The organism is Brevibacterium senegalense, from assembly GCF_000285835.1.
GTDB lineage: Bacteria > Actinomycetota > Actinomycetes > Actinomycetales > Brevibacteriaceae > Brevibacterium > Brevibacterium senegalense.
This window is the reverse complement of sequence record NZ_HE978601.1, coordinates 530,543-586,973: the sequence shown is the minus strand read 5'-3', so window position 1 is coordinate 586,973 and position 56,431 is coordinate 530,543. Positions and strand designations below refer to the sequence as shown.

Annotated in this window: 61 protein-coding genes and 1 pseudogene (1 of these 62 only partly in view); 46 read left to right on the top strand and 16 right to left on the bottom strand. The window is 68.6% G+C overall.

Annotated features, from left to right (window positions below; translation table 11 throughout):
- Positions 1-263 carry the 3' end of an aminotransferase class IV family protein gene (locus HGBR_RS05840; protein WP_019158396.1) on the top strand. It extends 547 nt beyond the left edge of the window, so only the last 263 of its 810 coding nucleotides appear in the window; the start codon falls outside the window, past its left edge; it ends in the stop codon at positions 261-263.
- Positions 264-467: 204 nt separating this feature from the next.
- Here the strand turns inward: HGBR_RS05840 and HGBR_RS05835 are convergent, their stop codons facing one another.
- The 8 genes from HGBR_RS05835 to HGBR_RS05805 form a co-directional block, all read right to left on the bottom strand.
- Complete coding sequence (locus HGBR_RS05835) at positions 468-1,301, bottom strand: helix-turn-helix transcriptional regulator (protein WP_019158395.1); 834 nt, start codon at positions 1,299-1,301, stop codon at positions 468-470.
- A 229-nt stretch (positions 1,302-1,530) separates the two neighbouring features.
- Positions 1,531-2,301, bottom strand: a complete 771-nt coding sequence (locus HGBR_RS05830; protein ID WP_019158394.1) for an ABC transporter permease — start codon at positions 2,299-2,301, stop codon at positions 1,531-1,533.
- A gap of 2 nt (positions 2,302-2,303) precedes the next feature.
- A complete protein-coding gene (locus tag HGBR_RS05825; RefSeq protein WP_019158393.1) occupies positions 2,304-3,059 on the bottom strand; it encodes an ABC transporter permease in 756 nt (251 codons plus the stop codon).
- Entirely contained in the window at positions 3,056-3,961 is a 906-nt protein-coding gene (locus HGBR_RS05820; protein WP_019158392.1) for an ABC transporter ATP-binding protein, read from the bottom strand. The genes HGBR_RS05825 and HGBR_RS05820 overlap by 4 nt, the downstream gene beginning before the upstream one ends.
- Before the next feature lie 107 nt (positions 3,962-4,068).
- Complete coding sequence (locus tag HGBR_RS05815) at positions 4,069-4,725, bottom strand: response regulator (RefSeq protein WP_019158391.1); 657 nt, start codon at positions 4,723-4,725, stop codon at positions 4,069-4,071.
- On the bottom strand, positions 4,722-5,531 hold the full coding sequence (locus HGBR_RS16630) for a sensor histidine kinase (RefSeq protein WP_218915940.1): 810 nt from the start codon (positions 5,529-5,531) through the stop codon (positions 4,722-4,724). The genes HGBR_RS05815 and HGBR_RS16630 overlap by 4 nt, the downstream gene beginning before the upstream one ends.
- A gap of 29 nt (positions 5,532-5,560) precedes the next feature.
- A complete protein-coding gene (locus HGBR_RS16625; protein WP_147522270.1) occupies positions 5,561-5,974 on the bottom strand; it encodes a DUF7134 domain-containing protein in 414 nt (137 codons plus the stop codon).
- A 422-nt stretch (positions 5,975-6,396) separates the two neighbouring features.
- On the bottom strand, positions 6,397-7,392 hold the full coding sequence (locus tag HGBR_RS05805) for a PIN domain-containing protein (protein ID WP_019158388.1): 996 nt from the start codon (positions 7,390-7,392) through the stop codon (positions 6,397-6,399).
- 227 nt (positions 7,393-7,619) lie between these two features.
- Here HGBR_RS05805 and HGBR_RS21000 point away from each other — a divergent pair, with 227 nt between their 5' ends.
- The 27 genes from HGBR_RS21000 to HGBR_RS05670 all read left to right on the top strand — a co-directional run bounded on the left by HGBR_RS21000 (position 7,620) and on the right by HGBR_RS05670 (position 30,019).
- On the top strand, positions 7,620-7,742 hold the full coding sequence (locus tag HGBR_RS21000; protein WP_019158387.1) for a hypothetical protein: 123 nt from the start codon (positions 7,620-7,622) through the stop codon (positions 7,740-7,742).
- 179 nt (positions 7,743-7,921) lie between these two features.
- Positions 7,922-9,127 (top strand): sensor histidine kinase, encoded by a 1,206-nt coding sequence (locus tag HGBR_RS05795; protein ID WP_161601847.1) that lies wholly within the window; start codon positions 7,922-7,924, stop codon positions 9,125-9,127.
- Positions 9,124-9,795 (top strand): response regulator, encoded by a 672-nt coding sequence (locus HGBR_RS05790; protein ID WP_026077374.1) that lies wholly within the window; start codon positions 9,124-9,126, stop codon positions 9,793-9,795. Before HGBR_RS05795 ends, HGBR_RS05790 begins: the two co-directional genes overlap by 4 nt.
- Before the next feature lie 173 nt (positions 9,796-9,968).
- Positions 9,969-10,877, top strand: coding sequence for an ABC transporter ATP-binding protein (locus HGBR_RS05785; protein ID WP_019158384.1), 909 nt, complete (start codon positions 9,969-9,971; stop codon positions 10,875-10,877).
- Positions 10,874-11,620 carry an ABC transporter permease gene (locus tag HGBR_RS05780; protein WP_026077373.1) on the top strand — a complete coding sequence of 249 codons (747 nt, stop codon included), beginning with the start codon at positions 10,874-10,876 and terminating at the stop codon, positions 11,618-11,620. The genes HGBR_RS05785 and HGBR_RS05780 overlap by 4 nt, the downstream gene beginning before the upstream one ends.
- A 1-nt stretch (position 11,621) precedes the next feature.
- The gene (locus HGBR_RS05775; protein WP_019158382.1) at positions 11,622-12,374 is read left to right on the top strand and encodes an ABC transporter permease; all 753 of its coding nucleotides are present in this window, start codon (positions 11,622-11,624) and stop codon (positions 12,372-12,374) included.
- A gap of 45 nt (positions 12,375-12,419) precedes the next feature.
- On the top strand, positions 12,420-12,824 hold the full coding sequence (locus HGBR_RS05770) for a hypothetical protein (RefSeq protein ID WP_019158381.1): 405 nt from the start codon (positions 12,420-12,422) through the stop codon (positions 12,822-12,824).
- 8 nt (positions 12,825-12,832) lie between these two features.
- A complete protein-coding gene (locus HGBR_RS19820) occupies positions 12,833-13,264 on the top strand; it encodes a P-loop NTPase family protein (protein WP_147522266.1) in 432 nt (143 codons plus the stop codon).
- Between the two features lie 99 nt (positions 13,265-13,363).
- A complete protein-coding gene (locus tag HGBR_RS05765) occupies positions 13,364-14,221 on the top strand; it encodes a helix-turn-helix domain-containing protein (protein WP_019158380.1) in 858 nt (285 codons plus the stop codon).
- A gap of 191 nt (positions 14,222-14,412) precedes the next feature.
- Positions 14,413-14,712 carry a SemiSWEET family transporter gene (locus tag HGBR_RS05760; protein ID WP_019158379.1) on the top strand — a complete coding sequence of 100 codons (300 nt, stop codon included), beginning with the start codon at positions 14,413-14,415 and terminating at the stop codon, positions 14,710-14,712.
- A 90-nt stretch (positions 14,713-14,802) separates the two neighbouring features.
- On the top strand, positions 14,803-16,035 hold the full coding sequence (locus HGBR_RS05755) for a sensor histidine kinase (protein WP_019158378.1): 1,233 nt from the start codon (positions 14,803-14,805) through the stop codon (positions 16,033-16,035).
- A complete protein-coding gene (locus tag HGBR_RS05750) occupies positions 16,032-16,703 on the top strand; it encodes a response regulator (RefSeq protein ID WP_019158377.1) in 672 nt (223 codons plus the stop codon). The genes HGBR_RS05755 and HGBR_RS05750 overlap by 4 nt, the downstream gene beginning before the upstream one ends.
- Positions 16,704-16,828: 125 nt before the next feature.
- Entirely contained in the window at positions 16,829-17,734 is a 906-nt protein-coding gene (locus HGBR_RS05745) for an ABC transporter ATP-binding protein (RefSeq protein WP_019158376.1), read from the top strand.
- Positions 17,731-18,480, top strand: coding sequence for an ABC transporter permease (locus HGBR_RS05740; protein ID WP_019158375.1), 750 nt, complete (start codon positions 17,731-17,733; stop codon positions 18,478-18,480). Before HGBR_RS05745 ends, HGBR_RS05740 begins: the two co-directional genes overlap by 4 nt.
- A gap of 1 nt (position 18,481) precedes the next feature.
- Complete coding sequence (locus tag HGBR_RS05735) at positions 18,482-19,231, top strand: ABC transporter permease (RefSeq protein ID WP_019158374.1); 750 nt, start codon at positions 18,482-18,484, stop codon at positions 19,229-19,231.
- Positions 19,232-19,258: 27 nt separating this feature from the next.
- Positions 19,259-19,660 carry a hypothetical protein gene (locus HGBR_RS05730; RefSeq protein WP_019158373.1) on the top strand — a complete coding sequence of 134 codons (402 nt, stop codon included), beginning with the start codon at positions 19,259-19,261 and terminating at the stop codon, positions 19,658-19,660.
- Between the two features lie 28 nt (positions 19,661-19,688).
- Positions 19,689-20,843 carry a VanZ family protein gene (locus tag HGBR_RS05725; protein WP_019158372.1) on the top strand — a complete coding sequence of 385 codons (1,155 nt, stop codon included), beginning with the start codon at positions 19,689-19,691 and terminating at the stop codon, positions 20,841-20,843.
- 10 nt (positions 20,844-20,853) lie between these two features.
- A complete protein-coding gene (locus HGBR_RS05720) occupies positions 20,854-21,774 on the top strand; it encodes a helix-turn-helix domain-containing protein (protein ID WP_019158371.1) in 921 nt (306 codons plus the stop codon).
- 273 nt (positions 21,775-22,047) lie between these two features.
- Positions 22,048-23,160 (top strand): ArdC-like ssDNA-binding domain-containing protein, encoded by a 1,113-nt coding sequence (locus HGBR_RS05710; RefSeq protein ID WP_019158369.1) that lies wholly within the window; start codon positions 22,048-22,050, stop codon positions 23,158-23,160.
- Entirely contained in the window at positions 23,157-24,104 is a 948-nt protein-coding gene (locus HGBR_RS05705) for a bifunctional DNA primase/polymerase (RefSeq protein WP_019158368.1), read from the top strand. Before HGBR_RS05710 ends, HGBR_RS05705 begins: the two co-directional genes overlap by 4 nt.
- Positions 24,101-24,922, top strand: a complete 822-nt coding sequence (locus HGBR_RS05700) for a DUF2637 domain-containing protein (RefSeq protein ID WP_173390435.1) — start codon at positions 24,101-24,103, stop codon at positions 24,920-24,922. Before HGBR_RS05705 ends, HGBR_RS05700 begins: the two co-directional genes overlap by 4 nt.
- Entirely contained in the window at positions 24,919-25,335 is a 417-nt protein-coding gene (locus tag HGBR_RS05695; RefSeq protein ID WP_019158366.1) for a hypothetical protein, read from the top strand. The genes HGBR_RS05700 and HGBR_RS05695 overlap by 4 nt, the downstream gene beginning before the upstream one ends.
- Before the next feature lie 87 nt (positions 25,336-25,422).
- The gene (locus tag HGBR_RS05690) at positions 25,423-26,346 is read left to right on the top strand and encodes a hypothetical protein (protein ID WP_019158365.1); all 924 of its coding nucleotides are present in this window, start codon (positions 25,423-25,425) and stop codon (positions 26,344-26,346) included.
- Positions 26,343-27,353 carry a ParB N-terminal domain-containing protein gene (locus tag HGBR_RS05685; RefSeq protein WP_019158364.1) on the top strand — a complete coding sequence of 337 codons (1,011 nt, stop codon included), beginning with the start codon at positions 26,343-26,345 and terminating at the stop codon, positions 27,351-27,353. The genes HGBR_RS05690 and HGBR_RS05685 overlap by 4 nt, the downstream gene beginning before the upstream one ends.
- 40 nt (positions 27,354-27,393) lie before the next feature.
- Entirely contained in the window at positions 27,394-28,089 is a 696-nt protein-coding gene (locus HGBR_RS05680; protein ID WP_019158363.1) for a hypothetical protein, read from the top strand.
- A 14-nt stretch (positions 28,090-28,103) separates the two neighbouring features.
- Positions 28,104-29,747: a M23 family metallopeptidase gene (locus tag HGBR_RS05675; protein WP_019158362.1), complete on the top strand. Its 1,644-nt coding sequence runs from the start codon at positions 28,104-28,106 to the stop codon at positions 29,745-29,747.
- Between the two features lie 5 nt (positions 29,748-29,752).
- Positions 29,753-30,019 (top strand): DUF6112 family protein, encoded by a 267-nt coding sequence (locus HGBR_RS05670; protein ID WP_019158361.1) that lies wholly within the window; start codon positions 29,753-29,755, stop codon positions 30,017-30,019.
- Between the two features lie 14 nt (positions 30,020-30,033).
- Here HGBR_RS05670 and HGBR_RS05665 read toward each other — a convergent pair whose 3' ends face one another.
- Positions 30,034-30,435, bottom strand: coding sequence for an NUDIX hydrolase (locus HGBR_RS05665; protein WP_019158360.1), 402 nt, complete (start codon positions 30,433-30,435; stop codon positions 30,034-30,036).
- A gap of 107 nt (positions 30,436-30,542) precedes the next feature.
- On the opposite strand from HGBR_RS05665, the gene HGBR_RS05660 reads away from it, so the two are divergent.
- From HGBR_RS05660 to HGBR_RS05615, 10 genes are all read left to right on the top strand, one after another.
- Complete coding sequence (locus HGBR_RS05660; RefSeq protein WP_019158359.1) at positions 30,543-30,854, top strand: DUF6112 family protein; 312 nt, start codon at positions 30,543-30,545, stop codon at positions 30,852-30,854.
- A 39-nt stretch (positions 30,855-30,893) separates the two neighbouring features.
- Positions 30,894-32,393: a hypothetical protein gene (locus HGBR_RS20420; RefSeq protein WP_019158358.1), complete on the top strand. Its 1,500-nt coding sequence runs from the start codon at positions 30,894-30,896 to the stop codon at positions 32,391-32,393.
- A gap of 7 nt (positions 32,394-32,400) precedes the next feature.
- Entirely contained in the window at positions 32,401-33,864 is a 1,464-nt protein-coding gene (locus HGBR_RS05650) for an SCO6880 family protein (protein WP_019158357.1), read from the top strand.
- 100 nt (positions 33,865-33,964) lie between these two features.
- Positions 33,965-34,831, top strand: coding sequence for a hypothetical protein (locus HGBR_RS05645; protein ID WP_019158356.1), 867 nt, complete (start codon positions 33,965-33,967; stop codon positions 34,829-34,831).
- Entirely contained in the window at positions 34,828-36,315 is a 1,488-nt protein-coding gene (locus HGBR_RS05640; protein ID WP_026077372.1) for an ATP-binding protein, read from the top strand. The genes HGBR_RS05645 and HGBR_RS05640 overlap by 4 nt, the downstream gene beginning before the upstream one ends.
- Positions 36,315-36,881: a hypothetical protein gene (locus HGBR_RS05635; RefSeq protein WP_019158354.1), complete on the top strand. Its 567-nt coding sequence runs from the start codon at positions 36,315-36,317 to the stop codon at positions 36,879-36,881. The genes HGBR_RS05640 and HGBR_RS05635 overlap by 1 nt, the downstream gene beginning before the upstream one ends.
- Entirely contained in the window at positions 36,878-38,662 is a 1,785-nt protein-coding gene (locus tag HGBR_RS05630) for a type IV secretory system conjugative DNA transfer family protein (protein WP_019158353.1), read from the top strand. The genes HGBR_RS05635 and HGBR_RS05630 overlap by 4 nt, the downstream gene beginning before the upstream one ends.
- Before the next feature lie 86 nt (positions 38,663-38,748).
- The gene (locus tag HGBR_RS05625; RefSeq protein ID WP_019158352.1) at positions 38,749-39,213 is read left to right on the top strand and encodes a hypothetical protein; all 465 of its coding nucleotides are present in this window, start codon (positions 38,749-38,751) and stop codon (positions 39,211-39,213) included.
- Between the two features lie 16 nt (positions 39,214-39,229).
- Complete coding sequence (locus HGBR_RS05620) at positions 39,230-39,802, top strand: hypothetical protein (RefSeq protein ID WP_019158351.1); 573 nt, start codon at positions 39,230-39,232, stop codon at positions 39,800-39,802.
- Positions 39,799-39,999: a hypothetical protein gene (locus tag HGBR_RS05615; protein WP_019158350.1), complete on the top strand. Its 201-nt coding sequence runs from the start codon at positions 39,799-39,801 to the stop codon at positions 39,997-39,999. The genes HGBR_RS05620 and HGBR_RS05615 overlap by 4 nt, the downstream gene beginning before the upstream one ends.
- Here HGBR_RS05615 and HGBR_RS05610 read toward each other — a convergent pair.
- On the bottom strand, positions 39,983-41,626 hold the full coding sequence (locus tag HGBR_RS05610; RefSeq protein WP_019158349.1) for a recombinase family protein: 1,644 nt from the start codon (positions 41,624-41,626) through the stop codon (positions 39,983-39,985). The two genes, HGBR_RS05615 and HGBR_RS05610, sit on opposite strands and share 17 nt — an antisense overlap.
- Positions 41,627-41,628: 2 nt before the next feature.
- On the opposite strand from HGBR_RS05610, the gene HGBR_RS16620 reads away from it, so the two are divergent.
- On the top strand, positions 41,629-42,363 hold the full coding sequence (locus HGBR_RS16620) for an MFS transporter (RefSeq protein WP_147522262.1): 735 nt from the start codon (positions 41,629-41,631) through the stop codon (positions 42,361-42,363).
- Positions 42,360-43,103 carry an MOSC domain-containing protein gene (locus tag HGBR_RS16615; RefSeq protein WP_019158347.1) on the top strand — a complete coding sequence of 248 codons (744 nt, stop codon included), beginning with the start codon at positions 42,360-42,362 and terminating at the stop codon, positions 43,101-43,103. The genes HGBR_RS16620 and HGBR_RS16615 overlap by 4 nt, the downstream gene beginning before the upstream one ends.
- A 49-nt stretch (positions 43,104-43,152) precedes the next feature.
- Here the strand turns inward: HGBR_RS16615 and HGBR_RS05600 are convergent, their stop codons facing one another.
- The gene (locus HGBR_RS05600) at positions 43,153-43,908 is read right to left on the bottom strand and encodes an SDR family oxidoreductase (protein ID WP_019158346.1); all 756 of its coding nucleotides are present in this window, start codon (positions 43,906-43,908) and stop codon (positions 43,153-43,155) included.
- 227 nt (positions 43,909-44,135) lie between these two features.
- Between HGBR_RS05600 and HGBR_RS05595 the strand changes: the two genes are divergently transcribed.
- Entirely contained in the window at positions 44,136-44,693 is a 558-nt protein-coding gene (locus tag HGBR_RS05595; protein WP_019158345.1) for an SRPBCC domain-containing protein, read from the top strand.
- 44 nt (positions 44,694-44,737) lie between these two features.
- On the opposite strand, the gene HGBR_RS05590 is transcribed toward HGBR_RS05595, so the two are convergent.
- Both HGBR_RS05590 and HGBR_RS05585 read right to left on the bottom strand, forming a co-directional pair.
- Positions 44,738-45,775 (bottom strand): CobW family GTP-binding protein, encoded by a 1,038-nt coding sequence (locus tag HGBR_RS05590; protein WP_019158344.1) that lies wholly within the window; start codon positions 45,773-45,775, stop codon positions 44,738-44,740.
- A gap of 9 nt (positions 45,776-45,784) precedes the next feature.
- On the bottom strand, positions 45,785-47,554 hold the full coding sequence (locus HGBR_RS05585) for an amidohydrolase (RefSeq protein ID WP_019158343.1): 1,770 nt from the start codon (positions 47,552-47,554) through the stop codon (positions 45,785-45,787).
- Between the two features lie 471 nt (positions 47,555-48,025).
- Here HGBR_RS05585 and HGBR_RS05580 point away from each other — a divergent pair, with 471 nt between their 5' ends.
- From HGBR_RS05580 to HGBR_RS16610, 4 genes are read left to right on the top strand one after another with little or no spacing between them, the layout of a single operon-like run.
- Positions 48,026-48,910 (top strand): DUF5926 family protein, encoded by an 885-nt coding sequence (locus HGBR_RS05580; RefSeq protein WP_019158342.1) that lies wholly within the window; start codon positions 48,026-48,028, stop codon positions 48,908-48,910.
- Positions 48,907-49,728: a glycosyltransferase family 2 protein gene (locus tag HGBR_RS05575; RefSeq protein WP_019158341.1), complete on the top strand. Its 822-nt coding sequence runs from the start codon at positions 48,907-48,909 to the stop codon at positions 49,726-49,728. Before HGBR_RS05580 ends, HGBR_RS05575 begins: the two co-directional genes overlap by 4 nt.
- Positions 49,725-50,705, top strand: a complete 981-nt coding sequence (gene pheA / locus HGBR_RS05570; protein ID WP_019158340.1) for a prephenate dehydratase — start codon at positions 49,725-49,727, stop codon at positions 50,703-50,705. The genes HGBR_RS05575 and pheA overlap by 4 nt, the downstream gene beginning before the upstream one ends.
- The gene (locus HGBR_RS16610; protein ID WP_019158339.1) at positions 50,702-51,949 is read left to right on the top strand and encodes an LCP family protein; all 1,248 of its coding nucleotides are present in this window, start codon (positions 50,702-50,704) and stop codon (positions 51,947-51,949) included. Before pheA ends, HGBR_RS16610 begins: the two co-directional genes overlap by 4 nt.
- A 44-nt stretch (positions 51,950-51,993) precedes the next feature.
- Here the strand turns inward: HGBR_RS16610 and HGBR_RS16605 are convergent, their stop codons facing one another.
- The 3 genes from HGBR_RS16605 to HGBR_RS05550 form a co-directional block, all read right to left on the bottom strand.
- Positions 51,994-53,049 carry an NAD-dependent epimerase/dehydratase family protein gene (locus HGBR_RS16605; RefSeq protein WP_019158338.1) on the bottom strand — a complete coding sequence of 352 codons (1,056 nt, stop codon included), beginning with the start codon at positions 53,047-53,049 and terminating at the stop codon, positions 51,994-51,996.
- A 93-nt stretch (positions 53,050-53,142) separates the two neighbouring features.
- Complete coding sequence (locus HGBR_RS05555) at positions 53,143-53,916, bottom strand: enoyl-CoA hydratase (protein ID WP_019158337.1); 774 nt, start codon at positions 53,914-53,916, stop codon at positions 53,143-53,145.
- A gap of 55 nt (positions 53,917-53,971) precedes the next feature.
- Positions 53,972-55,189 carry a P-loop NTPase family protein gene (locus HGBR_RS05550; protein ID WP_019158336.1) on the bottom strand — a complete coding sequence of 406 codons (1,218 nt, stop codon included), beginning with the start codon at positions 55,187-55,189 and terminating at the stop codon, positions 53,972-53,974.
- Positions 55,190-55,393: 204 nt separating this feature from the next.
- Between HGBR_RS05550 and HGBR_RS16600 the strand changes: the two are divergent.
- A pseudogene (locus HGBR_RS16600) lies at positions 55,394-56,254 on the top strand (IS1380 family transposase); the annotation flags it as partial.
- Positions 56,255-56,431 lie beyond the last annotated feature (177 nt).

The following is a 56,431-nucleotide window of genomic DNA, read 5'->3' as shown; positions in this document are numbered from 1 at the left end:
TCATCTGGCCGGAAGCCGAGTACCTGCCGGGAGTGACCATGCAGATACTTGCGCGCCGCCTACACCGACTGGGCGTACCGCAACAGACCCGCACCATCCACACAGCGGACCTCAGTGAAAGACTCTCGGCAGTCGTGATGAACTCATGGACACCCGGAATAGCAGTGTCGCTCATCGGCGACCAGTCGATGGCTCAAGATTCGAAGTTCATGAGACTTCTCAACAAGGCATACACCACAGAAAACCGCGACCGCCTGAAGTGACAGCCTAGGCGTAGAGGCAACTACTTTTGCGCCTGCACGGGGTACCTTGCTCGGCGTAATAGCGGGTCAGCGGCGTGGACAGTGACCGGTCACCGTCACTGGCGGCGACCGAGCGCAGCAGGTACTTATACCCGTCGCCCGCGCTCATCACCCGCATGGAGACTGTCATGCAGATCAGGTATGCATCGGCACCAACGGCTCCGATTACGCAGGGATTCGGCGGCTGTGCCGGCTGTGTTGGCGGTAGTGGGCGGGAGTGATGCCGACGGCTTGGCGGAAGAGCCGGGCGGCGTGGCCGCGGCTGTGCCATCCAACCTCACCCATGGCCTGCTCGATCGGCAGGTCCGTCTCGCGCAACAGACGCGCCAGGCGCTCGGCGCGCACGGTCGTCAGGTACGTCATCGGAGTCTTGCCGTAGGCCTCCACGAAGACCCGTCCGAGCTGAGACGGAGAGAGGTAGACCGCCGCGGCCAGCGCGGGCAAGGTCCACCGTCGAGCCGGCTGGTCCCGCAGCAGGCCGGCCGCGGCACGGGCCTCAGCCCGCAGCGGCGCCAACCTTTGGAAGGCGGGCGCGGTGGGCCAGGTGGCTTTGTGCTGGGTCGGGGACTGACGCACCGTCGTGGTCTGCACGAACGGGGAGACCACGTCCAGCACGCCGAACAGCAGGGACTGCATCCGGTAGAACCGCTCCGGCGCCGGGCCGTCCAGGCTGAGTTGGCCGAGTTCATCCAGCCACGGCATCAGGCACCCGGCGCGGTGCTCACCTAGCCGCAGTATCTGGGCTGGTTCGGCGTAGCGGGCGGCGAGGAAGTCTTTGGCTTCCAGCCGGTCGCTCAGGATGGCGGCGTGCTGCCAGAACACCTGGTCGACCACATAGTCCCGATCCAGGTACAGGGTCGTGGTCGTGACCCACTCTTCCGGTTGGGCCCCGCACAGGGTGTTCGCGGCCAGCAGCACCGCATCGCCAACCCCGACGGGGCGTTCCCCGAACTCGCTGAACAACCAGGCGGCCCCCGCCCGCACGAAGATCAGCTTCACGCAGTCATAGGCGATCGGATCACGCCGCCGATGCACACTCTCCGTCCGTGTCAGCACCGGTGAGAAGCCGTGTTCGGGCACGTCGCCCGCCGACGCCCCAGAGGCGAGCGGAACCCGTCGAACGTCCACTGCCGTGTCCCGCTAACGCCTTGCCATCGGGTGACCTGCCACAGCCTGCTGGCGGGGAGCATCGTCAACTTCGGTCACGGCGCTGTGTCCCATGCTCTCGCTAGGTGCGGGTGTCGGTGTGATTGAGGATGATCGAGGTGCCGGCAATGACGATCACGGCCAGCACTGCCGACAACCCGATGGTGACGCCGACGACGTCGGGGGTCAGGGCTGAGACGTCGAAGCTCGTACCTTGCCCCGTGAGCATCGTGGCGCTTCCGGTCTGTGTGGTCCGAGTGAGCAGTGCGTAGGGCGTCATGGCGACACCGGGGATCTTCAGAAGCAGCGCCATCGTGCTGGCGCCGGTGAGGACGAGCGCGATGGCGACCGGCGCCGCGAAGCTTCGCGCGAAGGTAGACAATGCCGATTGGAAGGCAACGACTGGGACTTGAGCGGCGATGATCAGCAGGCTCGTGATGAGGTAGTCCGTCGGAAGCATCCCGGGCAGGCCGAAGAGGAACTTGCCGAGCGCGATCACGGCGGCCACGAGCACGATCTGCATCACGGCGGCGAGGATCGAGATTGCTGCGATCTTGCCGACCACGATCTGCCAGGTTGGCACGGGGCGGCTCATCAGCGCGTTCCAATTGCTGTTCTTGTGCTCCACGCGCCAGACGAGCGAGGCGAGGATCGCGATGCCGACGGGCAGGATCGCCATGCCGTAGAAACCGATCGACCGGACCCACAGCGTGTGCCAGCCGTCGGCGAACTCACCTTCGACGGCGATAGTGCTGCCGGAGCCGGCGACGACCATGATGATCGGCAGGAGCACGACGACGCTCCAGCTCATGGATCGCTTGAGTTTGAGGAATTCCGAGATAATCGAACCCATAGTCATGCCTCCTGGCGGTCGAAGCGTCCGGTAACGAACAGGAAGAGAGCCCCGCCCACGACCGCTAGCCCGATGACGCTGAGGTAGGGCAGGTCGAAATACACCGGTACTTCGCCGACGTAATCGGACTGCACCGTCAGCGGGTAGTAGCCCCAAGGGACAAGATGGGCCAGCCAGGCGGGGAACAACTCGCCGAAGATCGCTAGGAACATTCCGACCAGGCCGACGCCGATGCACACGAGCTGGTTCTCGACCTTCGCCGACAGCAGGATGTGGAACGCGAGAACGGCAAGGTTGATGATGATGAGCGCGCCGATGTAAGCGGCCCAGCGTCCGAGCGGGGCGGGGGTCGATATCCCAATCAGGGTGCCGAAGCCCACGATCACCACGCCCCACACGGCAGTGGCTGCGGCCACGAGCACGCCGAGCGAGACGAACTTCGCCCGGCACATCTGCCCAGGGGTGAGGCCGGACGTGGCAGAGGAGAGCCATCCGTTGCCGGTGTGCTCGATCTCGACCTGTCGGCTGGCGATGACGGCCACCAGGATCGGCGCGATCAGCGCCGCTCCCATGCCCAGGCCACCGAACAGTGTCTTCCATGCGTAGTCGTTGGGATCATCGAGGCGTTCGAAGGCACCGGACCCGAATGCGTTGTACATCGACATCAGCGCGACGCTGATCGCCAGCAACGCGACGAAGAGTCCCACACGGAGGTGACGCATCTTCGCGAACTCATTCATGATGGCGCGGGCGTTCACAGTCCGCCTCCTTCGGTGAGTCCCATGAACACCTGCTCCAGGGTCTGCTCATCGCGGCGAACCTCATAGATGGCGATGCGTTCGCTGACGAGTGCAGCGATGACTCCGGCGGTGGCGCGTTCGCTGAGTTCGGTGACGCGGACTTCTCCTTGGTCGACGCGGCTGTCCGCGCTGTTCGCCAGTAGTTCACTGGCGCGGCTGGGGTCGTCGCAGCGAATGAGGACGTCGGGGGTGGCGGCGGAGAAGAGTTCGTCGCGGGTGCCCTGGAAGATCATCCGTCCCTGGCTGAGGATGCCGAGCATGGTGGCGGATTTGTCGATCTCGCCGAGCAGATGGGAGGACACCATGACAGTGACACCGCCGTCGGCAAGCGTGCGCAGCAGCTCGCGCATCTCCTCGATACCAGCCGGGTCCAGGCCGTTGGTCGGTTCATCCAGAATCAACAGCTTCGGCTCTCGGGCCAGCGCCATCGCGATACCGAGGCGCTGCTTCATCCCGAGGGAGTAGTTACGGACCTTCTTGTCCATCTGGCCCTGCATCCGCACCGTCGCGATCGCGAACTCGATCTGCTGATCGTTCAGACCGAGCAGGCGCTGGATGATGCGCATGTTCTCCCGGCCGGTGAGATGTCCGTACCCGGGAGGCGACTCGATGAGGGACCCGATCCGACCCAGATGCTCCCGTCTCGTGCTGCGATCCATGGGCTTGCCCATGATCTCGACGCCGCCACTGGAGGGCTGGACGAGGGAGAGCAGCATCTTCATGGTCGTGGACTTGCCCGAGCCGTTCGGGCCGAGGAACCCGTAGATCTCGCCTTCGGGAATGTAGAGGTTCAGATCCTCGACGACGGTGCGCTTGCCGTAGCGTTTGGACAGGTTTTCGGTTGCGACGATGGTGGCCATACATCCATCGTTCCGAGCATCGCCGTCCGAGTCGTCACTGGCGTGAGTGATCTTTCGGGTAGTCCTCACGGACTACCCGCGGAACCCCTGCCTCCAGGTTCGTAGGTTCAGGCGAGGTCGTGCTGGTAGGCGAGGACGACGGCCTGCACCCGGTCTCGTAGGTCAAGCTTCATCAGAATGCGGGAGACATGGGTCTTCACCGTGTTCTCCGCGATCACCAGGGATTCGGCGATCTCAGCGTTCGACAAGCCCTGGGCCAACAGTCGCAGGATCTCGTGCTCGCGCGATGTCAGCTCGTCCAGACGGGCGTTCATCGCGAAGGACCGCGCGGGGCGCGCCGGCTTCGAGGCGGTGAAGTGGTCCAACAGTCGCCGCGTGGTGCTCGGAGCCACGACGGCATCGCCGTGATGGACATGTCCGATCGCCTCTGCAATACCGTCCGTCGGGGTCTCCTTGAGCAAGAACCCCGACGCGCCAGCCTGGAGCGCGTCGTAAGCGTACTCATCAAGATCGAACGTGGTCAGGATCAGCACCCGCGGCCCGCCCGCCGCGCAAATCCTGCGGGTCGCCTCAACGCCGTTCATCCGCGGCATCCGCACGTCCATCAGCACGACATCGGCATCGATCTGCTGCACCAGATCGACCGCGGTGTCTCCGTCATCGGCCTCACCGACGATCTCGATCCCCGGACGTGATTCCAGCACGAGCCGGAGCCCCGCCCGTACCATCTCCTGGTCATCGACCAGCACGAGCCGGATCGTCACTCCGTTCCTCCGCTCAGACTCAGTGGCAGCGTCACCGTCAGGTCGAATCCGCCACCTTTCCTCACGCCCGTGCGAACGTCTCCTCCGTACAGGGTGACGCGCTCGCGCATCCCGACAAGTCCGTGCCCCGCTCCATCCGGGAGCCACATGTTCGGTCCGGCCCCGTCATCGGCGATGGTGACCGCTAATTCAGTGTTTGTGTATTCGAGGTGGACGTCGACCCGAGACAGCGTCGGTCCGCCGTGCTTGCGGGCGTTCGTGAGGCCTTCCTGCACGACCCGGTAAACGCACAAGTCGAGGCCCTCGGGCAACGGCACGGGTTCATCCGACACGCTCAGCTCTGCGGGAAGCCCCGCTGCGCGGGACTCGTCGACAAGGACCTGAAGCTGGCCCACGCCGGGCTGCGGTCCCAGGAGCGCCGCCTCCGAGGTGCGCAGCACTCCGACCATGCGCCGCATCTCGGTCATCGCCTGTCGCCCCGTATCACGGGCCGTGACCAAGGCCTCCTCGGCGCGAGCCGGTTCAGTGCGGACCCTCGACAAAGCACCGTCAGTCATGAACACCACCACGCTGAGACTATGGGAGACGACATCGTGGATCTCCCGCGCGATCCGGGTCCGCTCCTCCGCCGCCGCGATCTGAGCCTGCGTGTCACGTTGCTGTTCCAGCTCACGTGCGCGCTCCCGCAGGCTCTCGGTGTAGTCGCGACGCACCCGAACGATGGTGCCCGCCAGCCACAGGATTACCACGCCCACCAAGAACTGTGCCATGGCGCCGTACCCCACCCGGAGGCCATCGTCGAACATCTGGCTCAAAGCTATTGCGAGCCAGACCATCACCACGACGGCGGCAGGTGCGCTCTTGGTCCACCGGAACCTGCTGGCCAGAAAAACACCATGAAGACGAACAACAGGTCCACGACCATGACGCCCACGTTCAGCAGCAGCTGCGCGGAGGCCACGACAATCATCACCGCGAACGCACGAAACGGATACTGTCGCCGCACCACGTACGCCCCACACACCACGACTGAAATCACCACGAGGGCGGCATTCGCGACCCAGCCCTTGCCTGCACCCGTAAAAGCATCGATGACCATGAGGTTGTAGGCGAACACCACGCCTACGGTGACGGCGTCGATCAGGAGTGCATGGCGCTGCCACCACGGTACCGGAGGTTCGCTGAGGAGCACACGCGAAGCGTGGACGCCTTCTTCGTCCGCGACCCCGCCATGCTTCGAACCCGTCATGCCCCCCAATGCTATCGCTGCCGTCTGGCAGGCTGACGAACGTCAGCCCCCGCTACGTAACACCACGCTCTGGCGGATCAGTTGCAGCGCGGCTCCCACTGTCCGCCGACCTCGTGGATCACCACCGCCGCCAGTGCCCTCGACCGGACGCTCTTACATGCCGCTAACCGGCATCGCTGCCGTATCAGAGCCCAGCGCGAGTAGGCTACGAGCCATCGAGACGGAGCTACCTTTACTCCCCCAGGGTGTCCCTACCTCCGCGTAATAGCGAGTCAACGGCGTAGACAGTGACCGGTCGCCATCGGCAGCAGCGACCGAGCGTAGTAGGTACTTGTAGCCGTTGCCGGCCGACATCACCCGCATCGAGACCGTCATGCCGACGAGGTGCACACCGGTCATGTTCGGCGCGAGGGTGCCGTGAGCTAAGTATCGAGAAAGTCCCACTCGCTGCCGAGCACCCACCGCAGCGCGGACAGCTTGCCGTTCAGCATGCCGAGTTCGAAGTCGGTGTACGGACCGAGTTCTCCCGGCTGCGCGTACCTCTCCTCGACACGCTTTCGCCCTGGACCAGCAATTGCGCGCAATTTCTCGATCTCGACGTGGTTATCAGCATCTTGCAACCGATACTCGTGTTGCAGTGACCGGTGATACCAGATGCGGTCGAAGAGCCGCTTCTCAGCTTCTATAATCTCGTCCAAGCGTCGCGGCTCCTCAGCAAAGTCGGTCTCAGCGAAGAGCTCCTCAATCTCCGAGCCAAAGTGCGCGAGGAGGACCTCATTCAGTCCGTCGACTCCGAGCGCGTATGTTGAGCCGGCCGGCGCAAAGGTTGCAGCGATATCCGGATGTGGTTGCCGCCTGTCTCCGTGCGGGAGTGAAAAGTCCTCACTGTTCGACGTGACAAACACATGCGGCTCGCGCGCAAGGTTAACGCCGCCAATCGCAGTTGCATACAACTCGATCAGCAATGCATCCGCAACACTGTTGCGAGAGCGGTGAAAGGGGGCTTGCTTCAGCAACCCGCGTTCGACCACCGCGTGACGCTCCGACTCAGTCGGTTCGACGGTGCGGCCACCTCGGAGCAGTCCGAGAACTTCGTCGAAGTTCCGGGTCGTCATCGCGCCGATCAGCGGCGTATGGCGAGCGAGGTCTTCGATAGTCCTGAGCGCCTGCTCGGTGTCGGTGCCGCCGTAGTCGTCGAGATCTTGTCGGATAAGCTTGAACCGCTGCGCGACACTTGCGGTCATCGACGCCTCGACACGCTCTCGATTTCGCTCGTATTCGTCAATCACGAGGGACGGCACGATCAGGTCTACTTCACTTTGATGGACAAGTACGCGTAGAGCGACGATCCACCGCTGCCCGTCGCGTCGCTTGGACAGGTCGAGCCAAGTCGAGGTGTCGACGAGCAGGTGAAGCATGATCCCACGGTATCCGCGCTCCGCGGATGGGGTCCAAACGCCACCGGCGCGTTGACACCCGCCACCGGGCAACGTCGCAGCTGCTGTGATGGAGCCTGGGTCTACCTCGATCTGCAAGAGGTGTGGCCGCTCTGTAGATGGATACGAGACAGCACACTCCAGTTGATCCTCGAAGCTCGGGAAGCGCGGTGGCGCGGTGGGCTCTGTCGTTGGTCGGGAGTCTGGGCATGGGTGAAGACGTCGGTGTTCTCGGGATGCGGGGGCTCGATGTGGCCGTCGAGTCCGAGTTCGATTCGAAGATCATCCGACTCGCGGAGGACCACCAATCCGCCGGCCATCATTGGTCGTGAGCTGAGCGGCATCTCCCCCGCATGCGCTGGGTAGGTGGTCGAGCTGACAGCTACCACCGCCGACAGTGCGAGCGTGCCGACCTGTGCCGTCATCACTGCGCTGTCAGTGAGCCACGGTAACGTTGGAGGGCATGAACGTCCTAGCCGAGCGGACACAGCGGACGAGGGGGATGCCTTCGGTGTCGACTCCGTCGCGAGTGCGACCCGTTCACTGGCTGCATGAGAACCGGCGGCTGATCGACATTGCGATCGCAGTGGCGGTGTTCGTCCTCGATCTGATGTTCCTGACGGGCATGTTCGCCTGGGGCGAGTTGCCTCCCGTCGTGTTCGGGGGGGCGCTCGCGTTGTCAGCGAGCATTTGCGTGCTCTATGTGGTGCGGCGCCGGTCGCTCGTGGTGGTGTTCGTCTGCATCCTGGCTCTCGCCACCGGAGTGGTGTTCGTGACTGGGATCGGTCTCTCTCTGGCTCCTGTCCTCGTGCTGGGATTGATGCTCTATGCACTGGGAACACGACGCGGTTGGAAAATCGCGGTGCCTGCGGTGATCGCGGCTTGCGTATGGGTGGGGGTTGCAGGTGTGCCGGTAGTGCAGGACGACCGGGCTCGGGTGGGCGAGATCGGGATGCTCATGCTCGGGTATGTCTTGGCTGCGCTGATCGGGATGCTCACGCGAAGTCGCCGGGCCCGATTTGAGGCATTGCAGGAGCGCGCGGCGCAGCTCGCGCGGGAACGGGATGCCCAGGCTTTGGTTGCGGCAGCTGAGGAGCGGGCGCGGATCGCCCGGGAGATTCACGACATCGTCTCCCACAGTCTTGGAACGATGGTCGTGATGGCGGATGGGGCCGCCCAGACCGTTGAAGCCAACCCGCAACAGGCAGGGCAGGCCATGGCGCGTGTGCGCGACACGGGGCGAGAGGCGATGACGGAGATGCGACGGATGCTCAATGTGCTTCGCGATGACAGTGCCGCCACGCGCGCGCCGCAACCGGGGCTTGCACTACTCGACCGGCTGATCGAGGAGACGCGCTCGACGGGGTTGCGGGTCGATCTGATCGTTGCCGGCGTGCCGACCGCTCTGCCGTCCGGGGTCGATCTGGCCGCGTATCGGATCGTGCAGGAGGCCCTGACGAACGCGCGCAAGCACGGCGGTCGGCTGCTGAGTGTGATCACGGTGACCGTCAGCTACTTGGACAGCGTTGTCGAGCTGCGGGTAGTAGACGACGGTCGTGAGCCAGGCAGTGAGGCACGCACGGTGGCGGGCTCCGGTCATGGTTTGGTGGGGATGCGTGAGCGAGTGACCGCCTACGGTGGATCGTTGGAGACCGGGCCGCGCCCGGGCGGGGGTTTCGAGGTGCATGCGACGCTACCGACGGGAGGCCCGGGATGACGATCCGACTTGTCCTGATCGATGACCAGGAAATGTACCGGTCAGGATTCCGAATGGTGCTCAGCAGCCGGCCGGAGTTCGAAGTCGTCGGTGACGCCGACGACGGTGCCACTGCTCTCGAACTGCTACGAACGGTCGAGGCAGACGTGGTGCTGATGGACGTGCGGATGCGCCGGATGGATGGGGTTGAAGCGACGCGTCGGATTCGCGAGGCCGACGGCCCACGTGTCCTCATCCTGACGACGTTCGACCTGGACGAGTACGCCTACGACGCGATCCAGGCGGGCGCGTCCGGATTCCTGCTCAAGGACGCGCCCCTCGAAGAACTCGTCACGGCGATCAAGCATGTCCATGACGGTGATGCGGTGGTCGCGCCGAGCACCACCCGGAGACTGCTCGACCGGTTCGCTGCGCAGCGCCCCGACGCGGCGCCCAAGGTCGAGTGGAGCCGCGCCGGTCTGTCGGAACTCACGGCGCGGGAACGCGAAGTGCTGGAACTGATTGCGCGGGGACTGTCGAACGGAGAGATCGCCGATGACCTGGTCATCGCCGAGAGCACAGTGCGCGTGCATGTCGGCCGCATCCTGGCAAAACTTGGCCTCCGCGACCGAGTGCAAGCTGTGGTCATGGCATACAAGATCGGGCTCGTCTCTGCCGACGAGAATTGACGTCCGGCCCAGGCATCATTTCCACTTCGCTGGACGGGGCCGGAGCCTGCTCGTCTCGGTGTCCGCGGTAAGCAGAATGACTACGGCGACCGTGGCGGCTAAGCGAATCGCGTAGCAAAAGATAGTCGTCCAAGCAGACGATTCATGGTGTCTTTCTCGCGAGAGTAGACGGCATGTCACTCATCGTTGCCACCGAGAAGCTCACGAAAAAGTACGGCGATCGCGCCGTGGTCCAGGACCTCGACCTGCGCATCCCGGAAGGCTGCGTGTACGGGTTCCTCGGCCCGAACGGGTCGGGCAAGTCCACGACCATGAAGATGCTGCTCTCCCTCATCCGCCCCACGAGCGGCGAGGCCCACGTGCTGGGCCGGCCAATGGACCGCGCCACGAGGCGCGAGCTGCTCGGGCAGATCGGCTCGCTCATCGAGTCCCCGCCCGGCTACGCGCACCTCACCGGCGCGGAGAACATGCGCATTGTCCAACGCCTGCTCGACCTCGACGACCAGCACATCGATTTCGCCGTCCGCACGGTGCGGATGCAGGACCAGATGAACAAGCGCGTGCGCGAGTTCTCCCTGGGTATGAAGCAACGCCTCGGGATCGCCATGGCGCTGGCCCGGCAGCCGAAGCTCCTGATCCTCGACGAACCCACCAACGGCCTGGACCCGGCCGGCATCGAGGAGATCCGCGAGCTACTCCGGCGTCTGGCAGATGGCGGCGTGACCGTGATGGTCTCCTCCCACCTGCTCGGGGAGATCGACAAGACCGCCACGGTGCTGGGCATCCTCAGCCAAGGTCGGATGATCTTCCAAGGTTCTCGCGACGAACTGTTCTCCGCAGCGACACCGGACCTTCTCATCGATTGCTCCGATCCGCATCGGGCACAGGGCGCACTCGCCAGAGCCCACGGGTGCCAGCTGGAGAACTCGACACTCCGGCTCACCGGCATCGAGGACGACCGCGCCGTCGCCGGCGTAGTCGCAGCCCTCGTAGGTGAGTCGATCGGTGTACACGGCGTGCGGCGCGATGAACAGACCCTTGAGAGCGTGTTCATGGGCCTGACCGCGGGAGGCGGGCTGTGAACGCACGCGTGCTGACCAATGAGTTCGCCAAAATGCGCCACCTCCACGTGTGGCTGCTCGTGGCTGTCCTGTTCGTCGTCGTGGCAGGGATCGGCCTGTACACCGCGGTCATCAACCCGGACTTCGACCGCGTCACTGCATCCTCGTGGAACACGTTGCTCGGCGGCATCGGCTCGGGCTTCAGCCTGGCCGCGCCGCTCCTGCTGGCAGCGATCGCGAGCCGCCACGTCGACGCCGAGCATCAGGGCGGCGGCTGGCTCCTCTCAGCGACTTCCGGGCTCACCCCCGGCGGGCTGTGCCGCGCGAAGCTCCTGGCCCTAGGGCTCCTCGTCACCGGAGTCACGGTCTCTGCCAGCGTGTTGTTCGCAGCAACCGGCTTCGCCTTCGGGATTGACGCCCCCTGGCCCGCCGGCCGCTGGATCGGACTCACGCTCTGCGTGCTGGTGGTCAACCTGGTCGTCCTTGCCCTGCACATCGTCCTCGCCGCCCGGATCGAGAACCAGCTCGTAGGAATCGGCATCGGCCTACTCGGCACCATCCTCGCCCTGTTCTCCACCGCGGTACCCGCGTGGATCGCGCACCTGACCCCGTGGGGCTACTACGCCCTGTCCTCGGCCTCCGGGTATGTCGACGGCGTGCTGGTCGCCTTCTCGCCCGCCTACGCGAGCATCGCGGGGCTGGGGCTGGTCGCCGCCGTCGTCTTCGCCCTGTTCACCCGTTCGTTCGACCATCAGGAGATTTGACGTGAACGTCTTCTTCGCCGAACTCATCAAGCTCAAGCGCTCACTCAGCTGGGCCGTCGTCATCCTGCTGCCCATCATCCTGGTCGCCTCCGGCTCGATCATGACCTTCATCGACGGCCGCGGCCTGGAGGACGGTTGGAACACCCTGTGGATGCGCTCGATGGTCTTCTACGGACTATTCCCCCTCGCCGTGGGCATCGCAATCCTCGCCTCGCTGATCTGGCGCGCTGAGCACCGCGGCAGCAACTGGAACGCCCTCATGGCCGGACCCACCTCGTCGCTGCGGATCGTGCTCGCCAAAGCGGCCGTCATCGCGGTGCTGGCTGTGATCATGCAAGGCATCGCGCTGGCCACGGTGCTCGTGCTGGGCAAGGTCGTCTTCGGCCTGCCCGGATGGCTGCCACCGCAGTACCTGGCCGTGTCGGTTGTCGTCGTCATCGCGTGCATTCCGGTGGCCGTGCTCCAGTCGTGGTTGTCGATGCAGATGCGGTCGTTCGCCGCGCCCATCGCCGTCGCGTTCCTCGGAGCCGGCTTCTCCGCGTTCCTGCTCGTCGTCGGCCTCGACGCGGCGATCTTCGTCAGCCCCTATGCCGCCGTCAGCCGCGCCACCCAGCTCGGCACCGCGACCTTCGCCGACACCGGCGACATCACCTTGGCCGTCCTGGCCATGATCGCGGTTGCATCGCTGCTTCTGTCCGCCGTGCTGGCAGCGGCGAACACCCTCGTCCTCGAACGCAGCGACGCCCGCACCTGAGACACACGCAGTTCTTCCAGTTCACGACACCACAAGGAGAAACCCTTGTCTGACTCCAACACGCCCAGCGTAAGCACCCCCAGCGAAGCAGAGCCCGAATTCTGGCGCCGCACCGACACCACCCGAGCAGCTTCGGCAGCCTCCGAGTCCGCCTCGGTCGACGCCGACCAACCCCGCCTCAAGCGGCGCACCGGCCGCTCCTGGATCTGGGCCTCCCTGATCATGAGCGTCGTCGCCGTGGTGGGAGCGATCGTCCTGCCCCACTTCGCCGCCATCCTCGCGCTCATCTCCGCCGGCTCCGCCTGGAACGGCATCCGGCTGAGCACCGGGACCCCGAAGCTCGGCGTCGGCGCGCTCATCGCCTCGATCGTCGTCTTCGTGGCCTGCGTCATCTACACAATCGTCACCGTCCAGCTCGGCTTCGCATACCTGGAGAACCTACAGTCCTGAAGTCCCTCATGTTCGATCCGGCATCTGCTGAGAGGAGGGATCAGCCAATGGACTATCGGAAGGCGCCGAGTTCGGCGACGACAGTCAGCGGGGCCAAGACCCATCAAATGAACGCCGAGGGTGTGTGGCCCGGACGGAACGCTCCGTGCCACGCATCGGGTTCCGCAGAGACGGAGAACGGTGCCTCTGTCGTCGCCACTGGAAAGCTCACGAAGAAGTACGGTGGTCGTACCGTCGTCGAGAAACTCGAACTGCGTATCCCTGAGGGGTGCGCGTATGGCTACCCCGCCGCGATCGGTTCGGGCACGTCCACGTCCATGGAGACGCGGCTCTCCCTCATCTACCCCAGCATCGGCGAGGCCCACGCCATGGACCGCCCGTCGAATATCTCCAGAAGAAATGGCCCTGTTGAGGCAGGCGCCCTGACGCATAGCCGCTAGTGGGAAACGGCCGTGGACAGTCCGCACGGTCCCATCGGACAAGAACCACCCGCGCCGGACGCAAGTGGATTCTCGCCGGTGCTGGCGCGAACGGAGAGTGTGTATCGGCCGCGAGAGCCGACGGCTTACGACCGCGTGAAGCTCATCTTCGTGCGGGCTGGATCGGCGATCCTGTTCAGCGAGTTCGGCGAACGCCCGATCAGCGTCGGAGACGCGGTACTGCTGGCTGCCAACACCCTGTGCGGCGCCGAACCAGAGGACTGGATCACAACCACGACGCTGTACCTGGATCGAGACTATGTGGTGGACCAGGTGTTCTGGCAGCACGCCGCGGTCTTGACCGATCGACTGGAGGCGAAGGACTTCTTTGAGGCTCGCTATGCCGAACCCGCGCAGGTGCTGCGGCTGGGCGAGCACCGCGCCGGCTACTTGATGCCGTGGCTGGACGAACTCGGCCGGCTCAGCCTCGACGGGCCTGCCCCGGAGCGGTTCTACCGGATACAGGCGCTGCTGTTCGCCGTGCTGGACGTGGTGTCCCCATTCGTGCAGACCAGCGCGGTGCGCCGGTCTGCGACCCAACGCAAGGCCACATGGCCCAGCACCCCGGCCCAGCGGCGCCTGACACCACTACGTGCCGAGGCCCGGACTGCGGCTGGCCTGCTGCGCGAGGACCCCGCACGCCCGTGGACACTGGGCGAACTGGCCGAAGCGGCGCATCTGTCGCTGTCCCAGCTCGGGCGGGTCTTCGTCGACGCCTACGGTCAGACCCCGATGACGTACCTGACGACGCTGCGTGCCGAGCACTTGGCGCGGCTGCTTCGCGAGTCCGACCTGCCAATCGAGCAGGCCATGGCCGAGGTCGGTTGGCACAGCCGCGGCCACGCAGCCCGCCTGTTCCGCCAGGCCGTCGGCGTCACCCCCAGCCGCTACCGCGAACGCAGCCGGCACTCGGGGTAACCACCCGCCGCCAGTCCTGCCCGGAACTGACTTTGACGATGACGCCCGCAAGTACGGGACGAGTGGCCGGTCCTTGATTTCACCGACTCCAGTGGGCCGGTTGGTAACATCGGGTCTTGACGGCGCGTGCGCCCCCTTTCGGTTGGGAGGGCGTCGTCCCACGGCACGAGCGCTTCACCATTGGAGTGCTCGTGCTCACCACGGTTCTGGCCGTCGCGGCTGCTTCTTGGGGTGTGGTGATGGCGCTCGCCCCGTTGCTGCAACTGCGCCGGATGCTGCGTCGGCGCTCGTCAGAGGACGTGTCCATCGGCTACTTGGTACTTCTCTTACCGGGGTTCTGCCTGTGGGTCAGCTACGGGATTGCGTCCGGTGACATCGCCCTGGTCATCCCCAACACGGTGGCGGCGGTTCTTGCTGGCGTGACCATCGCTGTCGCGATACAACTGCGCCGCGGTGCGTCCGACGATGCCCCAGGAGGATCACCGGGTTGACAAAGGCGCCGCGGCGCCGGTGTGGCTCACGTCGACGATCTGGAGAGCGGAAGGTGTCCCCGTCCCAGCGTGGCGGTAGCCTTGTGAGGAATGAGCAGCGCGAGCACTGCCACCGGGAGGGGCACAACAGACGCGACCACTGAACAGCCGGAGTTGCCGCGGGCGCCGGGGTCGTGGTTGCGTGACCGGGCATGGCTGCTCGATGTGCTGGTCGCGCTGGCGGTGTTTGTCTACAACCTGCCGATTCTGCCGGTGTATGTCGATGATGGTCCGCGCCTTGCCGGGCTGATCCTGGTCTCGGTCGCTTTGTGCGCTCCATACCTGCTGCGCCGCCGGTACCCGCTGGCCGTGCTTGCGGTGATGCTGACCGCGGCGTGTGTGCAGTTGGTGCTGGGCGCGCCGATCATCGCCGCCGACTTCATGCTGTTGCTCGCCGTGTACAACGTCGCGACACGGTACCGCTGGCTGGTCTCCTTCCCCGTTGCCGTTGCCGTGGTGATCTGGCTGCTCGGTGCGGTCCTACCTCGGCTCGGCGAGAACTTCATCGACATCGGCGAGCTGTTGTCCCTGATCGCGCTGATCGCATTGGTCTGGACGTGGGGCACGCTGGTGCGGATTCGCCGCGACTACGTTGCGAGCTTGCAGGAGCGTGCCCATCAGCTGGAGCGCGAGCGGGAAGCGCAGGCGCAGATCGCGGTGGCCGAGGAACGGGCCAGGATCGCCCGGGAGATCCATGACATCGTCTCCCACAGCCTCAGCGTCGTGGTCATCATGTCCGAGGGCGCGGCCTCGAAGGTGGACACCGAGCCGGAGCGGGCGAAGTCAGCGATATTGGGAGTGCGGGACACGGGCCGCAGTGCGCTGGCTGAAATGCGCCGGATGCTGGGTGTCCTGCGTGACGACGAACCCGGCTCGCACGCGCCGCAGCCCGGAATCGCGCAACTGGAGCGGATCGTGGCGGACGCGAAGACGACCGGCCTCCCCGTGACTCTGACGATTGAGGGCGAACCGGTGTCGCTGACTGCTGGCCTGGACCTGACGGTGTATCGGATCGTGCAGGAAGCCTTGACGAATGTGCACAGGCACGCCGGCTCGGTGAGCGCTGTGGAGGTCCGGCTCCGCTACGGGGACTCCGAGGTGGAAGTGCGGGTCACCGATGATGGTCAGGGGTTCGATGACACCCCTGGCGACGAGCCGGCCGGCCACGGCTTGGTCGGAATGCGGGAACGCGTCATGGCCTACGGGGGCACACTGCGTGCCGGCATGCGACCAAGCGGTGGTTTCGAGGTGGCTGCGATCTTGCCAGTCAGGAGTGAGCCATGAGCATTCGTGTAGTCCTGGTCGATGACCAGGAGATGATCCGGATGGGATTCCGGATGGTGCTCGAATCCCGGCCGGAGATCGACGTCGTCGGGGAGGCCGACGGCGGGGACACCGCCCTCGACCTCCTGCGTAGCGTCGAGGCGGATGTGGTCGTGATGGACGTGCGGATGCCGCGGATGAGCGGCGTGGAGGCCACCCGCCGCATCCGCGCCCGGCACGACGCGCCACGGGTGCTCATCCTGACGACTTTCGACCTGGACGAGTATGCCTACGACGCACTCCAAGCCGGCGCCAGCGGGTTCCTGCTCAAGGACACTCCGGTGGAGGACATCGCCGCCGCCATCAGTCACGTGCACCATGGGGACGCGGTGGTCGCTCCGAGTACCACGCGCCGGCTGCTCGACCACTTCACCCGAGCCCGCCCGACTGGAGCTGAGCCCGAGCGGGATGGCTACCGGTTTGAGGAGCTGACCCCGCGCGAGCACGAAGTCTTGCGGCTGATCGCGCGCGGGCTGTCCAACGCAGAGATCGCCGCTCAGCTCGTTCTCACGGAAGGAACCGTCAAGGTCCATGTCGGGCGCATCCTGACCAAGCTCGGCCTGCGGGACCGAGTGCAGGCCGTTGTCCTGGCCTATGAGAGCGGGCTCGTGGAGGCCGGCGACCACTGACGCACCGCAGCCTTCCGCGTATCACTTCAGGCATACGCCGACGCCGCTGTATCACCTGAGGCATACGCGCAAGATATGCCTGTAGCGAGACGATTCCGCTTCGCGATCTCGCGACAGTGGATGGCATGTCTTACATCGTCGCCACAGAAGGTCTCACCAAACGCTACGGCACGCGCACCGTCGTGGAGGACCTGAACCTACGCATCCCGGAAGGGTGCGTGTACGGGTTCCTGGGCCCGAACGGATCGGGCAAGTCCACCACGATGAAGATGCTGCTCTCCCTGATCCAGCCCACCAATGGCGAGGTGCAGGTGATGGGCCAGCCGATGACTCGCGCCACTCGGCGACAGCTGCTGGCCGGTATCGGCTCGCTCATCGAATCACCGCCCGGCTACGCGCACCTCACCGGCGCGGAGAACATGCGGCTGATCCAGCGCCTGCTGGGCCTGAACCAGCAGCAGATCGACTTCGCGGTCCACACGGTGCGCCTCCAAGACCAGATGGACAAGAAGGTCCGCAACTACTCCCTGGGCATGAAACAACGCCTCGGCATTGCGCTGGCCCTGGCCCGCCAGCCCCGCCTGTTGATCCTCGACGAGCCTACTAACGGTCTCGACCCGGCAGGCATCGACGAGATCCGCACCCTGCTGCGCCGGCTCGCGAACGACGGCGTCACCGTCATGGTCTCCTCCCACCTGCTCGGCGAGATCGACAAGACCGCACACATGCTGGGCATCCTGTCCCAGGGCCGGATGATCTTCCAGGGCTCCCGGGCCGAGCTGATGACCGCCTCAGCCCCGGACGTCATCATCACCTGCTCCGATCCGCGAACTGCCGTCGCCAAACTGACCTCGTTCAACGGCCGTATGACCGACGCCGGAGAGGTTGCTGTACCGGCCCTGGATGATCGGCAAACGGCCGGAGCTATCGCAGGGCTGGTCCATGAGGGGATCGGGATCTTCGGAGTGCGCCGCGACGAGCAGACGCTTGAAGACGTGTTCATGCACCTCACCGCCGGAGGTGGGCTGTGAACGCGCGCGCCATGGTGAACGAGTTCGCCAAGATGCGGCATCTCGGAGTCGGGCTCGTCGCCCTGGTCATGGTGCTTGCCGTGCTCGGGCTCTCGCTGTTCACGCTCATTTCGAGCCCGAGTTTCGACCCCGACTCGGAGGAGGCGTGGAATGCGCTCCTGGCCGGCATGTCGCTGGCGATCCCGATGGTGTCGCCGCTCTTGATCGCGGTCCTCGCCTCCCGGCAGACCGATATCGAGCATCAGGGCAACGGCTGGCTCCTGCAGGCCGCCTCGGGGCTCACGCCGGGCGCGGTGTGCAGGGCGAAGGCGGTCGCGCTCGGCGTCGTCGTGACCGTGGCGACCGTGGGCGTGAGCCTCCTGGCGCTCCTTGTCGGGAGACTGCTGGCGGGGATCACCGCGCCGGTCCCGCTCGGGCACTGGGCCGGGTTCACCGCCTGCATGCTCGTCGTCAACCTCGTCCTGCTCGCCCTGCACATCCTCATCTCCGCGAAGCTCGAGAACCAGCTGGTCGCGCTCGGCATCGGAGTGATCGGCACCCTGATTGCGGTGTTTGCCAAGGGCCTGCCCGAGGTGTTCGCGCACGTCACGCCGTGGGGCTACTACTCGCTCGCAGAAGCCGCCGACTACGCCGGCGATGAGATCGTCGCGCTCCCGCTGTCGTATCCGAGCATCGCTGCGCTGGCGGTCATCGGAGCCGCACTGTTCCTCGTCATCACTGCTCGATTCGACCGTCAGGAGGCCTGACATGGGAGCCATCCACTCCGAGTTCCTCAAGCTCAAGCGCTCGCTCACCTGGGCGATCGTCATCCTGCTGCCGATCGCGCTGGTGATCTCCGCTGCCGCGAACACCCTCGCATCCGGCGAACCCCTCCAGAACGGCTGGCACACCCTCTGGCAGCGCTCGATCGTCTTCTACGGACTATTTCCGCTCGCGATCGGCATCGCGATCCTCGCCTCTCTCGTGTGGAGTGTCGAGCACCGCGGCAGCAACTGGAACGCACTCATGAGCGGCCCGACTCCGTCGCTTCGGATCGTCACCGCGAAGGCGGTCGTAGTGGGGTTCCTGGCCGCCGCCATGCAACCCGTGATGCTCGTCGCCATCCTCGTGATGGGGAAGGCGGTCCTCGGCCTGCCAGGGATGCTGCCGGTCCAGTACTTCGGCATCAGCCTGCTCATCATGGCCGCGTGCCTCCCGCTGGCGGCGCTGCAATCGGCGCTGTCGATGCTGATGCGGTCATTCGCCGCCCCGATCGCCGTCGGCCTCGTGGCTGCCGGAATCTCGGTAGCTGTGCTCATGCTCGGCGGCACCGCAGCGATCGTCTCCCCCTACGCCCTGGTCACCCGAGCAACCCAACTGGGCACCGGCACGTTCTCCGACACCGGAGGCGTCACCGCAGGCGATGTCACCGCGATCCTCACGGCCGCTGTGGTGCTGTTCGCCGCGGTGGTCACCGTCAGCGCGGCGATCCTCGACCGCCGCGACACCCGCATCTGAACACCACCTCGTCCAAAAGGAGAACCCATGTCGCAAGAGAAGCTCCCACAGGAAACCCCCGTCCACCAGCACGAGCAAGTCGCCCCCGCCACCATCGGCCGGTCGGCGACCGCACACGGCATCACCGCTCTCGCGCTCTGCGCCATCGCGCTCGTGATGACACCGGTGCTGATCCTTATCCCCTACATCGGGTTCATTCCCGCACTCCTGGCCGGCGGCGGCATCGTCGCTGCCTGGATCGGGCTGCGCGGCTCCACCCGTGGGTCCGGCGTCGCCGTGACGGGGTTGATCGTCTCCGTCGTGCTGTTCGCCCTGCTCGCAGGTCTCGCCACCATGTGGAACGTCGTGGTCGCCGACCCGGCCATTCGCGACTACGACGAACTCCACGACGTCATCGACCACATCCGGCGTCTCATCTTCGGCTCCTGACCATCCGCGCTGAGTGTGAGGTGTTGCGATGACAGCGCAGGTGTTCGGCTCGATCCTCGTCGGCCTGCTCGTGTCGGCGGTGTTGTTCTTGCCGCTGCTGGTGTGGCAGTACCGCCGCTACGGCCGGTTCGATGCCTTGCGGATGGTGTGGACCACCGCCGGGTTCATCTACGCCACCGCCATCGTCGCCTTCACGGTCTTCCCGTTGCCGGAGTTCACCCCTGGATACTGCGCCGCCCACGCCACCGAACCGCTGTTGGACCCGCTGCGGTTCCCGCGCGAACTCATCGACCTCATCCGGACCCAAGGCGCAATGGCAGTCGCCAGCGACTGGCTCGTGTGGGAGTTCACGCTCAACATGGTGCTGTTCGTCCCCTTCGGGATGATCGTGCGCCGCGTCTGCGAATGGCCCCGCGGCGTCGTCCTGGCCGCAGCGCTGGGCACCTCGGTGCTGATCGAGCTGACCCAGCTCACCGGCAACTGGGGCCTGGCACCATGCCCCTACCGGTTCGCCGACACCACCGACCTGATCACCAACACCACCGGCGCAATCATCGGCATCGGGCTGGAGAAGATCACCCCGCGGCTGCTGTCCACCAAAGCCCACCTGCTCGCCCGACGCGATCGCGCGCGTCCAGTCACCCGCGGTCGCCGCGTCCTGGGGATGCTCATCGACGCCTGGTACCTCGTGCTCGCCGCCGTGCTCGGCGGGACGCTTGGATCGACCATCTACGCCATCACACAAGGAGGACCGGGCGAGGCCCTGACGCCCGAGCAGATGCTGGACCTGCAACAGGCGATCTTCCTCGGTGCCTGGCTGGCCGCGATGCTCACCGTCGTCGTGCCGGCACTGATCGGCACCGGCGCGTCGCTTGGGCAGCGCACCGTCTACCTCGCACCGGTCCCGAAGAACGGCTCACGAACCCGACTCCTCGCCCGCGCGCTGGTCGTGCAAGGAGCGATCCCCACTGGGCTGTTCCTTGGGTTCCCGATCGCGCTGCTGAGCCCACTGCTGGGAATCGCCGCCATCGTCTCGGTCGCCATCAGTCCCCGCGGACTCAGTGGTGCCCTCTCCGGATGCAGTGTGCGAGACGCACGACTGCTCGCCCCGGACCGGCCAGAAGACACCCCGACCGGTGGCCCCGTTCACCGGGGACCCACGCGCTCCGCAGATCAGAGCTGAACGGTGGCCAATGGTGAAGGACCTTGGCCACGAGCGGTTCCTGCCGGTCCTGGCCCGCACCCGATCGATTCATCGCCCGGTGGGGCCGGTCGCCTACGACTGCGTGAAGCTCATCTTCATTCGGCACGGCTCGGCGATCCTGCTCAGTGAGTTCGGCGAGAAGCACGTCGCCATCGGCGACGTAGTCATGCTCGGGGCGAGCACCCTGTGCGGGAGCGAACCCGAGGGCTCGATCACCGTCACCACGCTGTACCTTGACCGCGACTATGTGATCGATCAGGTGTTCTGGCAGCACGCCGCATTCCTCACCGACCGGTGGCAGGCGCAGGACTTCATGGACGAGCGGTACTCCGAACCTGCCCAGATTCTGCGGATCGGTGAAAACCGAGCCGGGATGCTGATGCCATGGCTGGACGAACTGGTCGCGCTCAGCCTCGCCGGGCCCGCACCGGAGCGCTTCTACCGCCTCCAGGCACTCCTGTTCGCCGTGCTTGACGTGATCACCCCCTACGTCGCCACCACCCCGGTGCGCCAGACTGCGACGCAACGCCAGGCCACCCACCCCGGCATGCCGCGTCATCGCCACTTCACCGCGCTGCGGGCTGAGGTCCAGCAGGCCGCTGACTTGATGGGCGCGCAACCGGCGCGACGATGGACCCTGCCCGAGCTGGCCACCGCGGTGCACCTCTCGCCGTCCCAGCTCGGCCGGGTCTTCACCGACGCTTACGGCAAGACCCCGATGACCTACCTCACGACGCTGCGCGTCGAGCACCTGGCTCGGCTGCTGCGCGAGACCGACCTGCCCATCGAGCAGGTCATGGTCCAGGTGGGCTGGCACAGCCGCGGCCACGCCGCCCGCCTCTTCCGCCAAGCCGTCGGCATCACGCCCACCCGCTACCGCCGCCTCAGCCGCCAGAACACGGCGACCTGACATCCAGGTTCGTAACTTCCGCACGGCCAGACGCCGCCTGATCGGATGATTCGCATTAGCGCATTTTCGATACGCGAATCGGCATCATCGGCCCTTCTCGGCACCCTGCCGAGCCTCCAGTTGGTAGTCCGGTAAGGACTCGTCGGGTTTACCACTGTGCCTGACGGTCACCGCGTCGTTGTCCGTCTCGTCCGTGCTGGTGATCCCGGCGTACCTGATGGTCACCGAGCCTGTTCGGCCCGGTGACCAGGGTAGCGGGAGGAGACAGCGACGATGGCCACGACACGGGAGAACTCTCAGGCGGCGCGGGAAGCGAAGCTCGACGAGCTGCACGAGAAACTGACCGGCGCCGTCGAGCAGCTTGTCTCCGGGGAGGATTGGGCGCGGGCGCTCGCGTTCGCGGCACGCTTCAGGGCCAGATCGTTCTCGAACACGCTGTTGATCTGGACCCAGCACCAAGCAGCCTATGAGGTCGGCCGGGTGCCGGAGCCGGTGCCGTCGTATGTGGCCGGGTACCGGCAGTGGCAGACCCTGGGCCGGCAGGTGGAGAAAGGGCAGGCTGGGTATCAGATTCTCGCCCCGGTCACCGGCCGGTTCGCCTCATCGAACCCAGCGGATGCGGAGTCGTGGCGGCGCCTCGGCAAGGGTGAGAAGCCCCGGCCGGGCGAAGTGGTTCGGTCGAAGATGATCACAGCCAAGCCTGCCTACGTGTGGGACGCCTCCCAGACCTCCGGCGAGCCGATTCCGGAGCCTCCGGCGCCGACGCTGTTGGAGGGCGAAGCCCCCACCGGTCTGTGGGACGGGCTGGCCGACCACGTGCGCGCGCAGGGGTTTGCGGTGCTGCGGGTGCCGCACGAGGGCATGATCCACGGCGCCAACGGCGTCACCGATTACAGCGCGAAAACGGTGGCGGTCCGGGAGAACATGGACCCCGCCGCGCAGGTGAAGACGCTCGCCCACGAACTGGGTCACGTCCTGCTGCACGGCCCCGACAACGACGAGGCGCGTCAGCATCGTGGCATCGGGGAGGTCGAGGCGGAATCGGTCGCGCTGATGATCGGCGCCGCCCACGGCATGGACACCTCCGGGTACACGATCCCCTACGTGTCCACGTGGGCCGCGCGGGTGGACGGCAAAGAGCCCGGCGAGATCGTCAAAGCCACCGGGGAGCGGGTCCGCAAGACGGCACTGGCGATCCTGGACCGGCTCGACACCGCACAGGTGACCGACGGCGCCCCGCCCGGCCTGGACCGCGACGCACCACAGCGCGAGGAGACCGCCCGCACGCAGCCGACCCACGATGCCCGGACGCCGGGCCGGGTGACGCCGCTGCCCGAGCCCGAGCCCCGAACGGTCACCGCGACGACCCAGGCGAGGGAACTGTGACGGCCGCGGTGGACGCTGTCGCCAGCGTGCTCAGACGCAGCGCCGGCCCGCGGCCGGTCTCGGTGGTGGCGCGGGAACTGGCCGCCGCGGGGGTGCCGGTGTTCCCGTGCCTGCCCGGCGGCAAGCGTCCCTTGACGACGCATGGTTTCCACGACGCCACCACCGACCTCGGACAGATCACGGCGTGGTGGCGTGAGCATCCGGAGGCGAATCTCGCCGTGCCCACCGGCGCGGCGTCCGGGGTGGTGGTGGTCGATGTCGACGTGCACGGGCCCGTCGACGGATACCGGGCGTTCGAGCGCGCCCACCGGGCGGGGCTGGTGTCGGGGTGGCAGCTTCTCGTCGTGACGCCCTCGTCCGGGATGCACGCCTACTACCCGGCCACACCCGGCCGGGAACAGCGGTCGTGGCAGGCCGCGCGCGCCGGGATCGACTTCCGGGGTGACGGTGGGTACATCGTCGTCCCGCCCTCGACGGTGTCCACCGGCGGCAAGAGCGCCGGCTACCGGGTGCGGCGGATCAACAGCGGGGCGACGTCGGTGCTCGACTCCGACCGGCTGCGAGCGTTCCTCGACCCTCGGCCCGCGCCCTCTGCCAGGTCGGGCCGGGAGGTGGAACGGTCAGCGGATTTGCCGCGCCTGGCGGCGTGGGTCGCCGGCCGCGGCGAAGGAGAACGGAACCGAGGCCTGTTCTGGGCGGCCTGTCGCCTGGCAGAGAACAACATCCCGGCGCCGGAAGCCCTTAATGTGCTCGCGGCCGCGGCCACGGAGGCGGGACTGGGCGAGCGAGAGATCACCGCGACCGTCCGCTCCGCCTACCGCACCGTCCAACCCCGCCCCCAGACCTCCTCGCGGGTACAGGACGGCTCGTCGCCGGCAATGGACGGGTGGTTCAGTCGGGAGGCGACCGTGCGGCCGTCTCCTCCGGTGCGGGGGCTGTCATGACCGTCCATGCCAGCACCGGGCAGAGGAGCCGGCACTGGGCGGTGGTCACCGCGGTGGCCGGGACCGTGTTCATCGCCGCCGGCGCGTTCTGGCTGTCATTCACCGCGCTCGCCGATCTCGCAGCTCGCTCCGGGGTCGGCGGCTCGCAGGCGTGGGCGTGGCCGCTGATCGTCGACGGCATTATCGTGGTCGCCACCGTCGCGGTCGTCGCCTTGGCCGGGCAGCGGTCGGCGTGGTATCCGTGGGCGCTGCTGATCGGCGGGGCTGCTGTGTCGGTGACCGCCAACGCCCTCCACGCCGTCGTCGCCGCGGATGCCGATGTCCCCGGGGTGCTGGCCGCGGCCGTCGCCGCGGTACCACCGGTGGTGCTGCTGGCCATCACTCACCTGACCGTCATCCTCACCCGACCACAACGGATCACCGAGGCATCCGTGTCCCGCGACGACGCCGTGTCCAGTGACATGTCCGCGTCCGTTGAGGAATCCGGCTGGAGCGGGGTGCCGGCGCCGGAGTTGGGAGCGGAACAGTCAGCGGAGGACCGGGTGGTCGTCGCGTCGCCGGCGGCGACGCCGGAAGCGATGGAAACGGCGTTGACATCTGACATGGCGCAGGCATGGGCAGGTGAGGGCGCTGAGCCGTCGGTCGGCCCCCGGGCGGTCCTCAGGGATCGGCGCATCCGGGCAGCGGAGCTGCGCGGGCAGGGGTGGTCGAACAAGAAGATCGCCCGGGAACTGGGCGTGCATCCCTCCACCGTGGGGCGCTGGTTCACCGCGGCGCACCTTCCCGACAGCACCGATGTCGAGGAGGCGACCCCATGAGTTCCGCACACGACCACGATCCGCGACGGCCCGACGCCGACAAGCGGGCACCTGAGCAGGACTCCGCGCGCCCGGCGGCGGAGGCTGTCGAGAAGTCCGAGGCACCGGACGCGGTCCGGGCAGCACGGGCCTCCCACCGACGCGAAACCGAACGGAACACACCAGCGGAGGCGAGGCGCGCGCGGGGTGTGGAGTGGGTACGGCCCACGGACCTCATCGCCCGCCACGGCGCCGCGCTGGCGGGGCGCGGCATCGACTTCGAGGTCGAGCTGGCCCGCCGCACCCGCACCCCCATCGCCGCCGGCGCCCAGCACCTGGGTGAGCGGGCACGTCGGCTGCCGCCCTTGTCGGCGTTCGGCCGCGGCAGCACGGGGCAGGCCGCGCAGTCCCGGCCCGGTGTCGGGATGGGCTGAGGAGGGCGGTGACAAGCGATGCGGAAACCAGCAGAAACGGGGCGTGGGGACGGCGTGTGCACCTGCTTGTCAGGAGGTGCCCTGACCATGACCGACAACGCCTACCCCACCACCGCCCCAGCGGCAGCTGCTGACCGCGCGGACTTCACCACCGGTGAGGGCCTGCGCGCCCTGCTGCACCGGCTCCACCACGGCGGGCGGAACACCTGGCAGCACGACGCGCAAGCGGCGGAGCTGATGGCCTTCACCGCGCAGAAGTACGCGCCGCTGGCGCGCAAGCATGGGCTGGACCCGTGGGAGGCCGCCTCGGCGGCATTCGACGTGATGCGCACCCGGGCAGCCCGCGAGGGGCACGATCCGTGGGCGGTCATCACGCACGCGGTGCGGATCACCTGCATCTTCGAAGAACGCGCCCAAGGACTGCTGTGCTCGGTCCACCAGGCGCGCCGCCCGCATATCTCTGCGTTCCATGACCCGGAGCGGTTCTCCGACCGGGAGACGCCGCTGACCGACTACCACCCCGCTTTCCACATCCCCGCCGCCGCCGACGCCATCAACGCAGCGGACGCCACCGACGAGTCGCCGGCGTCGGAGCGGGCCAGCACCTCGGCGGGCTCGGCCGTCGAGGACGCGATCGCGCTGTTCACCCTCCTGGATTGGCCTGCCGACACGGCGCGGGCCGCGGTCGAGCACGTGTGCGGGGCGCTCACCCGGGCCGGCACCCGCCAAGCCGCCTACGAGTCGCTGCGACGCGACAAGCATGCCCGCGCCCTGCTCGACATCCCCGGCCACTCCTGGACGGCGCTGTTGAAGGCGCTGCTGGGTCACCCGCACCCCGCTTACAGTGCTACCGGCACCGGGCGCGGCATGTTGCTGCGGTTGCTGATCGGCGAGAGCCTGCCGGTGTTGTTGCGTGACGACGACCTCGTGCTCTCGGTCTCCCTGGCCGCCCCACGCCGCCGTCAGAACCACGACGATGCCGACGATCCCCGCGGGGATGGGTCACGATGAGCGCGCCGGCGGGGTTCATCGAGCTAGAGCGCACGGTCGCCTCGATCCAGGTCGGCAAGCGGCACCGTACCGAGCTGGGCGACCTCGACGCCCTCGCCGCCTCCATCGACCGTGACGGCCTGCTCCAACCCATCACCATCACCCCTGATGGCGTCCTCGTCTGCGGGGCCCGTCGGTTGGCCGCGATCCAGCAGCTCGGTTGGAAGAGCGTCAATGTCTGGGTCCGCTCGGGCATCTCCGACCGCCTCGGCCACCTCCTGGCCGAGCAGGACGACAACGTCCTGCACAAGCCGCTGACCCAGCTCGAAGCCGCCGCCCTGTACCGGGAGCTGAAGCAGGTGATGGCCGAGGATGCCGCCCGCCGGCAGGCCGCGACCCAGTTCAGCGCGCAGCAGCAGCCCGGAGACGACGGTGCGGGAAAATTTCCCACACCGTCCGACCAGGGTCGGACCAGCGAACAGGCCGCCCGGATGATCCCCGGTGCCGCGTCCTACAAGACGCTGGACAAGATCAGCTACCTCCAGCACATCGCCGAAGACCCCGCCCAACCCGACGAACTACGCCAGCAGGCGGCGACCGCGTTGGAACGCATCGACGCCGGCAACCCCGTCGACCCGCTCTACCGGCAGATCCGGGAACTGGCCGACACCGCCCGCGGTGACCGCGACGCGGACCTGCACCAGCTCGCCGCCGACGCCCTGGCCCGCATCAAGGCCACGACGCCGAAGAGACACACGCCACGGCCTACCCCGGCTGCGGGTCAGGGTGATGGTGAGCCAGTGCGGTATCCGGTGCGGGCGTTCGTGCTCACCTGGAGCGAGCTGGCCGAGTGGTGGACCCACTACGACCTCGACCAGCTCGCCGCCGAGCTGAACGACGAGCAGATCGACTCCTTCCTCGCCACCGCCGAGGGCACCAGCCGATTCGCCGAGGAGTTGCGCGCCGCGCGCGACCGGCTGCGCGGCGATGACCCCATGCCGGGCCGGGGCCACCTACGCGCCCTATAGCCACCTCGCTGGCTCGGATGCGGTGGTGCACCTACGGGGCATGAAGACTCCTGGCCTGTCCGATCCCCGCTCCCGCCACCGCATGATCGCGGTGCTCGCCGCGCTCGTGGCGGTCCTCGTGCTCGCCGGGATCGGCGTCTACGGCCTGATCACCGGACCATCCACCAGCACCGCGCCCAGCAGCGATGACAGCAGCAGGCCGGGGCCGATTATCACCGTGCCCACCCATCCGGCGCCCACCACGACCCCCCGCCTGCCCGTGGTGCGGCCCTCAGCTGACCCGGCGACGTTCGCGGGCAATGTCGCCACGGCGCTGTTCAGCTGGGATACCGCCAGCGGGTTCATGCCCTTGGACTACACCGCCGTGGTCCTCGCCGTGGGTGACCCCTCTGGTGCGGAACAGGCCGGGCTCGCCGCCGACATCGCCACCTACCTCCCCTCCCGGGAGGCGTGGATCGAACTGCGCCAGTACGCCACCACCCAGCACCTGACCATCGACAACGTTTACGTCCCCGACGCCTGGGATGACGCCGTGGCGCAGGCCCAGCCGGGACAGCTCGCCGAGGGCACGATCGCGTACACGATCGAGGGCACCCGCCACCGCGAAGGGGTCTGGAACGAGCAGGCCGTCACCTCCGAGCATCCGGTGGCGTTCACCGTGTTCCTCGTCTGCGGCCCGACCTACGACACCTGCCACCTGCTGCGGCTGTCCCAGCTCGACAACCCCCTGCGCTGAACGGGGGCGTTGTCGTGTTGAAGAAGCTCGGTATCGTCGCCCTGGCTCTGGTGCTGCTTGGCCCCTCGCTCGGGCTGATCGGCGTCGGTCTGGTGATGAACCCGGCCGCCTCGGCCACCTGCACCGTGACCGGCACGAACGTCACCGTCGGGGACGTCCCCGACGCGTTGACCGTGACCACCGCCAACGGTGAGACCTTCACCCTGAACCGTCAGCAACTCACCCATGCGGCCACCATCATCGAGATCGGCTCCGGCATCGACGGCGTGACCCGCGACGGGCTGGTCATCGCGCTGATGGCCGCGCTCACCGAGTCCACCCTACGGATGCTGTCCAACACCAGCGTCTACCCGGAGTCGGCGAACTACCCCAACGACGGTGACGGCTCCGACAACGACTCGCTCGGCCTGTTCCAGATGCGCCCCCAATCCGGGTGGGGCACCGTCGCCGACCTCATGGACCCCGTCTACCAGGCGCGGGCGTTCTTCGGCGGACCCGACGGACCGAACCACCCCTCACCGCGCGGGCTGCTGGACATCCCCGGCTGGGAACAGATGGACAAAGGAGAGGCCGCCCAAGCCGTCGAAGTCTCCGCCTACCCCGACCGGTACCGCAACTACGAGCCCGTCGCCGAAACCATCCTCACCACCCTCACCACCAGCGCAAGCCCCGCAGCCGGCGCCACCACGGTGCCGGCAGTGCAATCGGTCGCGGCGGAGTCCTCCCGCGTGGTCTTCCCGGTGCCGGAGGGCACCTGGGTGCTGACCAGCGAATACGGGCCGAGGGTCCATCCGATCTCCGGGGAGAACTCGTTTCACACCGGGACCGACTTCGCCGCCCCGGACGGCACTCCGATCCTCGCCGCCGCCGATGGCACCGTCACCGTCGCCGAGTTCTCCGGCGGGTACGGCGGCCTCGTCGTCGTCGAGCACCAGATCGACGGGCAGACGGTGGCGACCGCATACGGGCACATGTGGGAGCACGGCATCCACGTCATCGCCGGCGACCAGGTCACCGCCGGTCAGCACATCGGCGACATCGGCTCCTCCGGCAACAGCACTGGCCCGCACCTGCACTTCGAGGTCCGCACAGGCGGCACCGACGGTGAGCACACCGACCCCGCCGCCTGGCTCAACGCGCATGACGCGGCCGACCTGCCCGAACCCGGCACCGGCGCTCCCGCCCGCTGCGACCCCGCCACCAGCACGCCGGGTGGCGACCCGGATCCGGTCGACGGCGAACCGGACGCACTCGTGGACGACCCCACCTCGGATGGGCAGATCACGGCCCGGATGCTGCACGTCTACACCCAGGGGATCGCGGCGTTCCCCGACACCTCCTGGGCGTGCTACTCACCCCGGCCCGGCACCCGCTCCGAGCACCCCCTCGGTCGGGCCTGTGACCTCACGTTCGGCAACACCATCGGCCAGCACCCCACCCCCGACCAGCTCGAAACCGGCTGGGCCGTGACGAACTGGATGAAGGACCACGCCGAGGTCCTCGGCGTGGAATACCTGATCTGGCAAGGCCGCATCTGGTCGGCCGCCCGCGACGCCGAGGGGTGGCGTGCCTACAACGGCGGCGGCATGCACGACCCCGACGACGTCACCGGCGGACACTACGACCACCTCCACATCACCGTCCGGTCCGGGAGCTGAACGGCATGGACGTGTTCCCCGACTTCGATGGGCTCGGCGGGATCGGCGACCTGCGCGCGGTGATCGGCGCGCTGCTGATGTTCGTGCTTATCACCGCCGTCCTGATGCTGATCGTCTCGGCCATCATCTGGGCGATTGCCGCCGCGAACGGCAACTACAGCGCCGCCGGCAAGGGCCGCACCGGTGTCCTCGTTGCCCTCGGCACCGCGATCCTCGCCGGTGCCGGCGTGGCTTGGATGAACTGGCTCATCGACCTCGGCCAACAATTCTGACCCGCCATTCAGGGTCACGCGGGGGTGATGATGCCCGCGCGAGTGAGGTATCCGCGCAGGTCACTGGTCAGCGGGACCTCATCCAGTTCGGACGGGCTGAACCAACGGACATCCACGGCATCGTCTCCCGCAATGAGCGTGCCGCCGGTGACGGTCGCGGCGAAGTCACGCACCTCGAACGTGCGCCCGTCACTCGTGGGGATCGTGACCGTCCAGAGTTCCGCGCCGATGGCGACGTGCAGCCTGGTCTCCTCAAATGCCTCACGTGCGGCGGTCTCCGGCAGCGTCTCGCCCGGCTCGGCGCTCCCGCCAGGCACGGACCAGCAGCCCTGCTCGGGTTCGGTTCCACGGAGCACGAGCAGCACCCGCCCGGTCGGATCGGTGATGACAGCGCTGGCGGCCAGAACACGTTCCATGCCTCTCACCTTACGAAGCGCAGCTGGGGGTGGGCGTGCACCTGATCTGCGAACCCATCCGTGTTCCCCGCTCCGTAGGGCGGGTTCCGCTTGTCAGGAGACTCACCGTGTTCGATCTCATCACCGCTCTGCCGGCCCTGCTGCCGATGGATGTCGACATCACTCCCAACGATGACGGCCTGCCCGGCATCGCCCAACTGCGCACCATCGTCGGCGCGGTCATGACCATCGGCCTGATCCTGTCCGTCCTCGCCCTGATCATCTCCGCCATCGTGTGGGGCTTCGGCGCCAACTCCTCCAACCCCCACCTGGCCGGCCGCGGCAAGGTCGGGGTCCTCGTCAGCTGCGGGGCCGCGGTGATCTGCGGCGCAAGCGTGACATTGATCAACTTCTTCTGGGACGTCGGCCAGCAGGTCTGACACCACCCGCCGTCTCGACCCCTGGAAGGAGTGATCGCGGTGGGTGTGTGCGATATCCCCGTCATCTCGACCGTGTGCGACACCGCCGGCGAAGCCGCCGCGAGCTTGGTCGCAGCCCCGTTCGACTGGCTCGCCCAAGCCATGGGCGCCGCCGCCGGCTGGCTGTTCGAGGCCGTCTGGTCCGTGTTCGACACCACCACCCTCGTCGACGTCACGTCTCCGGAATATGTGGCGGTCTACAACCTGCTGTTCGGCATCGCCGTGTTCGTGATGCTGATCTTCTTCTGCCTCCAACTGCTCACCGGGCTGCTCCGCCGCGACCCCACCGCCCTGTCCCGAGCCGCCCTCGGATTGGCGAAGTCCGTGCTCGGCTCATTCGTGGTGATCACCCTGACAGCCCTGTTGTTGGAGATCGTCGACCAGCTCTGTGTCGGGATCATCCAGGCCGCCGGAGAGACCACCGAGTCCATGGGCGACAAGATCACCCTGCTGGCCGCGGGTCTGGTCGGGATCAACATCGCCGCGCCCGGGGTGGGGGCGATCATCACGATCTTCCTCGCCGGCCTGGCGATCGCAGCCGCCGGGATCGTGTGGCTGTCGCTGCTCGTGCGCAAGGCGCTGTTGCTGGTGGCGATCGTGTTCGCACCCCTGGCGTTCTCCGGCGCCTCCTGGGACGCCAGCAGGGGGTGGATCGGGAAGTGGGCGATGTTCGTCATCGCGCTGATCTGCTCCAAGCTCGTCCTGGTCGTGATGTTCCTCGTCGCCATCACCCAGGTCTCGGCACCCATCGACGCGGACCTGTCCTCGATCAGCGACCCCCTCGCCGGGATCGTGCTGATGGCGATGGCCGCGTTCGCCCCCTACCTGACCTACAAGTTCATCAGCTTCATCGGCTTCGACATGTACCACGCGATCGGCTCCGAACAAGACGCCAAACAGGCCCTCAACCGGCCCGTCCCCACCCCCACGCAACCGGCCGGCGACGGCCCCAAGAAGGTCCTCGACGGCAACACCAGCAGCGGCGGTAACGACAGCGGCGGCAGCAGCAGCGGGAACGCTGGGGGCGGCGGAAAGACCCCGCCCCAGGCCAAGACCTCCACACCTCAGGCATCTGGAAGCGCGACCGGTGCGGCTGGCGGCACCAGCACCGCGGCTGGGTCCGCCGGAGCCGGCGCAGGGGCAGGCGGCGGCGCCGGAGCAGGTGCTGGCGCGGGAGCCGGTGCGGGTGCTGCGGCGGCGGGTCCGGCCGCGGCAGCGGTGATCGCATGGAAGGTCGCCAAGGACGCGGCGACCGCCGGACCGAAGGCCGGCACGGCCGTCGGCAACCAGGCCGAGACCGCCGCCGACAGCGCCGGGCAGACCGGCGCAACATCCCCTCCGGCTGCCCAGACACCCCAGCCCTCATCCACCCCGACCCCGAAGGCTCCGCCTCCGGCCGAGCCGAAGACCCCCACTGCGGGTCCCGGCCCGGCACAACCGGAGCCGCGTGCGCCGAAGCCGACCCCGCCGCCGGCACCGCCGCCGACCGGAAAGGACTGAGACGGCCATGACATCGAAGCAAAAGGAGTCCGCCACGGAGCTGGTGCCGGTGAAGTTCTCCCGCCTCACCCGCCGCGGCATCCTCCTCGGCCTGTCGCTGGCCCAGCTCATTACCCTCGCCACCGGCGTCCTCGCGGTCGTCGGCGCCCTGTATGCCGGCGGTGGCATCCTGCTGGTCTACACCGCCCCCGTCTGGGTCCTCGCCGCCGCGCTGACGTGGATACCCGTCGCCGGGCGTCCGGCCGTGGAGTGGCTGCCGGTGGCGTGCTGGTGGGCCTGGCGCAGCACCGCCGGCCAACTCCTGTACCGGCGCCGCATCGTGGCACCGCGGCCGGTCGGCACGCTCGCGCTGCCCGGTGACATGGCCCGCCTGCGCGAATACACCGACCCCGACACCGGCGCCGGGATGATCCACGACCCCCACGCCGCGACCCTCACCGTGGTCTGCAAAGTGACGCATCCCGCGTTCGTGCTGCTGGACCCCGGTGAGCAGGAACGCCGCGTCACCTCCTGGGGCCGCGTCCTGGCCACGGTGTGCCGCTCCGGACGGATCGCCACCCTCCAGGTCCTGGAGCGGACGCTGCCGGATTCCGGCACCGGGCTGGCCGAGTGGTGGGCCTCCCACGGCACCGCCGACGACACCTGGGCCGCGACCACGTACGCAGAACTGATCGAGCAGGCCGGGCCGGCCGGGGAACGCCACGCCACCACGCTGTCCCTGTCGCTGGATATGAAGACCGCCGCCCGCCAGATCAGGACCGCCGGTGGCGGCATCCGCGGGGCCGCCGCCGTCCTGCGCCAGGAGATGTCCACCCTGGTCGCGGCACTGCGCTCCGCCGACCTGAAGCCCTCCGGATGGTTGACCCCGGGACAGATCGCGGTGATCCTGCGCAGCGCGTATGACCCGGCCATCGCCGCCACTCTGGAGCGCCACGGTGAACTCGGCCAGCACCTGGCCACCGCCGGGCCCGTGGCCGTCAACGAGTCCTGGGCCCGGTTGCGCACCGACTCCGCCCAGCATGCGGTGCTGTGGATCAGCGAGTGGCCGCGCTCGATGGTCTACCCGGGCTTCCTGTCTCCGATGCTGCTGTCCACCGGCATCCAACGCTCGTTCTCGCTGCTGTGCACCCCGATGCGGTCGGACCAGGCCGCACGCGACATCCGCAAGAAGAAGGTCGAGCACATCTCCGACCAAGCGCAGCGGGCGAAGATCGGGCAGATCGAAGACGCCACCCAGACCGCCGAGTACCACGACGTGCTCCAGCAGGAGGCCGACCTGACCGCGGGCCACGGGGTGCTGCGGTTCACCGGCCTGATCAGCATCTCCGCACCCACCGTCGAGGAACTGGACGCCGGCGTGGCCGCGATCGAGCAGGCCGCGATCCAAGCCTCCTGCGAGACCCGACTGCTCGTCGGCCAGCAGGCCGCCGCATTCACCGCGGCCGCTCTGCCGCTGTGCCGCCGCATCTGACACCCACCACACGCCGCCCGTTGCGCTGTGGGGGCGCGCGTGCACCTGAGAGTCGACCCCGGATGCCCGGGACTTTCGCGCTTGTCACAGGAGGCCGCTCATGCCCACGTATCACGACCCACTCCAGGATGCTGCCGAAGCATCCGAGGCGCTGCGCGCGCTTGCGCACGCGAGCCGCGTGTTCGACAACCCCGCCGACACATACCGCGTGCTCGGTGACCTGCTCTCGGGTGTTCGGTCGCTGCGGCAGGTGCTCGACCAGGTCGGTTCCGCGCATCTGTTGCATCGCGGCCGCGCTCACGACGATGACGGTGACCAAGCGATCGGTGCCGCCGAAGCCCTCGCCGCGGCCGACGACCTACACCACGCCGGAACGCTCCTCGATGGCGTCGAGGAGCGAGTCAATACCGCGATGACCCACTCGGGACGCATCGCCTGGCACGCCCCAGCCCAGGAACTCGACCGGGAGGCCGTGTCCACGGAAGCACCGCGGCGCTGGATCAGCGTCGTCTTCCTCCAAGGCGCCGAGGCCGACGAGGTGCTCGACCTCATCGACCGCGACGGCCCCGACGCGGCCATCGAACACCTGAGGAACTGGGACTACGGGGAGGAGACCACCGACGCGGCACTGGAGAACGGATACGTCTACGACGAACCACCCACCGGACAGCTCGACCGGACGGTCATCGACGGGGACTACACCCTCACCTACAACCCGTTCATGGGCCCCGTCAACCTCCTACGCTCCCACCCCGCCGCGATGTCCGACCCGGACCTGGATGAGACCGATGTGGTGCTCGCGCGGGAGGCCATCAGCGGCGTCGGACCGCTCGATGCGAGCACGCCGCGGACCGCGGTGACGCCAGCGTCCGCGCGTACGCAGCAGGGATCGGCGGTCGTGGAGCGGGATTGGTTCGCCGGGCCGGCCCGCTCCTATGGGTCGGCTGGGCGGGGGATGTCGCTGTGAGCGCGCGGGAGAGCGAGCGGCTGCACGCATCCGTCCTGGTGGCTCCGGCGGCTGAGCGTCGCCGACTGCGCAAACAACGCCGCCGGGCCGCCGCAGCACTACGAGCCGAGCAACACCGGAACGAGCGAGCCGCCGCCCGGGCGAAGGCCGAGGCGCAACGCAGCGAACGACGCGCGACCACCTACCTACCCGCCGCAGGTGAGCCCGGCGCCGCGGCGCTGCGCACCCCGGGCAGGTTCCGGCTCCCACGCCATCAGGACACCTCGGCGACGTTGGCGGGGGCGTACCCGTTCGTCGCCGAAGGCGGCCTCGGAGCCGATGGCGTGTTCGTCGGCCAAGACCTCTACTCCGGCGGCTCCTTCGTCTACGACCCCTGGGTGCTCTACGCCCGCGGGATCATTACCGCCCCCAACGTCGTCCTCGCCGGGATCGTGGGCTCGGGCAAGTCCTCACTGGCGAAATCGCTCTACACGCGGTCCTTGCCGTTTGGACGGCGCGTCTATGTCCCCGGCGACCCGAAGGGCGAGCACACCGCCGTCGCCAACGCGGTCGGTGGGAAGGCGATCGTCCTCGGCCACGGGCTGAGCACACGCCTCAACCCCCTCGATGAAGGCCACCGGCCCACCGGACTGTCGGATCAGGAATGGGCCATCACGGTCACCTCCCGCCGCCGCGACCTCATCGGCGCTCTGGCCGAGACCGTCCTGGCGCGTGGGTTGACGCCGTTGGAGCACACGGCGATCGACCTCGCCCTCACCGCAGTCGTCGGCGAAAACACCGTGCCGATCCTGCCGATGGTCGTCGACCGCATCCTCACCCCAGACGAGGCCGCCGACGGCAGGTTGGCCGAGGACGGGCGGCTCGTAGGCCATGCCCTGCGCCGCCTGGTCGCCGGTGACCTCGCCGGCCTGTTCGACGGCCCCAGCACGGTCCGGTTCGACCCCAGCCTGCCGATGATCAGCCTCGACCTGTCCCGCGTCACCGAGAACAGCACATTGATCTCGGTGTTGATGACGTGCTCGTCGGCGTGGATGGAGTCCGCGCTGCTGGACCCGAACGGTGGGCAGCGGTGGGTGATCTACGACGAAGCGTGGCGGCTGATGTCCCACCCCGCCTTGTTGAAGCGGATGGACGCCCACTGGCGCCTCGCCCGGCATTACGGGATCGCGAACATGCTGATCTTCCACAAACTCTCCGACCTGGACAACGTCGGCGACGCCGGCTCCGCCATGCGCTCCCTCGCCAACTCACTCCTGGCCAATGCCGAGACCCGCATCGTCTACCGACAAGAATCCGACCAGCTCGGCCCCACCGCCCAAGCGCTCGGCCTGACCGGCACCGAACAGAAGCTCCTTCCGAGCCTGGGTGTCGGGCAAGGGCTGTGGCGCATCAAGGACCGCGCCTTCGTCACCCAGCACCAGCTCCACCCCGCCGAACTGGCACTGTTCGACACCAGTTCACGGCTCACCTCGGGAGTGAAGTGATGACCCGCAAACCCCCACACCGCACGCCCCGGCCGGAACCGGAGGAGACGCCGGTCGTGCTGCCGCACGCGGTCATCACCGTCACCGAAACCGGCGTCCTGAACGTCACCCTCGACGGTGCCGACGTTCCACACCCAGAAGGCACAGCGTGGACGCGCAGCACCTTCGGGCCTCTGCTGGATGCGCTCACCCGGGACCGCACCACCACGGTGCGCATCGAGGTGCACGAAAACGACGGGAGCATGTTCACCGACGTCATCCGCGCCCGCCGCCGCACCACGCCCGGACCACCCGACGCCCCGGCCGAGACCGAGACCGAACCAGCAGCACGGGCCACGAGCCGCAGCAAGCGGCGGCCCGATCTGGTCGAAGTGACCGGCGAGGGATTCGTACCTGGTGAGGACGTCGCCGCGGCAGTCATCGTCTTCCACACCGATGCCACCAGCACCGGTGATGCCCGCGCGCTCCTGGACCGAGAACGGCTCCGGTCGCTGCTATCCGGCGGCGGCGAGGTGATGCTGTTCGGCCGCATCTCCGGCACCATCCACGTGCGGCGACTGCCGTGAGCACCCCGCCCGGGCGGCAGGCCGGGTCGTTCGGTGACGAGCTGACCAACGCCGCCCTCATCGCCCTGGTGGGGATGTTCGGGATCGCGCTCATCCTGCGCGCCTCCGGGACCGTTGCCGCGTTCCTCACCGGCACACCCCAACCCGAAGCCGGCCCCGCCGCCGGGCTCGGAGTGCTGTTCAACCCCAGCGACCCCGCGGGCGCACTCGACGCCGACGGGCTCAACCCGACCATGTACTGGATCATCACCGTGGCGATGCTTGCCGGGCTCGTCACGGCCGGGGCGTGGGTATGGACGCGGCTGCGCCGCCATTCCCGCAAGGTCGAGACCGACCCGCGCCGCCTCGCCGGCACCGCCACGGCCCATGAAGTCGCCCAGACCGCCTCTGCGAAGGCGCTGCTCCGCCGGGCCGGGACACTCCGCCCATCCCTCGATAAACCCGCACCCGCCGATGTCGGCTATCGGATCGGCGCGTCCAAGGGACGCGACGTGTGGGCGTCGGTGGAGGACTCGATCCTGCTCATCGGCCCCCCACGCTCCGGCAAGGGCCTGCACATCGTCATCCCCACGATCCTCGACGCATCCGGCGCCGTCGTCACCACCAGCACGCGGCCGGACAACCTCACCACCACCCTCCGCGCCCGACAGCGCGACGGCCGGCCGGTGGCGGTGTTCGATCCCCAACACCTCGCCGAAGGCATCCGCGCCGGGATGCGCTGGTCACCGATCCGCGGATGCGAGGACCCGCTCACGGCGATGATCCGCGCCACCGGCCTGTCCGCCGCCACCGGTCTGTCTGCTGGCGGGGTCGAATCCGGCGGCTTCTGGGAAGGCAAGACCCGCACCGCCCTCCAATCCCTCCTGCACGCCGCCGCGCTCGACCACCGCCCACCGGCCGAGTTGTTCCGCTGGACCCTGGACCCCTCCGCCGCCGCCGAAGCCGTCGCGATCCTCACCAACAACACCCAGGCAGCCACCGGGTGGGCGGACTCGCTCGGGGCGATGATCGACGCCGACCCCAAAACCAGGGATTCGATCTGGCAGGGCGTCGCCCTGGCCCTCGGCGCACTGGCCGATCCCCGCGTCCTGGACGCCGTCTCTCCCGGACCCGGCGAGGGCTTCGACCCCGAAACCTTCATCCGCGACCGCGGCACCCTCTACCTGCTCGCCACCGGCGCCGGCGCCGGCGCGTCCGCCGCCCTGGTGGCAGCGTTCGTCGAAGACCTCATCGAAACCGCCCGCCGCCTCGCTGCCCGCTCACCCGGCGCCCGTCTTGACCCGCCCCTGCTCCTTGCCCTGGACGAGATCGGCAACCTCGCACCCCTGCCGAGCCTCCCGACCCTGATGGCCGAAGGCGGTGGCACCGGCATCACCACCCTGCCCGTCCTCCAGTCCCTGGCCCAAGCGCGGGACAAGTGGAACGACAATGCCGCCGGAGCGATCTGGGACGCCTCCATCGTCAAGATCATCCTCGGCGGCGCATCGAACTCGCGCGACCTCCAAGACCTCTCCACCCTCATCGGGGAACGCGACGAGTACACCGATAGCGTGACCCTCGGCGACCACGGCACCCGTTCCAGCCAACGCTCGGTGCGACGGGTGCCGATCCTTCCGCCAGACCGGATCAGGACGCTGCCGTTCGGCACCGGCGTCACCCTCCTTCGATCCGCCCCACCGATCATCACCGACCTACGTGCCTGGCCGACCCGTCCGGACGCAGCTCAGTTGAAGGCCGACCGGGCTGGCATCGAGGCGCTGCTGCGCGGACCCGGCTCGTAATCGGGGCGCGCGTTGGTGGGGGCCGTGCACCTGACTGGCACAGCCGCGGCGTCAGATCGCTCGGCCCGATTGGGAGGAAGCCGGAGATGTCGATACTCAGCAAGCCATCGATCCGGGGGTTCGTCGCGAAAGCACCCCAGGAACTGGAGACAAAGAACGGTGATCCCTACGTCAAGGTGAGGTTCGGCCAGGACCGCAAACACCGCGAGCCGGACGGCACCTTCACCGACCTCGGAAAGACCTACGACACCATGGTCGCCTACGACGACAACGTGCAGCGCATCATCGACAATTTCGTTCCTGGCGACCGTTTCGTCGCCCAAGGTCACATCCGTACATTCTCTAAAGGCGACGACGGCCCCGAGAGCGAGGTGTTCGTCGTGACCGGGATCGGCCACGACAGCGCCTACACCCGCTATGACGTGGACCGCAGCGCTCGACGGGCCCCCGTTGAGCAGACGCCCGAACGCGCCGCCTCACAACAGGCACCCGCGTTCGAGTCGCCCGAGCGATCCGGGCAGAGCACACCCGCTCCTGCCCTCGGCCTGTGACAGGCGGGGAGACGCCGTGAGCGAGTACCTGACAGACCCTGACAAGCTCGACGAGCACGACCTGCTCGATGAGGACGACCTTGCCTCCGACGAGGCGCCGGACGTCGCGGAGCTGCCGCACCCGGTGAACTGGAACCTGCTGACCGCCGAGGAGCTGGAGGTCGAGTGGTTCGCCCTAGACCGGTGGGTGACCTGGCTGCGCCGCACCTACGGTCTGCCCGCTTCGGTGGTGCCGCCGTTCTGGCACCACCACCCTGAACTGGTGTGGGAGCTGTCAGCGCTGCATCTGCACTGGCTGGGCGCCTATGACCCCGAGCAGAATGCCTCCGCGGCGATCGGTTGGCACCGCGACTTCGCCGACGCCCGTGCACGGCTGCGTGATTGGGTCGCCGCCTCGGGCACGCGGATTGATCGTGATCGGCCGACCCGTCAGACGGTCTGGCCCGGGGAGGAACCAGCCGAGCCCGTCGAGGACACCGCGATCGCCGACCGGGCCGCGGAGTTCGAGGCCTTCGTCACCGCGGAGGTCGCCCAACGCCGGCAGGCCGAGGATGACTTCTACGCCGCGATCGCGGGAGAGGAACCGTGAGCACCGATATCGCGTGCCCGCCTCCCGCTGAGGTGGGCGAGATCGTCCCCGAAGCCGCCTACGGAGCCTTCGTCGCTGGGTGGAGTGCCGGGACGGCCCGGCGCACCACCCAACCGGCCTCGCAGGACCTGATCGAGCAGGTCGCGACGATGCTCGATGCCGCCAGCGTGGCCGACGCCCTCACTCGACCGGAGTGATGCTCAACCGCTCCTCGGTCGGTGCCGTACCCGGCAGCGCGTCGATCCGGTGGATCATCCGCCGCAGATAGGCGCGCTTCTCGGTGATCGCCCTCTCCTTCCACGAGGCGATCAACGCTGGGCCGTCATCGATCGGGAACTCATCCAGCTCCATCGCATCCAATCGTCGCTGGAGGCCATCAAGGCGCTGCTGCGCGTCAGCGATCAGCGACAGCAGCACCGTCACCATCGCGCCCCGATACTCCCCGGTGCCCTGCTTGGATAGCAGCGCGTCACGCTCGGCCCTGGCCTCATCGAGCTGAGACAGCACCTCGTTGATGCCCACGTCGGCCCGGGCGGCACGCCGTCGGGCACGCGCGGCAGCGAGCGCATCGTCGGTGATCTGGGCAAAGAACCAGCCCAGCACGAACGCCTCGCCCTTGGCCGCATCGATCGTGCATCCGCCCGAGCAGTTCCCCGGGCCCCGTATCTTGTTGGCCTGGCAGCGGTAGGCGAACGCCGGCACCCGCTCACCAGAGGCACGCTTGCGGTACTTCTGATGCCCGTACAAACGCTCTCCGCACTGGCAGTGCAGCAGCCCCGTCAGCAGCCACTCGTGCGAGCCCCACGGTCGCCTGGTCCGTGAGGTCTTCGCTTCCTCCAGCAGCCGGCGCACCCGCAACCAGGTCACCCGATCGCAGACCGGCTCCTGAGCGATCACCGGTTCTCCCGAAGCGTCCCTGGCGATGTAGTCCAGCAGGTCGAGCTTCACACCGCGCTGGTGCTCGGGCACCTGCCGCATCCGGTAGCCAATCATCCGGGGTGAGACCAGCGACCGGTACACCGTCGCCTCAAACACCGGCCCGCCCGCAGCAGTGGTGATCCCGTACTGGTCGCTCCAGTAGCGAGCGATCTGCGCCAGGCTCTTGCCCGCCAGCACCATGTCCACCGCGTCCTTCAACGCCGGATGTTCCACCGGATGCGGCACCAGCCGCACCCCGGAACGTCCGAACTCATCGACCACGCGCGGGCCAGCCATCCACCCAAGTGGCGGCGTGCCGCCGTGGTGGAACCCAGCTTCGGCCAGGTGCCGCTTCGACGCCAATTGCCGCTCACTCATCGAGTCCGTCTCAACCTCCGCGAGCAGTGCCTTGATCCCGGTCACCAGCTTCGCCCCCGCGGTCGCGGTGTTCAGCTCATCGGCGCTGTCTTGATGCGACAACAAGTACACGCCCGAGCGCTGGCACTGCCCGATCCACTCGATGCACTTCGCCGCGATCCGGTTCGTGCGATCCAGCTTCCAGAACGCCACTGCTGGTACCGTCCCGGCCTGGATGTCCTGGTTCAGCTGACGCCACCCCTTGCGGTTCTTCGGCGCAGAAGCGCTCGCTGAGTCGTTATCGATGTACTCACCCATCACTGTCCACCCGCCCTCGGCGGTGAGCTTGCGAGTCAGATCAAGGCGCTGACGCTCGATCGCATCCGCCTTGTCCTTGTGGTACTTCGACAGCCGCAAGTACAGATAGATCGGCCGCGTGCCTTCCACCGGTGTGTCCGGCCCCGTCTGAGTAAACGCCGGATAGACCACCGCCCGTGTCGCCCGTCCCGGCCGTGCGTTCGCGCCAGGCTGCATCGTAGTCGTCTTCATCAGTGACCTCCTTCGAGAAGGAGGTGCGCTTTCCATTGCTCGACTCGGCGGTGATGTTCGGGTTGCTCGCATGGCATGTGCGCAGGCGGTCCGTGACCGGTGGCGCGTCGATCCTGCCGCTGGAGATCCTGCGGGAGCCGTCGGTGCGGACCGGCATGGCGCTGGCGCTGCTGCTCTTCATGATGATCGGCGGGTACGCGTACAACTTCTCGATCTTCAGCCAGCAGGGGCACGGGCTGACGCCGGGGCAGTCGGGGCTCGTGGCGGCGGTGCTGTCGTTCGCGTTCGTGGGGGCTTCGTGGGCGGCGCCGCGGATCGTGGCGGCCTGGGGCGGGACGATCGTGGGCGGACGGCGGCTGCTGCTGACCGCGAGCATGATCCAGGGGCTGGGGATGGCGGGGGTCGCGGTGCTGGCGCTCGCGGACCTCGAGCCGTTCTTCGCGTGGTACCAGATCGCCGGTCTGCTGGTGGGCGGCGGGCAGGGGCTCATGATGGGCCCGCTCGTCTCCGTCGTCATGGCGGCGGTGCCGGACGAGGCGGCAGGACTGACGGGCGGGCTCGTCGCGACGGCGCAGCAGACGGGCCTGGGACTGGGCATCGCGGTGCTGTCGACCGTGTTCATGGGGCTCACGCAGTTCCAGCCCATGCACCCGGCGTTCGGGTGGACGTGCGCGGCGACGATCGTGCTGACCGCGCTGTTCGCGTTCTTCGCGTCGCGGGTGGGGAGGACCGGGTGAGCGATCGGCTGCGCGTGCGCGCGCTGGGGTTCGCGCCGGTGAAGGGGACACAGCACATGATCCGCGAGGATGCGGTTCTGGATGAGCACGGTCCCGTGGGGGATCGTGCGTACTGCCTGGTCGACGTCGAGCGCCGGACGGTGCTCAAGACGGTGCGGAATCCCCGCCTGCTGACGGTCCGGGCGTCGTTGACGGGTCCGGTGCTGGAGCTCGTCCTGCCCGATGGGCGGTCGGTGCGTGCCGCGCCGCAGCTCACCGGTGAGACGGTGACGTGCGACTACTGGAAGCGGAGTGTCGACCTCGAGCTCACCGACGGGCCGCATGCGGCACTCCTGTCCCAATGGCTGGGGCGATCCGTGCGACTGGCGCGCGCTCCGCGGGGCGGGGTCGTCTACGGTGAGCCGGTCTCGATCGTGGCGACGGCCTCGGTGGCGGAGCTGTCCGAACGGGTCGGCCGTCCCGGCCTGCTGGACGAGGCGGCGCGCTTTCGGGCCACCTGCCTCATCGAGACGGATGTCCCCTACATCGAAGAGACGTGGGCCGGGCGCACGATGGCGCTGGGGGACCGGTGGGTGCGGATCGGTGCGCCCATCCCGCGCTGTGCGGTCATGGACCTCGACCCGGTCACGGGTGAGCGGAACGCACGGCTGCTCAAGGCCCTGGCCGGGTACCGCCCGAAGAACGAGGCGGGGGAGCCGGTCTTCGGGGTCTACGCCCGGATCGTGGGCGGGCGCGAGTGAGGCGGGGTGGGGCTGTTGGCCAGCCCCGCCCTGGTGGTGGTGCGGACGGTCAGGCGCCGCCGCCCAGGGTGACGCCGCCGTCTGCGACGACCAGCTCACCGGTGATCCAGGAGGCCTCGTCGGAGAGGAGGAAGGCGGCGAGCGCTGCGATGTCCTCGGGCTCGCCCAGGCGCTTGGCGGGGTAGGCGGCTGCGACCTTCTCCTCGCCGGCCTCGTAGAGCTTCTCTGCGAACTTCGTCTTGACGACGGCCGGGGCGATCGCGTTGACGCGGATGCCCGGGCCCAGTTCCATCGCGTACTGCTTGGTGATGTGGGTGATCATCGACTTGGTCGCGCCGTAGAACCCGATCATGTGGGGCTGGCGGACGGCGGCGACGGAGGACAGGTTGACGATCGAGCCGCCGCGCTCCTTCATCGACGCCTGGTAGACCTTGCGCGTCCACTGCATGGTCGAGAGGACGTTGACGTCGAACAGCTTCGAGATCGTGCGGTCCTCCATCTCGACGAGCGGGCCGTACACCGGGTTGATGCCGGTGTTGTTGACGAGGACGTCGACGGGGCCGAACGCCTCCGTCACCTGCGCGATGGCTGCGTCCTGGTGGTCCGCGTCGTCGGCCTTGCCGGCGGCGTAGATCGCCTTCTCAGGGCCGCCCAGCTGTGCGACGGCCTCCTGCAGGGCCTCCTCGCCGCGCGCCGTGATGAGGACGCGTGCGCCCTCATCGACCAGGCGCTGGGCGATGCCCAGGCCGATGCCGCGCGAGGCTCCCGTGACGATGGCGACCTTGTTCTCGAACCGTGCTGACATGGACTCTCCTCTGAGTGCTCGTCTGACTGATCGCGTCTGACTGATCGTTTGATCGGAAGTCTGCTGATTGGCAATCTGTCACACCTGCGCGGCGCCGTCAACGGATTCTTGACGTTCGGGTCAGTTCTGGGAGGTGCGCGGGCAGTCGGTGGCGTCCCCGGTCAGGACGGCGTCATGCGGATAGGGTCGGTGCGAAGGAGTCGCACGCACCGACCAGGGAGACGCACATGCCGCTGTCCGATCCGACCATCGCCGCTGTCACAGGTGCGCTCGCGGAACTCCCCGTGACGGCGGAATCGCAGACGCTGTCGCACGGGACGACGCTGCTGACGATGAGCCTCCGGCTGGAGACGCAGCCGTCTCGACTGTGGGAGTTCCTCACGGAGCCGGAGCTGCTGGCGACATGGTCGCCGGTCGTCCCGGACCGTGTCCTGGCGGTCGTGGGACCGGCCTGGTCGCGGGAGACCCCGGAGGCCGATCCCGTCGAGGCCCGGGTCATCGAGATCGAGCCGGTCACCGTCCTGCGGCACGCGTGGGATGAGGGCGAAGTGCTGTGGGAGCTCGTCGAGGAGAGCGAGACGAGCACCCGCCTCACTCTCACGCAGACGTTCGATCAGCAGGAATACGTCCCGATGACCGCCGCCGGCTGGCACGTGTGCCTCACGGTGCTGTCCCTGGTCCTCGCGGGGCGCGACGTCGAGCGTGTCGTGGGCGAGGATGCCATGTCCGTGGGCTGGGAGGCCCTGCGGGACGCCTACGCGAAGAACTTCGAGCAGAACGGCTGACCCCCACTCCGCGCGGGATCCCCGTGGCGCCCGTCGATCGTCGGCTACCCGTCCAGCTGGGAGGCGACGGTGTCGAGTGTCCTTTGCGCGTCCGGGCCTGCGGCGATGAGGACGATCTGAGGGCGATCAGGAGTCGGCGATCCGGCAGGCAGCGACGATGCGGTGACGTTTCCACCAGCCAGATGGACCTGCTGCCAGCCGCCGTCCGCATCCCGCGCGAAGCCCTTCGCGCGGACCAGCATCGTTGCGTGCGCGCGCAATGTGCCCGCGACGTCGCCCGCTCGTGCCCGTGGCGGCAGATCGACGGTCCGAGTCCGATGCACCTGTGCGTGCGACTCCTCTGAAGGGTGGGAGCCAGCCTCGGTGCCTCGTGCCGACCCGATCCCGGTGCGGGACCCGGCGTGCGGTGCCGAGCCCGCCGCGGCCTCGGCGTCGTCCGCGGCTCCGCGGACCACCCCAGCCGCGGCCTCGGCGGTGTTCCCAACCGCGGCCACCAGGACGTTCTCGCTTCCCTCGACCGGCGTGACGACCCGAGCGCTCGGCGCGAGCCTCGCGCACACCTCGCGCACGCGCTCCACCTGGTCCGCCGACATTAGATCCGCCTTCGTCACCAGTACGACGTCCGCGCTGGCGAGTTGGGCGCGCACCACGTCCTCGACGTACTCATCCGTCAGCCGAGCCTCCGTCGCTCCCGCGTCCGCACACACGACGACTGGACCCGGCCGGAAGCCCGGGTACGAGCGCCACGTGCCCAGCTGCGACGGATCGCCGATGCCGCTGACCTCGCAGATCACCGCATCGATGTCCGTCCGCGCGGCCAGCCCCGCCATCGTCGTCTGCACGTCGTCGGTGATCTGGCAGCAGATGCAGCCGTTCGTCAGCTCGAGCGTGTCCGCGCCCGCCGCTCGGATGAGCGCCGCGTCGATGTTGACGTCGCCGAAGTCGTTGACGACGACCGCTGTCCGACCGGCGTCGGGGGAGGCGAGGAATCGGTTGATGAGCGTCGTCTTCCCGCTGCCCAGGTAGCCGCCCACCAGCGTGAGCGGCTTCGAGGGTGGAGGGTCGCCGTCGTTATGGGCCACCTGCTGGGCTCAGCGTTCCTGCACGTTGCTGGCGCAGTGGCGCCCGCCCACCACGGTGCCGTGGACGCGGATCGCGCCGATCGACTGGGGTGCGACGGAGAGCGGGTCGTCCTCGAGCACGGCCAGGTCCGCGTACTTGCCGGGCTCGATCGAGCCGATCTCCGCATCGCGCTTGAGCATGTAGGCGCTGCCGATCGTGACCGCGTGCAGTGCGGTCTCCGCCCCAATGCGCTCGTGCTCGCCCATGACCCGGCCGGACAGGGTGCGGCGGGTGACCGCGTGCATCGCGGACGACAGGGGACCCAGCGGCGTGACCGGTGAGTCCGAGTGCAGACTGATCGGCACGCCCGCGCGCACCGCGGTCGCCGCCGCGTTGTTCCGGCGCGCGCGGTCGGGTCCCATCGTCAGGTCCAGGTGCTGGTCGCCCCACTGGTGGATGTGGTTGGAGAAGATGTTCGCGCAGGCGCCCAGTGCGGCCATCCGCCGGTACTGCGCGGGCGTCGCCATCTGAGCGTGCGTGCAGGTGTGGCGGTGGTCGGGGCGGGGATGGTCGATGAGGATCCGCTCGAGGGTGTCGAGGAACAGCTGCGACGCCTGATCGCCATTGCAGTGCACGTGGACCAGGAGGCCCGCGGTGTGGAAGGCCTCGAACGCGCGGTGGAACTCCTCCGGCGTCACGTTCCAGATGCCGTTGGGCTGATCGCCGTAGAAGCCGGGGGCGCGGACGCGAGCGGTGAAGCCCTGCAGGGTCCCGTCCAGCATGAGCTTCACGTTGCCCAGCGTGAGCCGGTCGGTCGACTCCGCCCGGAGTCTCACGAGGCGCTGAGCGTCCGCGTCGAGCGTGTCGGACACCGGGCCCACACCGGCGGCGAAGTGGAAGACGTTGACGCGGACGGGGAAGTCCGGGGTGACGGTCGACCGGTACACGTCGGCCCCCTCGTCCGTCATGAGCAGGCGCGACCCCAGGTCCGTGACGGTCGTGGTCCCCGTGTTGACCGCGTTCTGCGCGAAGGCGCGCAGGGCGTCCTCGTCGACGCTCAGCAGATCGTTGCCCGCGGCGATCGAGGACACGAGCGCCATGGCGGCGAACTCGTGCAGCTCACCGGTCAGCCGGCCGGAGCCATCGCGCGCCACTCCCACGGTCGAGGCGCTGTCGTCCACACCGCAATGGGCGAGAGCCGCCGAGTTGACGGTGTAGGCGTGGCCGCTCGCGTGGTTGACGCAGAGGGGGCGGGTCTGCGACACCCGGTCCAGGTGGTCGAGCGTGAGTGCCTCGTCCTGGAAGTAGATGGGGTCGAGCCCCCACGCGATGAGCGGCTGCTGCGGATCGTCGATCGCGTCGGATGCCTTCGTCAGCCGCTCGACCACCGCCTCGATCGACGTGCAGCCGGGCCAGTGGACGCCGTTCGGATCCACCCGGTCGACGTAGCCCACGTACGCGCCCTTCCAGACGTTGCCGGTGCCGGCGTGGCTGTGCGCCTCGACGAAGCCGGGCAGCAGGACCGCGTCCGCGTACCGCTCATCGAGCTGCGCGTGGGGGTACTGCATCAGTTCCTCGACCGTGCCGACCGCGCGGAAGCGGTCGCCGCGGATCGCGACGGCCTCAGCGGTCGGGGCGGCGGGATCCATCGTGCGGACCAGGCGAGCCGGGTAGACGATCGTGGGCTCGACGGTGCTGGGCTGGTCGGTGCCGGGCTGAGCGGTGGACGGTGCAGCTCCAGTCTGAGCGGTGCCGGAGTCAGTGGAGGGGGACTGCGCGGAAGAGGAATGGGCGGTCACGCGGGGACTCCTTTGCCGAATGCGAAGCGCGGGCCCCAGTGCGGTCGACCCGCTCGTCAGTTCACGGCAAGTCTACGGAACCGTTCGGCTTCGAAAGCGGGGGTGGCTCGCACGGTGCCCGCACGGTGGGCTGTGGCTCATGCCGATTCCGTCAGGTGCGCCAGTTCGCGCAGGCCGCACAACGGACTCTCGCGAACTGCACGAATGCATTCCCGTACGTCGCGACGTTCGTCGTAGGTGGATGAAGGGGCTGGAGGCGTCCGGAACGAGTTTCGCGAAGTGCATGAATGCTCGTATGGACTTCGCGAGCAAAGTGGTAAGTAGATGCACGTGGGGATTCCGCCAACACAGTGGCATGTAGAAGACGGACGCACCGGCACGTAGATGACGGACGCACCGGCATGTAGAAGAAGGAGGGACGACACGGACACGCACCACGCACCCCTCCCGCACCCCCGTAGACTGGCCCGCATGGGTAAGAAGTCCAAGAAGTCCAAGGAAGAGATCATCGCGAAGCGCCTGGCGAAGGCGCAGGCGGGCGCGTGGGTGCCCCGCCCGTTCGAGGGCCTGCCGTTCGAGGCGGATCTCGTCTGCCTCCGCGAGCTGGTCCCCGCCGCGACCGCCACCGCGAAGCTCACCCAGGAGTACGGCGGACACGACGTCACCTTCGCCTCCCTGCTGCCCGCCGCGTGGCAGGCGCTGCACCGCGCGGACGGTGTGCTCATGGCCGGTCTGCAGGTGCCGTTCTCCTCCCCGGACCCCTCCCGCGACATCGCCGCCGCGCTGCTGGCCGTCGCCGAGGCCGCCCCCGGCTCCTACCGCGAGGTCACCTCCCAGCCGGGCGAGGGCCCCCGCCTCCAGGACATCCTGGACCTGGACGTCCCCTTCACCGTCAGCGTCCAGGAGACCTTCGACTTCTGGCTGCCGGACGACGAGTCCCTGCGCGACGAGGAGGTCGTCGCCGCCCTCGACCAGGCCAACGAGGCGATCAGCCCCACGGAGAAGCTCGTCTCCGCCCCCGCCGCCTACTGGACGAACATGTCCGGCCGCGTCTACGTCCGCTGGGCCCTCACCCAGCCCGAGGAGTCCGTCCTCACCGCGCTCGCCCGCCTCCACGCCGCCGGCCAGAACGACATGGGCACCGACGGCGGTCGCTACCTTGGCTGCTTCCGCGCCCACGGCATCACGGTCCCGGTCTGGGAGTTCGACCCCAGCACCCAGCCGGACGACCTCGAGGAGGGCCTGGCCGCCTTCCAGGAGCGCTTCGCCGAGGCCGCCGCCAACACCCAGCCCCTCGAGGCCGAGGAGCGCCGTGCCAAGGCCGGTGTCGTCTCCCGCCAGCTCACCATCCGATGAGTGAGGAGCAGACCCCCTCCTCCGTCGCCGTCATCATCCCGGCGAAGGACGAGGCGGAGCGGATCGCCGCGACGGTCGCCTCCGCGCTCACGATCCCGGGTGCGGACCTCGTGCTGGTCGTGGACGACGGCTCCACCGATGACACGGGCCGCCGCGCTCGCGAGGCCGGCGCCCAGGTCGTCACGCACTCGACGAACCGGGGCAAGGCGCAGGCGATGATGACGGGCTCGTTCGCGGTGCGCAATCGCGAGATCTCCCAGCTGGAGCCCGGCGCCCGCCACCGCCACCGCGCCCTCCTCTTCATCGACGGCGACCTCGAGGACACGGCGGCCGCGACCGCGCCGCTGGCGCAGCCCATCCTCGCCGGCGAGGCGGACGCGACGATCGCGATCCTGCCGGCCCAGAAGCGCAAGGGCGGTGGATTCGGCCTGGTCGTGGGTCTGGCGAAGAGCGGGATCGAGCGCCTGTCCGGCTTCCGCGCCACCCAGCCGCTGTCCGGCATGCGCTGCATGACCCGCGAGGCCTTCGACGCGACCCAGCCGTTCGCCGCCGGCTGGGGCGTGGAGACCGGCATGACGATCGACCTCGTGTGGGCCGGCATGCGCGTGCGCGAGGTCGAGTGCGACCTCCAGCACCGCGTCACCGGCCGCGACTTCAAGGCGCAGCTGCACCGCGCGGCCCAGTACCGGGACGTCGCCCGTGCGCTCGCCGCCCGCGAGCTTCGCGCCCGCCTGACCGGCGGTCGCCGCCGCACCGTGGAGCAGCCGCCCGTGCCGAGGCCGGACGGCCCCCGTGACGCGCAGGACGGGACCGCATGACGCTCGCCGGCGCGAAGCGCTGCGCGTACCTGGGCCCCGCCGCGACCTTCACGGAGGCCGCGCTCATCGACATCCTCACGGAGCACGACGTCCTCGACACCGTCGAGCGCGTCCCCATGCGCAGCCAGAACGAGATGTTCGACGCCGTCCGCAGCGGTGAGGTCGACGCAGCGGTCGTCCCCATCGAGAACTCGGTGGAGGGCGGAGTGCCCGCGACCCTGGACGCGCTCACACGCGCGGGCAATCTGCAGATCGTCGCCGAGGCCGTGGTCCCCGTCCGCTTCGTCCTCGCCGCCCGGCCGGGCACCGTCACACTCGAGACGCTCACCGCGTTCGGCACGCACCCCCACGGCGAGGCGCAGACCCGCCTGTGGATGCAGGAGCACGCCCCGCACGCCACGTACCACCCGACCGGCTCGACAGCGGAGGCGGCACGGGAACTGGGGACGACCTCGGCGGACGTCGTGCCGTACCAGGCGGCCATCGGGCCGCTGCTGGCGGCGCAGACGTACGGACTCGAGGTGCTGGCCGACGACATCGGTGAGAACACCGGGGCGCAGACCCGGTTCGTGTGCGTGCAGCGGCCCGGCCTGCTGCCGCAGCCCACCGGCTGGGACCGGACCACGTTCGTCGTGGGGCTGGCCAGCGACCGGGCGGGCGCGCTGCTGGAGATGCTCGAGCAGCTGTCCGCGCGCGGGGTCAACATGTCCCGCATCGAATCGCGGCCCACGGGAGACGGGCTGGGGCTCTACCAGTTCTCGATCGACGCGCTGGGCCACGTGCACGAAGCGCGGGTGGCGGAGGCGCTGCGGGGGATCCATCGGGTGGCGGCTCGGCTGCAGTTCCTGGGGTCGTACCCTATGGCCGCGGGCGCGCGGACAGAGCTGAACGGGACGAAGAAGGCGGTCGACCCGCGCGTCGCGGACGAGGCGTTCGCGGCGGCGCAGGCGTGGCTGGACGAGGTGACCGGACGATGACGACTGGCGGCGGCGGGCCGCGGGGCTCCGGCGGGACCGGGTCCGGCGGGGCCGGTTTCAACGGGACTGATCCGCAGGGGACCGGCGCACATGCTGGTGCGAACGAGTCGGATTTCTACTCGCTGTTCGGTCCCGGGTCGGCGGCGACGGCCTCGGCGGAGGCGTACGACTACGACGCGCTCACTGAGGAGCGGGAGGCGGAGAAGCGCCGGCGCAGGCGGGGCTCCTCCCGCGGTGCCGGCGGCTCCTCGCGGATCACCCGGAAGTCGACGAGGAAGACGACCGGACGGAAGGTGCTGGCCGGGTTCCTCGTCCTCCTGCTCCTCCTCATCGCGGCGATCGCCGCCTACGTGTTCTTCCTGGCCAGCCTGTGGAACGGGAACTCGAACCAGCTGGGCGAGGACGAGGTGTTCGGCGGCGAGCAGCCGGTCGCGACGTCTGATGTGAACATCCTGCTGCTGGGTTCGGACGCCCGCGACGAGGACGTCGACTACGCAGGGGATGCGCGCGGCAACCGGTCGGACACGATCATGGTCATGCACGTCGACGGGGACCGGGAGGGCGTGCAGATCATGTCGATCCCGCGCGACTCATGGGTCGACATCGAGGGGCCCGGCAAGGCGAAGATCAACGCGGCGATGAGCTTCGGCGGATTGCCGCTGGCCACGCAGACGATCAGCGACTTCATCGGCGCACCCATCCACCACGTCGCGATCATGGACTTCGAGGGTTTCAAGGCGCTGACGGACAGCGTGGGCGGAGTGGTCGTCGACTCGGAGCAGGAGTTCGAGATCGACGGGCACACGTACACGGAGGGACCCAACGAACTGTCCGGCGAGGAAGCGCTGCCGTTCGTGCGCGCCCGCAAGATGTTCGCGGACGGCGACCTGCAGCGCATCCGCAACCAGCAGGCGTTCCTCACGGGGCTCATGGACGAGATCATCGCAGCGGACACCCTGGGCAATCCGGCCAAGGTCGCGGGCATCGTGCGGGACTTCTCGCCGTACATGACCGTCGACGACAAGCTGGACGCCTCACGGATCGCGGGGCTCGCGTTCGAGCTGCGCGGGATGCGGTCCGGGGACGTCGAGTTCTTCTCCGCGCCCATCAGCGGGGCGGGCACGTCCTCGGACGGGCAGGCGATCCTCAACATCGACGAGGAGAAGCAGGCGCAGATCCAGGACGCGTTCGCCAACGACACGGTCGCGGAGTACGCGCAGGAGGCGGAGACCGTCCACCTGTGAGGGTGGGGCGCCCTACGCCCCCGGCGTCACGCCGCGCCCCCGCCTCACCCCACCGCGTCGCCGGGGCTGGGCGCCAGGCGCTGCGCCGGCTCCACCCCCAGCAGGCGCGTGAGCCGGTCCAGGCTGTACGTCCGCTTCTTCGTGTACGCGGCGATCTCCGTGACCGTGTGCGTGGGGCGATTGTTGGCCGTGGGCGTCTTGACCCGCCGCTGCGCCAGCCACGCCCGCCCGGTCGCCAGGTCCGCGGCCCGCTCGTCCAGCGGCTGGTACGGGTGGTCGGTCCGCGCCAGATACGTGGTGAGCGCCTGCTTGAGGACGTACGGCTGCGGGTCCGCGACGTTGACGGGCCCCCGGACGTCCGGGCGGTCCAGCCCGGCCAGCACGGCCTCGACGACCGTGTCGATGTGCGCCAGCATCGTCGACACCTTCCCGCCGCCGGGCAGCTCGTAGACGCCCTTCCGGGAGAACCGGGTGAGAGACTCGAGCACGCCGTCGTCCTCCCCGGGCGCGTAGATGCGGGCCGGCCGGAGGATCAGGGCGCGCGGGTGCACGCGGGTGACGACGGCCTCGGCGAGAGAGGCCGTGCGCGCGAACGGATCCCGGTAGCGGGACTCCTCGAGCGGGCCAGCCTCCTCGTAGAGGTGGGCGTGCTCCTCGTGCAGGCCGTACACCGCGGCCGAGGACAGGTGGATGATCCGCGCGTGCGCGAACGTGTCGAGCACGCGGCGGGTGCCCGCCGTGTTGACCGCGTGGAACTCGTCCGGGCTGCCCCAGTCCGCGCTCAGGCGGGCGCAGTGGACGACGGCCGTCGCCCGGCGCGCCAGCGCCTGCACGTCGACGGGCGCGTCCTCGCGGATGTCCCACTCGACGTGGTGGACGGGTGGCAGCCCGGACTCACCGGTCGCTGCGGACGACGCCGAGGCCGCAGCCGGCCTCGCGGACCCCGCACCTCGGGACGCGGTCGCCGTGGAGGTCCCCGCCCCCGCATCCGCAGTCGCCGAGGCCCGTCCCACAGAGATGACGGGCGTGCCGCGCCTCTGCAGCGCCCGCACGACGTGGCGCCCCACCAGACCGGAGGCGCCGGTGACGATGACGGTCATGGACAGGCGCCTCCCAGGTTCGCACAGACGGATTCGCCCCTCAGGGTAGTGCCTGCGGAGGCGCCTGCGAGGAAGGCCCGCCGAGGCCCTGCGTCACCGTCCCTGCCACGTGGGCTCGCGCTTGGTGAGGAAGGCGTCGATGCCCTCCTGCGCGTCCGCGATGACGGCGTTCTTCGCCATCGTGTCGGACATCTCGCGGTAGGCGTCCTCGACGGGCATGCTCAGCTGGCGGTAGAACGCCTCCTTGCCGATCGCGACGGTCGCGGACGAGGCGCCGGCGATCTTCGTCGCCAGTTCGTCCGTGGCCCGCTGGAGCATGTCGTCGTCCACGACGTCGGAGACCATGCCCAGCTCCAGGGCGCGCTGCGCGGAGACGGGGTCGCCGGTCAGGAGCATCCGCATCGCCTGCTTCGTGGGCAGGGCGCGGGCGATCGCGACCCCCGGCGTCGAGCAGAACAGCCCGATCTTCACCCCCGGCGTCGCGAACTGCGCGGACGTCGCGGCGACGACCAGGTCGCACGTCGTCGCCAGCTGCGCGCCGGCGGCGGTCGCCAGCCCCTGGACGCGGGCGATGACCGGCTGCGGGATGCGCCGGATCGTGAGCATGAGGTCGGTGCACAGGTCGAAGATCTCCTGCTGGCGCTCCAGCTCCGCGCCGCGCACCTCCTTGAGGTTGTGGCCGGAGGAGAACACGGGCCCCTCCGCCGCCAGGACGACCGCGTGGACGGAGGTGTCCTCGCCGATCGCCGCGAGTTCGTCGCGCAGCGCCCCCATGAGGTCCATGGACAGGGCGTTGCGCGTCTGCGGCGAGTTGAGGGTGATCGTCGTGACGGCGCTCTGCGTGGACGTGAGGATGAGATCAGACATGCCGCCATGCTACGTCGCGGGTGTGCGACCGGCGAGGGCCCGGTCACAGTCCCGGTCACATCCCCGGCGCCAGCAGCCCCTCGTCGCGTAGAGGGGCCAGGGCGGCCTCGAGGTGCTCCGCCGCGCGGGGATCGTCGCCCAGCAGCGGGATGAGTTCGTCCAGGAGCATCGCGGAGGTGCACGGGCCGTCGGCCTCGAGGATGTCCCACAGGAGTGCGCCCAGTCCTCGGGCGGTCACGAGCTGTCCCTCGCGCAGGACCGCCACCGAGTCCTCGAACACCACCGCGTCCGCGAACGCCGCCAGCCCGTGGTGCCCGGGCGGCGGCGCCTCCGGGGTGCGCCCGGGCACGTGTCGCCACGACGCCTGCAGCCGGGGCTGATCCACGACCTCGGGCAGTCGCGCCGCCAGGTCCACGGCTTCCGCGTACCGCACCGCCAGCGCTCCGCCCACGTCGTCCAGCATCTCCGTCAGCCGTGCCAGCCCGCCGTCCACCCGCCATGTCGAAGACGACTGGGCGACCAGCGTGTGGAGCGCCTGGACGTGGGGGACCCGCTGCGCGGTCACGACGTCACCGGACCGCGCGCCGGAGTCGTCCGTCTGTGCGCCGGAGTCGTCGCTCGCAGCCTCCTGCCGGTCCAGCAGCAGTACGTGCGCCGGAGCCGCTGCCAAGGTGCCCGGCCGCAGCCCCAGCCGGGCCAGCGGGAGGTCCCGCTTGTGCCGGAACCCCGCGCCCGAGGCCGCGGCTGGGTCGCCATCCCCGTGCACCACGCGCGACACGGGTTTGGGGTGGGCGGTGACGCGGCGGGTATGGGGATCGAGGATCGTGAGCTCGTCCGTCAGATAGGTGCCGCCCCGCCCCAGAGCGGTCGTGGAGGTCGACTTGCCCGCGCCGGAGGGCCCCACGACGAGCACGGTGCCCAGCTCCGGATGTGCGATCGCGCCGGCGTGGAGCAGGAGTCGCGTCCCCAGCAGCTGCTGGATGACGGCGGTCGTGACGTGGCCCGAGACGACGAACGTCCCGTCCGGAGCGCCCGGCCCGATCACGTGGACGCGCGGCACCGCGCCGGCATCGACACTCCACTCCGCCGTCTCACCCGGCGCGATGACGTCGAGGACCGCCGGGGAAACCGCCTCATCCGCGAGCGCGTGCGACCACAGGGACCGGATCTCCTGCGCCAGATCCGCGAGCGCGGGGGAGAAGCGCAGTCGGACCGTCACGCCGCCGGTGGAGAGGTCCACAGACAGGTGAGGGTGGGCGGAGGTGGGTGCCATGCGTGTCCTGGGGGCGGTGGGGCCTGGGGGCGGTGGGGCCGAGCCGGCCGGACTCATCGAGCCGATCGGATTCATCCTAAGCCTTGATCCACCGATCGTTGCGTTGATCGGGGGGACGTAATTAAAGACGAAATGCCCGTCTGACCGGGGAGAATGGGACTTGTCTAAGGTTCCGTTCCACCGCGATGAGAGGGCATCTCGTAGATGCAAGTTTCCCACACCCGATCAGCCCTGTCAGTTTCCTTCGACGAGCCCAATATTGTCGGCTCTGCGGGGCTGGTGCCGGTGATGGAACTGGCTCGAGAATCGGGCTTGCACTCGCTGGCCGGCAGACAGTTGACGGTGCCGACGGACAAGGGTGCCAATGCCGGGGCGAAAGTATCGGCTCTGGTAGCCGGGATGTGCGCCGGCGCGGACAGCATCGAGGATATGGCCATCCTGCGCCATGGGGCGATGAAGCGGCTCTTCAACGCCTGTTATGCGCCGTCGACGCTGGGTTCGTTCCTACGCTCCTTCACCTTCGGGCACGTCCGGCAGCTCGACGCGGTCGCCTCTCGTTTCCTGGCAGGGCTGGCTGACCGGGCCCCGCTACTGGGTGCTCCGGCCGCTGCCGATTCCGACCCAGGGTTGGTGTTTGTTGACGTGGACGACACGATCATCGAGGTCCACGGTTACCAGAAGCAGGGCTCCGGGTACGGGTACTCCGGGGTCCGCGGGCTCAACGCGCTGCTGGCCACCGCCAGCACCGCCGATACGGCCCCGGTGATCCTGGGCCAGCGGCTGCGCAAGGGAAGTGCCGGTTCCCCACGAGGGGCCTCCCGGTTCGTCTCCGAGGCCCTGTCCACTCTGAAGCGAATGCCTCCGGCCGCTGGCACCCGGGTACTGGTTCGCGCTGATTCAGCCTTCTACGGACACCCCACCGTGGCCGCCGCGCTCACCGCGGGGGCCGATGTCTCCGTCACCGTGCGGATGGACAAGGCCGTCAAAGCCGCCATCGCCACCATCGACGACAAGACCTGGACCGGCATCAAGTACCCGCAGGCGATCTTCGACGAGGACACCGGCACCCCGCCACCAAAGACCGCGTAGAACCAGTCCACCAGCCGGTCAACGGCCAGACCCGAGGAACCACAGTGGAACATCACCGGCAGCGAGGCCGGCCACACGGGCATGCCCAAGACCGGCGCACCCAGGACTTACGGAATCAACGCCACGCCCCAACGCGCGTCGGTGAATCGCCCC

Coding starts and splice junctions, on each gene's coding strand:
- HGBR_RS05830 (WP_019158394.1), bottom strand. CDS start 2,301: ATGGGTTCGATTATCTCGGAATTCCTCAAACTCAAGCGATCCATGAGC.
- HGBR_RS05820 (WP_019158392.1), bottom strand. CDS start 3,961: ATGGCCACCATCGTCGCAACCGAAAACCTGTCCAAACGCTACGGCAAG.
- HGBR_RS16630 (WP_218915940.1), bottom strand. CDS start 5,531: ATGTTCGACGATGGCCTCCGGGTGGGGTACGGCGCCATGGCACAGTTC.
- HGBR_RS16625 (WP_147522270.1), bottom strand. CDS start 5,974: ATGACGGGTTCGAAGCATGGCGGGGTCGCGGACGAAGAAGGCGTCCAC.
- HGBR_RS05805 (WP_019158388.1), bottom strand. CDS start 7,392: ATGCTTCACCTGCTCGTCGACACCTCGACTTGGCTCGACCTGTCCAAG.
- HGBR_RS21000 (WP_019158387.1), top strand. CDS start 7,620: ATGGGTGAAGACGTCGGTGTTCTCGGGATGCGGGGGCTCGATGTGGCC.
- HGBR_RS05790 (WP_026077374.1), top strand. CDS start 9,124: ATGACGATCCGACTTGTCCTGATCGATGACCAGGAAATGTACCGGTCA.
- HGBR_RS05785 (WP_019158384.1), top strand. CDS start 9,969: ATGTCACTCATCGTTGCCACCGAGAAGCTCACGAAAAAGTACGGCGAT.
- HGBR_RS19820 (WP_147522266.1), top strand. CDS start 12,833: ATGTTCGATCCGGCATCTGCTGAGAGGAGGGATCAGCCAATGGACTAT.
- HGBR_RS05755 (WP_019158378.1), top strand. CDS start 14,803: ATGAGCAGCGCGAGCACTGCCACCGGGAGGGGCACAACAGACGCGACC.
- HGBR_RS05750 (WP_019158377.1), top strand. CDS start 16,032: ATGAGCATTCGTGTAGTCCTGGTCGATGACCAGGAGATGATCCGGATG.
- HGBR_RS05745 (WP_019158376.1), top strand. CDS start 16,829: ATGTCTTACATCGTCGCCACAGAAGGTCTCACCAAACGCTACGGCACG.
- HGBR_RS05735 (WP_019158374.1), top strand. CDS start 18,482: ATGGGAGCCATCCACTCCGAGTTCCTCAAGCTCAAGCGCTCGCTCACC.
- HGBR_RS05730 (WP_019158373.1), top strand. CDS start 19,259: ATGTCGCAAGAGAAGCTCCCACAGGAAACCCCCGTCCACCAGCACGAG.
- HGBR_RS05725 (WP_019158372.1), top strand. CDS start 19,689: ATGACAGCGCAGGTGTTCGGCTCGATCCTCGTCGGCCTGCTCGTGTCG.
- HGBR_RS05720 (WP_019158371.1), top strand. CDS start 20,854: ATGGTGAAGGACCTTGGCCACGAGCGGTTCCTGCCGGTCCTGGCCCGC.
- HGBR_RS05710 (WP_019158369.1), top strand. CDS start 22,048: ATGGCCACGACACGGGAGAACTCTCAGGCGGCGCGGGAAGCGAAGCTC.
- HGBR_RS05700 (WP_173390435.1), top strand. CDS start 24,101: ATGACCGTCCATGCCAGCACCGGGCAGAGGAGCCGGCACTGGGCGGTG.
- HGBR_RS05695 (WP_019158366.1), top strand. CDS start 24,919: ATGAGTTCCGCACACGACCACGATCCGCGACGGCCCGACGCCGACAAG.
- HGBR_RS05690 (WP_019158365.1), top strand. CDS start 25,423: ATGACCGACAACGCCTACCCCACCACCGCCCCAGCGGCAGCTGCTGAC.
- HGBR_RS05685 (WP_019158364.1), top strand. CDS start 26,343: ATGAGCGCGCCGGCGGGGTTCATCGAGCTAGAGCGCACGGTCGCCTCG.
- HGBR_RS05680 (WP_019158363.1), top strand. CDS start 27,394: ATGAAGACTCCTGGCCTGTCCGATCCCCGCTCCCGCCACCGCATGATC.
- HGBR_RS05670 (WP_019158361.1), top strand. CDS start 29,753: ATGGACGTGTTCCCCGACTTCGATGGGCTCGGCGGGATCGGCGACCTG.
- HGBR_RS05665 (WP_019158360.1), bottom strand. CDS start 30,435: ATGGAACGTGTTCTGGCCGCCAGCGCTGTCATCACCGATCCGACCGGG.
- HGBR_RS05650 (WP_019158357.1), top strand. CDS start 32,401: ATGACATCGAAGCAAAAGGAGTCCGCCACGGAGCTGGTGCCGGTGAAG.
- HGBR_RS05645 (WP_019158356.1), top strand. CDS start 33,965: ATGCCCACGTATCACGACCCACTCCAGGATGCTGCCGAAGCATCCGAG.
- HGBR_RS05635 (WP_019158354.1), top strand. CDS start 36,315: ATGACCCGCAAACCCCCACACCGCACGCCCCGGCCGGAACCGGAGGAG.
- HGBR_RS05625 (WP_019158352.1), top strand. CDS start 38,749: ATGTCGATACTCAGCAAGCCATCGATCCGGGGGTTCGTCGCGAAAGCA.
- HGBR_RS05610 (WP_019158349.1), bottom strand. CDS start 41,626: ATGAAGACGACTACGATGCAGCCTGGCGCGAACGCACGGCCGGGACGG.
- HGBR_RS05600 (WP_019158346.1), bottom strand. CDS start 43,908: ATGTCAGCACGGTTCGAGAACAAGGTCGCCATCGTCACGGGAGCCTCG.
- HGBR_RS05595 (WP_019158345.1), top strand. CDS start 44,136: ATGCCGCTGTCCGATCCGACCATCGCCGCTGTCACAGGTGCGCTCGCG.
- HGBR_RS05580 (WP_019158342.1), top strand. CDS start 48,026: ATGGGTAAGAAGTCCAAGAAGTCCAAGGAAGAGATCATCGCGAAGCGC.
- HGBR_RS05575 (WP_019158341.1), top strand. CDS start 48,907: ATGAGTGAGGAGCAGACCCCCTCCTCCGTCGCCGTCATCATCCCGGCG.
- pheA (WP_019158340.1), top strand. CDS start 49,725: ATGACGCTCGCCGGCGCGAAGCGCTGCGCGTACCTGGGCCCCGCCGCG.
- HGBR_RS16610 (WP_019158339.1), top strand. CDS start 50,702: ATGACGACTGGCGGCGGCGGGCCGCGGGGCTCCGGCGGGACCGGGTCC.
- HGBR_RS16605 (WP_019158338.1), bottom strand. CDS start 53,049: ATGACCGTCATCGTCACCGGCGCCTCCGGTCTGGTGGGGCGCCACGTC.
- HGBR_RS05555 (WP_019158337.1), bottom strand. CDS start 53,916: ATGTCTGATCTCATCCTCACGTCCACGCAGAGCGCCGTCACGACGATC.
- HGBR_RS05550 (WP_019158336.1), bottom strand. CDS start 55,189: ATGGCACCCACCTCCGCCCACCCTCACCTGTCTGTGGACCTCTCCACC.